This window comes from Palleronia sp., assembly GCF_042089775.1.
Classification (GTDB): Bacteria; Pseudomonadota; Alphaproteobacteria; order Rhodobacterales; family Rhodobacteraceae; genus Palleronia.
In genome coordinates this window covers 111,132-156,359 of sequence record NZ_JBELKF010000001.1, presented here as the reverse complement: position 1 = coordinate 156,359, position 45,228 = coordinate 111,132, and the positions used below count along the sequence as shown (strand labels likewise).

53 protein-coding genes, 1 tRNA gene and 1 riboswitch (1 of these 55 cut by a window edge) are annotated in these 45,228 nt (G+C 67.6%); of the genes, 24 read left to right on the top strand and 30 right to left on the bottom strand.

Features of this window, described 5'->3' with window-relative positions:
* Window positions 1–98 precede the first annotated feature (98 nt).
* From ACFDS3_RS00815 to msrP, 3 genes are read right to left on the bottom strand one after another with little or no spacing between them, the layout of a single operon-like run.
* Complete coding sequence (locus ACFDS3_RS00815; RefSeq protein WP_375260425.1) at window positions 99–917, bottom strand: histidine phosphatase family protein; 819 nt, start codon at window positions 915–917, stop codon at window positions 99–101.
* A 13-nt stretch (window positions 918–930) separates the two neighbouring features.
* A complete protein-coding gene (msrQ, locus tag ACFDS3_RS00810; RefSeq protein WP_375260424.1) occupies window positions 931–1,539 on the bottom strand; it encodes a protein-methionine-sulfoxide reductase heme-binding subunit MsrQ in 609 nt (202 codons plus the stop codon).
* Window positions 1,539–2,438 (bottom strand): protein-methionine-sulfoxide reductase catalytic subunit MsrP, encoded by a 900-nt coding sequence (msrP, locus tag ACFDS3_RS00805; protein WP_375260423.1) that lies wholly within the window; start codon window positions 2,436–2,438, stop codon window positions 1,539–1,541. The genes msrQ and msrP overlap by 1 nt, the downstream gene beginning before the upstream one ends.
* A gap of 133 nt (window positions 2,439–2,571) precedes the next feature.
* On the opposite strand from msrP, the gene plsY reads away from it, so the two are divergent.
* The gene (gene plsY, locus ACFDS3_RS00800; RefSeq protein WP_375260422.1) at window positions 2,572–3,153 is read left to right on the top strand and encodes a glycerol-3-phosphate 1-O-acyltransferase PlsY; all 582 of its coding nucleotides are present in this window, start codon (window positions 2,572–2,574) and stop codon (window positions 3,151–3,153) included.
* Window positions 3,150–3,413: a hypothetical protein gene (locus ACFDS3_RS00795; RefSeq protein WP_375260421.1), complete on the top strand. Its 264-nt coding sequence runs from the start codon at window positions 3,150–3,152 to the stop codon at window positions 3,411–3,413. Before plsY ends, ACFDS3_RS00795 begins: the two co-directional genes overlap by 4 nt.
* A 21-nt stretch (window positions 3,414–3,434) precedes the next feature.
* Here ACFDS3_RS00795 and ACFDS3_RS00790 read toward each other — a convergent pair whose 3' ends face one another.
* The 5 genes from ACFDS3_RS00790 to ACFDS3_RS00770 all read right to left on the bottom strand — a co-directional run bounded on the left by ACFDS3_RS00790 (window position 3,435) and on the right by ACFDS3_RS00770 (window position 7,255).
* The gene (locus ACFDS3_RS00790) at window positions 3,435–3,695 is read right to left on the bottom strand and encodes a glycine zipper 2TM domain-containing protein (protein WP_375260420.1); all 261 of its coding nucleotides are present in this window, start codon (window positions 3,693–3,695) and stop codon (window positions 3,435–3,437) included.
* A 115-nt stretch (window positions 3,696–3,810) separates the two neighbouring features.
* Entirely contained in the window at window positions 3,811–5,181 is a 1,371-nt protein-coding gene (locus ACFDS3_RS00785; RefSeq protein ID WP_375260419.1) for a glutamate--cysteine ligase, read from the bottom strand.
* 57 nt (window positions 5,182–5,238) lie between these two features.
* Complete coding sequence (locus ACFDS3_RS00780) at window positions 5,239–5,748, bottom strand: hypothetical protein (RefSeq protein ID WP_375260418.1); 510 nt, start codon at window positions 5,746–5,748, stop codon at window positions 5,239–5,241.
* Window positions 5,745–6,533, bottom strand: coding sequence for a GNAT family N-acetyltransferase (locus ACFDS3_RS00775; RefSeq protein WP_375260417.1), 789 nt, complete (start codon window positions 6,531–6,533; stop codon window positions 5,745–5,747). Before ACFDS3_RS00775 ends, ACFDS3_RS00780 begins: the two co-directional genes overlap by 4 nt.
* Window positions 6,533–7,255, bottom strand: coding sequence for a 16S rRNA (uracil(1498)-N(3))-methyltransferase (locus ACFDS3_RS00770; RefSeq protein WP_375260416.1), 723 nt, complete (start codon window positions 7,253–7,255; stop codon window positions 6,533–6,535). The genes ACFDS3_RS00775 and ACFDS3_RS00770 overlap by 1 nt, the downstream gene beginning before the upstream one ends.
* Before the next feature lie 16 nt (window positions 7,256–7,271).
* Here ACFDS3_RS00770 and ubiA point away from each other — a divergent pair, with 16 nt between their 5' ends.
* The 3 genes from ubiA to ACFDS3_RS00755 are packed head-to-tail and all read left to right on the top strand — an operon-like array spanning window position 7,272 to window position 10,498.
* Window positions 7,272–8,228, top strand: a complete 957-nt coding sequence (ubiA, locus tag ACFDS3_RS00765; protein ID WP_375260415.1) for a 4-hydroxybenzoate octaprenyltransferase — start codon at window positions 7,272–7,274, stop codon at window positions 8,226–8,228.
* A 60-nt stretch (window positions 8,229–8,288) separates the two neighbouring features.
* Window positions 8,289–10,172, top strand: coding sequence for an OmpA family protein (locus ACFDS3_RS00760; RefSeq protein ID WP_375260414.1), 1,884 nt, complete (start codon window positions 8,289–8,291; stop codon window positions 10,170–10,172).
* Window positions 10,169–10,498, top strand: a complete 330-nt coding sequence (locus ACFDS3_RS00755) for a hypothetical protein (protein ID WP_375260413.1) — start codon at window positions 10,169–10,171, stop codon at window positions 10,496–10,498. The genes ACFDS3_RS00760 and ACFDS3_RS00755 overlap by 4 nt, the downstream gene beginning before the upstream one ends.
* A 64-nt stretch (window positions 10,499–10,562) precedes the next feature.
* On the opposite strand, the gene ACFDS3_RS00750 is transcribed toward ACFDS3_RS00755, so the two are convergent.
* The 15 genes from ACFDS3_RS00750 to ACFDS3_RS00680 all read right to left on the bottom strand — a co-directional run bounded on the left by ACFDS3_RS00750 (window position 10,563) and on the right by ACFDS3_RS00680 (window position 21,541).
* Window positions 10,563–11,003 (bottom strand): molybdenum cofactor biosynthesis protein MoaE, encoded by a 441-nt coding sequence (locus ACFDS3_RS00750; protein WP_375260412.1) that lies wholly within the window; start codon window positions 11,001–11,003, stop codon window positions 10,563–10,565.
* Window positions 11,003–11,254: a molybdopterin converting factor subunit 1 gene (moaD, locus tag ACFDS3_RS00745; RefSeq protein ID WP_375260411.1), complete on the bottom strand. Its 252-nt coding sequence runs from the start codon at window positions 11,252–11,254 to the stop codon at window positions 11,003–11,005. Before moaD ends, ACFDS3_RS00750 begins: the two co-directional genes overlap by 1 nt.
* Entirely contained in the window at window positions 11,251–11,916 is a 666-nt protein-coding gene (pgsA, locus tag ACFDS3_RS00740) for a CDP-diacylglycerol--glycerol-3-phosphate 3-phosphatidyltransferase (RefSeq protein ID WP_375260410.1), read from the bottom strand. The genes moaD and pgsA overlap by 4 nt, the downstream gene beginning before the upstream one ends.
* A 73-nt stretch (window positions 11,917–11,989) precedes the next feature.
* Window positions 11,990–13,036 carry a TonB family protein gene (locus ACFDS3_RS00735; protein ID WP_375260409.1) on the bottom strand — a complete coding sequence of 349 codons (1,047 nt, stop codon included), beginning with the start codon at window positions 13,034–13,036 and terminating at the stop codon, window positions 11,990–11,992.
* Window positions 13,033–13,422 (bottom strand): ExbD/TolR family protein, encoded by a 390-nt coding sequence (locus ACFDS3_RS00730; protein ID WP_375260408.1) that lies wholly within the window; start codon window positions 13,420–13,422, stop codon window positions 13,033–13,035. Before ACFDS3_RS00730 ends, ACFDS3_RS00735 begins: the two co-directional genes overlap by 4 nt.
* Window positions 13,422–13,781, bottom strand: coding sequence for a biopolymer transporter ExbD (locus ACFDS3_RS00725; protein WP_375260407.1), 360 nt, complete (start codon window positions 13,779–13,781; stop codon window positions 13,422–13,424). Before ACFDS3_RS00725 ends, ACFDS3_RS00730 begins: the two co-directional genes overlap by 1 nt.
* A 22-nt stretch (window positions 13,782–13,803) precedes the next feature.
* Window positions 13,804–14,463, bottom strand: coding sequence for a MotA/TolQ/ExbB proton channel family protein (locus tag ACFDS3_RS00720; protein WP_375260406.1), 660 nt, complete (start codon window positions 14,461–14,463; stop codon window positions 13,804–13,806).
* A complete protein-coding gene (locus ACFDS3_RS00715) occupies window positions 14,460–14,909 on the bottom strand; it encodes a hypothetical protein (RefSeq protein ID WP_375260405.1) in 450 nt (149 codons plus the stop codon). The genes ACFDS3_RS00720 and ACFDS3_RS00715 overlap by 4 nt, the downstream gene beginning before the upstream one ends.
* Window positions 14,910–15,002: 93 nt before the next feature.
* Entirely contained in the window at window positions 15,003–16,862 is a 1,860-nt protein-coding gene (gene uvrC, locus ACFDS3_RS00710; protein ID WP_375260404.1) for an excinuclease ABC subunit UvrC, read from the bottom strand.
* A gap of 274 nt (window positions 16,863–17,136) precedes the next feature.
* A complete protein-coding gene (locus ACFDS3_RS00705) occupies window positions 17,137–17,913 on the bottom strand; it encodes an SDR family oxidoreductase (RefSeq protein WP_375260403.1) in 777 nt (258 codons plus the stop codon).
* Window positions 17,910–18,845 carry a calcium/sodium antiporter gene (locus ACFDS3_RS00700; RefSeq protein WP_375260402.1) on the bottom strand — a complete coding sequence of 312 codons (936 nt, stop codon included), beginning with the start codon at window positions 18,843–18,845 and terminating at the stop codon, window positions 17,910–17,912. Before ACFDS3_RS00700 ends, ACFDS3_RS00705 begins: the two co-directional genes overlap by 4 nt.
* Complete coding sequence (locus ACFDS3_RS00695) at window positions 18,842–19,006, bottom strand: hypothetical protein (protein WP_375260401.1); 165 nt, start codon at window positions 19,004–19,006, stop codon at window positions 18,842–18,844. The genes ACFDS3_RS00700 and ACFDS3_RS00695 overlap by 4 nt, the downstream gene beginning before the upstream one ends.
* Window positions 19,006–19,803: a S49 family peptidase gene (locus ACFDS3_RS00690; protein ID WP_375260400.1), complete on the bottom strand. Its 798-nt coding sequence runs from the start codon at window positions 19,801–19,803 to the stop codon at window positions 19,006–19,008. Before ACFDS3_RS00690 ends, ACFDS3_RS00695 begins: the two co-directional genes overlap by 1 nt.
* A 47-nt stretch (window positions 19,804–19,850) precedes the next feature.
* Window positions 19,851–20,612, bottom strand: coding sequence for an ABC transporter permease (locus ACFDS3_RS00685; RefSeq protein WP_375260399.1), 762 nt, complete (start codon window positions 20,610–20,612; stop codon window positions 19,851–19,853).
* A complete protein-coding gene (locus ACFDS3_RS00680; RefSeq protein WP_375260398.1) occupies window positions 20,609–21,541 on the bottom strand; it encodes an ABC transporter ATP-binding protein in 933 nt (310 codons plus the stop codon). Before ACFDS3_RS00680 ends, ACFDS3_RS00685 begins: the two co-directional genes overlap by 4 nt.
* A 100-nt stretch (window positions 21,542–21,641) precedes the next feature.
* Between ACFDS3_RS00680 and ACFDS3_RS00675 the strand changes: the two genes are divergently transcribed.
* Both ACFDS3_RS00675 and serB read left to right on the top strand, forming a co-directional pair.
* Entirely contained in the window at window positions 21,642–22,790 is a 1,149-nt protein-coding gene (locus ACFDS3_RS00675) for a TIGR03862 family flavoprotein (protein ID WP_375260397.1), read from the top strand.
* Between the two features lie 69 nt (window positions 22,791–22,859).
* Entirely contained in the window at window positions 22,860–23,729 is an 870-nt protein-coding gene (serB, locus tag ACFDS3_RS00670) for a phosphoserine phosphatase SerB (RefSeq protein ID WP_375260396.1), read from the top strand.
* Here serB and ACFDS3_RS00665 read toward each other — a convergent pair.
* Window positions 23,726–24,709 carry an asparaginase gene (locus ACFDS3_RS00665; RefSeq protein WP_375260395.1) on the bottom strand — a complete coding sequence of 328 codons (984 nt, stop codon included), beginning with the start codon at window positions 24,707–24,709 and terminating at the stop codon, window positions 23,726–23,728. The genes serB and ACFDS3_RS00665 overlap by 4 nt on opposite strands.
* A gap of 173 nt (window positions 24,710–24,882) precedes the next feature.
* Here ACFDS3_RS00665 and ACFDS3_RS00660 point away from each other — a divergent pair, with 173 nt between their 5' ends.
* The gene (locus tag ACFDS3_RS00660; protein WP_375260394.1) at window positions 24,883–25,410 is read left to right on the top strand and encodes an invasion associated locus B family protein; all 528 of its coding nucleotides are present in this window, start codon (window positions 24,883–24,885) and stop codon (window positions 25,408–25,410) included.
* Window positions 25,411–25,543: 133 nt separating this feature from the next.
* Window positions 25,544–26,728, top strand: coding sequence for a 23S rRNA (adenine(2503)-C(2))-methyltransferase RlmN (gene rlmN / locus ACFDS3_RS00655; RefSeq protein ID WP_375260393.1), 1,185 nt, complete (start codon window positions 25,544–25,546; stop codon window positions 26,726–26,728).
* On the opposite strand, the gene ACFDS3_RS00650 is transcribed toward rlmN, so the two are convergent.
* Window positions 26,725–27,582: a TIGR00730 family Rossman fold protein gene (locus ACFDS3_RS00650; RefSeq protein ID WP_375260392.1), complete on the bottom strand. Its 858-nt coding sequence runs from the start codon at window positions 27,580–27,582 to the stop codon at window positions 26,725–26,727. The genes rlmN and ACFDS3_RS00650 overlap by 4 nt on opposite strands.
* 89 nt (window positions 27,583–27,671) lie before the next feature.
* On the opposite strand from ACFDS3_RS00650, the gene dapD reads away from it, so the two are divergent.
* The 8 genes from dapD to ACFDS3_RS00610 all read left to right on the top strand — a co-directional run bounded on the left by dapD (window position 27,672) and on the right by ACFDS3_RS00610 (window position 34,753).
* Window positions 27,672–28,499 (top strand): 2,3,4,5-tetrahydropyridine-2,6-dicarboxylate N-succinyltransferase, encoded by an 828-nt coding sequence (gene dapD, locus ACFDS3_RS00645; protein WP_375260391.1) that lies wholly within the window; start codon window positions 27,672–27,674, stop codon window positions 28,497–28,499.
* A gap of 120 nt (window positions 28,500–28,619) precedes the next feature.
* Window positions 28,620–28,868, top strand: coding sequence for a GlsB/YeaQ/YmgE family stress response membrane protein (locus ACFDS3_RS00640; RefSeq protein ID WP_375260390.1), 249 nt, complete (start codon window positions 28,620–28,622; stop codon window positions 28,866–28,868).
* 90 nt (window positions 28,869–28,958) lie between these two features.
* Window positions 28,959–29,282, top strand: coding sequence for a hypothetical protein (locus ACFDS3_RS00635; RefSeq protein WP_375260389.1), 324 nt, complete (start codon window positions 28,959–28,961; stop codon window positions 29,280–29,282).
* 61 nt (window positions 29,283–29,343) lie between these two features.
* Window positions 29,344–30,474, top strand: a complete 1,131-nt coding sequence (gene dapE, locus ACFDS3_RS00630) for a succinyl-diaminopimelate desuccinylase (RefSeq protein WP_375260388.1) — start codon at window positions 29,344–29,346, stop codon at window positions 30,472–30,474.
* A complete protein-coding gene (locus ACFDS3_RS00625) occupies window positions 30,471–30,893 on the top strand; it encodes a GNAT family N-acetyltransferase (RefSeq protein ID WP_375260387.1) in 423 nt (140 codons plus the stop codon). Before dapE ends, ACFDS3_RS00625 begins: the two co-directional genes overlap by 4 nt.
* Before the next feature lie 43 nt (window positions 30,894–30,936).
* Window positions 30,937–33,207: a ribonuclease R gene (gene rnr, locus ACFDS3_RS00620; protein WP_375260386.1), complete on the top strand. Its 2,271-nt coding sequence runs from the start codon at window positions 30,937–30,939 to the stop codon at window positions 33,205–33,207.
* Between the two features lie 50 nt (window positions 33,208–33,257).
* Entirely contained in the window at window positions 33,258–33,860 is a 603-nt protein-coding gene (gene pncA, locus ACFDS3_RS00615) for a bifunctional nicotinamidase/pyrazinamidase (RefSeq protein ID WP_375260385.1), read from the top strand.
* Complete coding sequence (locus ACFDS3_RS00610) at window positions 33,860–34,753, top strand: DMT family transporter (protein ID WP_375260384.1); 894 nt, start codon at window positions 33,860–33,862, stop codon at window positions 34,751–34,753. The genes pncA and ACFDS3_RS00610 overlap by 1 nt, the downstream gene beginning before the upstream one ends.
* A 27-nt stretch (window positions 34,754–34,780) precedes the next feature.
* Here ACFDS3_RS00610 and ACFDS3_RS00605 read toward each other — a convergent pair.
* A tRNA-Lys gene (locus tag ACFDS3_RS00605) sits at window positions 34,781–34,856 on the bottom strand.
* A 92-nt stretch (window positions 34,857–34,948) separates the two neighbouring features.
* On the opposite strand from ACFDS3_RS00605, the gene dapF reads away from it, so the two are divergent.
* The 6 genes from dapF to ACFDS3_RS00575 all read left to right on the top strand — a co-directional run bounded on the left by dapF (window position 34,949) and on the right by ACFDS3_RS00575 (window position 40,764).
* Window positions 34,949–35,782, top strand: a complete 834-nt coding sequence (dapF, locus tag ACFDS3_RS00600; RefSeq protein WP_375260383.1) for a diaminopimelate epimerase — start codon at window positions 34,949–34,951, stop codon at window positions 35,780–35,782.
* Window positions 35,779–37,038 carry a tRNA (N(6)-L-threonylcarbamoyladenosine(37)-C(2))-methylthiotransferase MtaB gene (gene mtaB / locus ACFDS3_RS00595; RefSeq protein ID WP_375260382.1) on the top strand — a complete coding sequence of 420 codons (1,260 nt, stop codon included), beginning with the start codon at window positions 35,779–35,781 and terminating at the stop codon, window positions 37,036–37,038. The genes dapF and mtaB overlap by 4 nt, the downstream gene beginning before the upstream one ends.
* 112 nt (window positions 37,039–37,150) lie before the next feature.
* A complete protein-coding gene (locus ACFDS3_RS00590; RefSeq protein WP_375260433.1) occupies window positions 37,151–37,747 on the top strand; it encodes a glutathione S-transferase in 597 nt (198 codons plus the stop codon).
* A gap of 218 nt (window positions 37,748–37,965) precedes the next feature.
* Window positions 37,966–38,544: a ubiquinol-cytochrome c reductase iron-sulfur subunit gene (gene petA / locus ACFDS3_RS00585; RefSeq protein ID WP_375260381.1), complete on the top strand. Its 579-nt coding sequence runs from the start codon at window positions 37,966–37,968 to the stop codon at window positions 38,542–38,544.
* A gap of 13 nt (window positions 38,545–38,557) precedes the next feature.
* Window positions 38,558–39,901, top strand: coding sequence for a cytochrome bc complex cytochrome b subunit (locus tag ACFDS3_RS00580; RefSeq protein ID WP_375260380.1), 1,344 nt, complete (start codon window positions 38,558–38,560; stop codon window positions 39,899–39,901).
* Window positions 39,902–39,906: 5 nt separating this feature from the next.
* A complete protein-coding gene (locus ACFDS3_RS00575) occupies window positions 39,907–40,764 on the top strand; it encodes a cytochrome c1 (protein WP_375260379.1) in 858 nt (285 codons plus the stop codon).
* 60 nt (window positions 40,765–40,824) lie between these two features.
* Here the strand turns inward: ACFDS3_RS00575 and ACFDS3_RS00570 are convergent, their stop codons facing one another.
* From ACFDS3_RS00570 to ACFDS3_RS00555, 4 genes are all read right to left on the bottom strand, one after another.
* Window positions 40,825–41,526, bottom strand: a complete 702-nt coding sequence (locus ACFDS3_RS00570; protein ID WP_375260378.1) for an ATP-binding cassette domain-containing protein — start codon at window positions 41,524–41,526, stop codon at window positions 40,825–40,827.
* Entirely contained in the window at window positions 41,513–43,060 is a 1,548-nt protein-coding gene (locus tag ACFDS3_RS00565) for an ABC transporter permease subunit (protein ID WP_375260377.1), read from the bottom strand. The genes ACFDS3_RS00570 and ACFDS3_RS00565 overlap by 14 nt, the downstream gene beginning before the upstream one ends.
* Window positions 43,036–44,016 carry a thiamine ABC transporter substrate binding subunit gene (thiB, locus tag ACFDS3_RS00560; protein ID WP_375260376.1) on the bottom strand — a complete coding sequence of 327 codons (981 nt, stop codon included), beginning with the start codon at window positions 44,014–44,016 and terminating at the stop codon, window positions 43,036–43,038. Before thiB ends, ACFDS3_RS00565 begins: the two co-directional genes overlap by 25 nt.
* Window positions 44,017–44,047: 31 nt before the next feature.
* Window positions 44,048–44,154: riboswitch (TPP riboswitch) on the bottom strand.
* 38 nt (window positions 44,155–44,192) lie between these two features.
* On the bottom strand, window positions 44,193–44,930 hold the full coding sequence (locus ACFDS3_RS00555; RefSeq protein WP_375260375.1) for a cobalt-precorrin-6A reductase: 738 nt from the start codon (window positions 44,928–44,930) through the stop codon (window positions 44,193–44,195).
* A gap of 96 nt (window positions 44,931–45,026) precedes the next feature.
* Here ACFDS3_RS00555 and cbiE point away from each other — a divergent pair, with 96 nt between their 5' ends.
* Window positions 45,027–45,228, top strand: partial view of a precorrin-6y C5,15-methyltransferase (decarboxylating) subunit CbiE gene (cbiE, locus tag ACFDS3_RS00550; protein ID WP_375260374.1) — the 5' portion only. The gene runs 974 nt beyond the window's last position; the window shows 202 of its 1,176 coding nt (coding positions 1–202); the start codon lies at window positions 45,027–45,029; its stop codon lies off the right edge, out of view.

Genomic DNA, 45,228 nt, shown 5'->3' with positions numbered 1-45,228 from the left:
ATTTTCAGCACAACGTCAGAACCAACCCGCCCGCGCCCACCGCACACCAGCCGATCCCAGCCATCAAGACCGGTCATCGTAACCAGCGGCTCTCCGCCTCAGTCACCGGAAGTCGTCTCGCCCTTAACGGCAGCAGGTCCAGCGTCGTCGTCACGGAAGGACGCGTCCTCTTGCGCGACATTGAAATGACCCACATCAGGTTCTGCTGTCTTCAAACGCAAGTAGCCGAGCACACGGTTGTCCCTCTTCGGGTCAACGACAAGGATCTCGCCCTCGTAGACCGCGAACTCCGTCAGCTCCTGAATGTTGGTGAAGTGCGAGATGACCAGCATCGGACCTTCACCCTTCCCACCGTCCCAGGTGGAGATCAGCTGGCCCAGGTTCGTGACGTTCGGTGCGCCCTGCAGCGACAAAAGAAGATTGAGGTCATCGCTGTCCATCTTGGGGAATGTCTCCCAAACGCCCTCATCAACGCGATCGTACCCAGCCCGGAGCTCTGCGTAGGTCTGCTGGTTCCGGCACCATTCGCTGACGACCACCTGGCCGAAGGTGATGTCGTTGAACGCGAGCAGCGCGCCCAGATCGCGCATGTCTTCGGCCCCCTCTTCTGACAGCGGGCGCTGATTTCCGCAGTCCTTCGGGGCCACGTCCTTCTGGTCCAGCTTGGACCAGTCGGTCGGGCCGTGGCGCATCAGGAAGACGACGTCGTCCCGCAGGAACATCTCGTCGAAGCTCTGGATGGGCTCGAAACGAAGGGCGTTGTCGACTTGGCTCTTGTCGATGCCGCCGCTCGGCATGGGAGCGGCCATCTCGCCCACGAACTGCGTGACGGGCTCGACAGCATCCGGGCTGGGGTGGGAAAGCGCGGCGCCGCCCGCAACACTCAGCATCGCTGCGGCGAAGAACGATTTATACATCGATGTTTCCTTGCTAGCCGGCGAGCGTTCGCCGGATCGTCGGTATGCGGACAGCCAGAAGCCCGAGCACGATCACCAGATAGATCAGCGGCTCGACCTCCCAAACCTTCTGAACCATGACGTAGTGAGCCGCTCCTAACGCGCAAATCACGTAAGTGAGCATATGCAGTCTGCGCCAGCGCAGAGGTCCCAGACGCCGGATCGCCCAGTTGTTTGAAGTGATCGCCACGGGAAGCAGCAGGACGAAGGCGACCATGCCGATCGTGATGTAGGGTCGCTTGACGATGTCCGACCAGATCCTGCCCGGGTCCTGCACGTCGAGAACGGCCCAGACCAAGAGGTGGCAGAAGACGTAGAAGAACGCGATCAATCCGATTGCGCGGCGGTAAGGGATAAGGTTGACGCCCGTCCACCTGCGCAGCGGCGTAATGGCCAAGACGATCACCAGCGCCTTCATCGCCAACTTACCGATTGCGCGCTCCAGCGCGTTTACGGGCTCGACGCCAAGCCCCCCGGTCAGCGCGAGGTAGAGATACCAGAACGGCAGGACCCCGCCCACCAGATAGACCGCCCAGCCAGGGATTCTCCGGATGACAGCGTTCGCCCGCTGCACAGGGCTCATCAATAGTTGGTCTCCAGGTCCATCCCCTCATAGAGGCTGGCGACCTCGTCATAACCGTTGAAAAGCTGCGTATCGATCCGCCGCGAGAAGAGCCCGCCGCCGACGCGCCGTTCGGTCGCCTGGCTCCAGCGAGGATGATCCACGTTCGGGTTCACGTTGGCATAAAAGCCGTATTCCTCTGGGCCCGACTTGTTCCAGGTCGTCTCGGGCATCTGATCGGTCAGCGTGATCCGCACGATCGACTTGATCGACTTGAACCCGTACTTCCACGGCACCACGAGGCGCATCGGCGCGCCGTTCTGGTTCGGCAGCGGCTTGTCGTAGAGCCCCGTCGCCATGATGGTGAGCGGATGCATCGCCTCATCCATGCGTAGGCCCTCGACGTAAGGCCAGTCGAGGATGGGATAGTTCTGACCAGGCATTTCCTCTGAGCGCAGCAGGGTCTGGAAGGCGACGAACTCGGCGTCCGGCTTCGGCCCCGCCAGCGCGATGAGGTCGGCCAGCTCGAATCCCCGCCACGGGATCACCATCGACCAGGCTTCGACGCAGCGCAGCCGGTAGATGCGCTCCTCGATGTCCATCTGGGCCAGGATGTCATCGAACGCGTAGGTGCCCGGCTTGTCTACCATGCCATTTATCTCGATCGACCAGGGTGACGTGGTCAGCTGCCCGGCATTCTCTTTCGGATCGGTCTTGCCGGTGCCGAACTCGTAGAAGTTGTTGTAAGAGGTAATCTCCTCCCAACTGTTCGGCTCGAGCTCGTCGGTCTGTGCCTGCGCAGGCCAAGCGGCCCCGGCAGCCAGCACGCCCCCCGTGGCGAGCAGCGTCCGCCTGTTCAGGTACAGATGCTCCGGCGTCACATCGTGGCGCGTAAGGTCGTTCGTCCAGCGGCGGGCCATAAGCGCTCCTCTTGGGCTACGGTGCTCCGAGATAGCACCCATTGAGCTCATCGCAAATGAAACCCTGGTGACCTTCTGGACGGCGCTCCCGCGTCGCGGCATGGTCCGCGCATCAATTCGAGGGTCACCGACCATGCTCTTTCTCTGTGCCGCTCTCGGCTATCTCCTTGGATCGGTCCCCTTTGGGCTCGTCATTACGCGCGCTTTCGGGTTGGGCGATCTGCGGCAGATCGGGTCGGGCAACATCGGCGCGACGAACGTTCTGCGCACCGGCAGCAAGCCCGCGGCGCTGCTCACCTTGATCTGTGACGTGGGAAAGGGCGCGTTCGCGGTCGTCACGGCCCGCTGGCTCATCGGCGATGTCGCAGGGCTTGCCGCGGGGGCCGGCGCCTTCATCGGGCACTGCTATCCGCTCTACCTCGGGTTCAAGGGTGGGAAAGGAGTCGCGACCTTTCTCGGCACGATCCTTGCGCTGACATGGCCGGTGGGTCTTCTGGTCTGCGCGACTTGGATCGCGACCGCGGTCATCACGCGCATTTCGTCCCTGTCCGCGCTGGTTGCGGCCGCCATGTCGCCCGTCTGGGCGCTACTCCTGGGGCTGCCGTGGACGGCACTCACCGTGGGCGTGATGGCGGTGTTCATCTTCCTGCGACACCACGCGAACATCGCGCGGCTTCGCGCCGGGACGGAGCCCAAGATCGGCAAGAAGCCTTGAGGGACTTCCTCGAGGCGTTCGAGCGTCTGCCGCTCGGCGCCTTCACCGCGCACTATGACGGGCGCCGGTATGAGGCGGCGCGGACCCAATTTGCCGATGGTAAAAGCGAGAAGCTGGTGGCCGAAGAGGCTGGTGGTACTGATTACATCAGCCTCAATCTCTACCGTCTGAGCGACGGCAGGGCGCTTCTGAAACCCTGCGAGATGAGCGAGGCGAAGGTGCGATCCTTCGTCGTCGGGCTGCGGGTCGGCGGGCCTTAGCCCGCCGACCACGTCGTGGAGTTACGGGCAAGCAGCAGTGTAACGCTGGCCGGCCGAGTTCTCGTAGACGCAGTTGCCGTTGTTGTTACGGCCGACGTAATTGCCGGCTGCGGCACCGACGGCACCGCCGATCAGCGCACCGGCAACCCGGTCATCATCGCCCGAGACGGCGGCGCCGGTGGCAGCGCCCAGCGCGGCGCCGGTCAGCGCGCCCTGGTTGTTCGTGGTCTGACATCCAGCCATGAGGGCGACGACCGGCAGAGCGAGCAGAATTTTCTTCATCAGGCATCTCCAAGTTGAACCTGATCCCGAACCTACGTCGCAATCTCGGCGCGTCCACCTTCACACCCGATGGAATTGGCCGATTTCCGCCGTCGATCCCCGTCAAAGATAGGTCTCAGTACGAGTACTCGCCGAAAACCCGCGTCACGTCGCCGTTCCACACGCCATTGTAGCGCACGATCAATTCGTCGGCCGGGACGGCTTGGCTTTCCACGCTTTCCTTCAGCGCGTTCAGGAAATGCGACTCGTCCGGAATCATGCCACCGGCACCAGGCTTCGCCCGCGCCTTAAGCCCCGCCTCGGCAATCTCGACGCAAGTCGTGGCGAGCGTCTGCATGTCGATGCCCTCAACGCGCGCCTGAAGCCCGTGAACAGAGGCTTCGACCCGCAGCGCCTCGCGCTGATCGGCCGTCCAGTCCTTCACCACATCCCACGCGGCATCCAGTGACGTCTGGTCGTAGCAAATCCCGACCCAGAAGGCCGGCAGCGCACAAAGCCTGCGCCACGGACCGCCATCCGCGCCCCGCATCTCGAGGAACTTCTTGATGCGCGCCTCGGGGAAGATCGTGGTCAGGTGGTCGGCCCAGTCCGACAGGGTCGGCTTTTCGCCCGGCAGCGCCGGCAACTCGCCTTTCATGAAGTCGCGGAAGGAATGACCGAGGGCGTCGATATACTTCCCGTCGCGATAGACGAAGTACATCGGCACATCGAGCGCGTAGTCCGCCCAGCGCTCAAACCCGAAGCCGTCTTCGAACACGAAGGGCAGCATTCCGGTCCGGTCGGCGTCCAGATCGCGCCACACGCGCGAACGCCAGGACTTGTGGCCGTTCAGCTTTCCTTCGAGGAACGGAGAGTTCGCGAAAAGCGCCGTCGCCACCGGCTGCAGCGCCAGCGCGACGCGCAGCTTCTGCACCATGTCGGCCTCGGACGCGAAGTCGAGGTTCACCTGCACCGTGCAGGTCCGCCGCATCATCGTCAGCCCCATCGTGCCGACCTTGCGCATGTAGCCGTCCATCAGCTTGTAGCGCCCCTTGGGCATCAGCGGCATGTCCTCATGCGTCCAATGCGGCGCGGCACCAAGCCCGATGAACCCCGCGCCGATCCGGTCGGCCACGGCCTTCACCTGGGCCAAGTGGTCGTTCACCTCGTCACAGGTCTCGTGGATGGTCTCGAGCGTCGCGCCCGACAGTTCGAGCTGCCCCCCTGGCTCAAGCGAGATGTTGGCGCCGTCCTTCTCGAGCCCGATCAGGTGCCCCCCTTCCTCGATGGGGCTCCAGTTGAACTGGTCCCTGAGGCCGGCGAGAATGGAGTGGATCGACCGCTCCCCCTCATAGGGCAAGGGGGCCAGCGTGTCCTTGCAGTAGCCGAACTTCTCGTGCTCGGTCCCGATGCGCCACTGGTCCTTGGGCTTGCAGCCCGCGGCGAGGTATTCTGCCAGCTGCTCGTGGCGCTCGATCGGCCCGCCGCCGGACTGGGGAATGGACATGATAAATCTCTCGCCGTGGCTATCGCTCAACGGACTTGGCCCCCGGCAATCTGGAAGTCAACTCAGCCGATCTGGCGCGCCCGTCCACAGCACCCGTGCGCCCGGAGCAGGATCTTTCAGCGCCTCGACCGCCGCGCCCTCGTCGAATCTCGGCAGCGCGGCCAGCGCGTCGAACAAAGCACCCGCCCCTTCGGCATCGGCGGGGACCGCGATCCGGCGCCCCTGCGTGTCGGCCAGGTGCCAGACCGGCGCACCGGTGCCGCTGCGGTGGATCGCAACCTGGGCCAGCGTATCGGCCGAAACGGCGCCACCTCCTGTCCCGGACAGGTAAGTGATCTGCCGCTCCGTCACGTTCACCATCCCGGCCCCGCCACCGTCCCGCGGACGGCGCAGCCGCACAACCGCCTCGCGCAGGATCGCGGCCCCGCCGATCGCGATGACAATCCCGACCCAGCGCATCACCCCGTAGGAGCCCACCGCCCACCAGAGCCCAACCGCCACCGCGCCAAGGCCAACCGCGGCCTCACGCCAGCGCAGGATCTGTGCCAGCGCCTCGCCACGGATCATGGGGCCACCTCCACCGGTGTCGGGAACACGGTCGTCGAATAGCAGCCGATTCGCCGGAACCCCAGCGCCATGTAGCTTCGCGCGGCGGCCACCGATGCGGCGCACAAGGTTGCGTGCCGCACGCCCGCGTCGCGCAAGACCGACAGATGTGCACCGACGGCCTGCCGCGCATATCCCATGCCGCGCCGCTCGTTGGGGACATAGACGGCGCCGACCTGGACGATCTCGGGCAGCGACGCGTTCACGCCCGTCAGCGCCACCGGCACGCCCCCGACGCACCACAGGCGGTGCGTATCCTCGGCGCACCATTGCGCCACCTGGACTTCTGCCGGGGGGTCCGCGGGGACGTTGAGTTCGGTCTGGAACGCCTGCCTCCAGGCCGCCGCAAGCGATACGTGATCTTGCAACGGCACGAGCTCTCCCTCGCCTTCGGCACAGACCAAATCGGTGAGGCTGAGCGTAAATTGCGGCTCCGGCTCTCGCAGCGCCACGCGCAGAGAGAGCGCCTTGACCAAAGCCGCGACCGACGCCTCGGGACCGATGAGGCCGCGCAACCGGATGCGCGCTAAAAGCTCGCGACTCGGGCGCGCGTCGAACCCGTCTGGGAACAACGGAAACGCGACGCCTTCGGCCGAGAGGCCAAGCACCGCGTCCCCCGACCGCCAGAAACGCATGGACCGAGGATGCCCCTCCGCACCGTAGCGGCGAAGGTTCGACAGCGGGAACATTGCTTCCGTGATCCGGGCGCGCAGGATCGGCTCGACCTCTTCTGGCGCGGCCGACATCATGTCCAATCCCCCAGCGCCTGCTGCCACAGGGTCAGCGCGGCCACCGCCGCCGTGTCCGCCCGCAGGATGCGCGGCCCAAGGCTGACCGGATGCGCGTGGTCGATGCTGTGCAGCCGCGCGCGCTCGCGGTCCGAGAATCCGCCTTCGGGACCGATCAGGATGGCCCACGGCCCCGCAGGAAGGCCCGAGAGTACATCCGCCGCCCCAGCTCGCCCTTCGTCGCAGAACAGGATGCGCCGCGAGGCATCCCACCCGTCCAGCAGGTCCGGCAACTTGGTGGCGTCTGCGACCTCGGGTACGTAGTTGCCGCCGCATTGCTCGGCCGCCTCGACCGCGTGCGCTTGCAGCCGGTCCTGCCGCACACGCTCGGCATTGGTGAATTCCGTCACCACCGGGACGATCCGGGCGGCGCCCAGCTCGGCCGCCTTCTCGACGATGAAGTCGGTCCGCTGCTTCTTGATCGGCGCGAACAGCAGCCAGACGTCCGGCGCGTTCCGCTGCGGCGCGATCTGCTCGACACACGCCAGGACGCCGGCCTTCTTGCGCGCCTCGATCACTTCGGCCGTCCAGGTGCCGTCGCGCCCGTTGAAGACCTCGATCACCTCGCCCGCGCCCCGCCGCATGACGCCAAAGAGATAATGGGCCTGGGCAGAACTCAGAGGGACGGTTTGCGCCTGGCCAAGCGGATGATCTACAAAGAGGCGGATCGTCGAGGCCATACAGAGGGGTCCCATCGTGGCGGAAGCAGAGGCGACGAAAGGCCAGGTGGCTGACGCCGTCAAGGGCAACTGGGTCGATCACATCGCCCCGCCCGCGACAAGACCCTACCTGCGCCTGTCCCGCGCGGACCGGCCCATCGGGACATGGCTCCTGCTGCTGCCGTGCTGGTGGGGCCTTTTACTGGCAGCCGCGGCGGACAGCCGGTTCGGGCTGTGGGGTCTGTGGATCGCCGCGGGCTGCGCACTTGGTGCCGCCTTGATGCGCGGGGCGGGCTGCACCTGGAACGACATCACGGACCGGGACATCGATGCCAGCGTGGCGCGGACCCGGTCTCGCCCGATCCCCTCGGGGGCGGTCAAGCCGAAGCAGGCGCTGGCCTGGCTGGTCGCGCAGTCGCTCGTGGCCTTCGCGATTCTGCTGACCTTCAACCTGAACGCCATCCTGCTGGGAATCCTGTCGCTGCTGCCCGTCGCGGTCTATCCCTTTGCCAAGCGGTTCACATGGTGGCCGCAGGTCTTCCTGGGCCTGGCCTTCAACTGGGGCGCGCTTCTGGCGTGGACGGCAATGCATGGCACGCTCGGCTGGCCGGCCCTGTTCCTTTACCTTGCCGGGATTGCGTGGACGCTCTTCTACGACACGATCTACGCCTACCAGGACGCCGAGGATGACGCCCTGATCGGGGTGAAGTCCACCGCCCGTCTGTTCGGCGAGCGGCCGAAGCCTTGGTTGCGGGGCTTCATGGTCGCCTCCTGCCTGCTGATGACGATCGCCGTGGTGCTGGCGCTTGTCGATACGAACGTCCTGACGCTTGTTCTCGCGCTTGGGGCACCGTGGGCGATGGGGTGGCACATGGTCTGGCAGCTGTCGCGGTTCGACCATCAGGACACGCAAACGTGTCTCAAACTCTTCCGCGCGAACCGCGATACAGGGCTTCTGGCTGCGCTGTTTCTCGCTCTTGCGATGCTCGCCTGATGGACGCGGAACCCGCCGTCGGATAGACGAAACCGCACGAAATTGCTGCCGAAGGTCCCCATGCGCCCGAACTCCTACCTGCCTGCCGCCGTGACCTTCGCCCTTGCCGCCGCCCTCTGCATCGGCGCCGCAAGCCTCACGGTCACCCAGATCGAGGCACGGTCGGTCCGCACGCTCGACGAGGCTCTGGACGACGCCGGGATCGAATGGGCGACCGTCTCTGCCGACGGGCTGACCATCGAGATGGAGGGTACCGCCCCGGACGAGGCCGCGCGGTTCCGCGCGCTGAGCGTGGCGGGACAGATCGTCGAAGGCACGCGCGTGCAGGACCGGATGGAGGTGGCGAAACGCCAGCAGATCGCCGCCCCGCGCTTTTCCGTCGAGGTGCTGCGCGCCGAGGACGGGATCAGCCTGATCGGCCTCATCCCGGCCGAGATGGACCGCCTCGCCCTTCTCGAGCAGATCGCCCGCCACGCGTTCAATACGCCGATCACGGACCTTTTGCAGACGGCCACCTACCCCGCGCCCGACACGTGGGACGAGGCGCTCGACCTCGGGATGGAGGCGCTTTCGCGGTCGGAAAAGGCCAAGATCTCGATCGCCGCGGACCGCGTCGCGGTCGAGACGATGGCCAAGGATGCCGACGCGCGGCGCAAGCTCGAAACCGCTCTGCGCGGCCTCGCCCCCAAAGGCGTCGACCTTGAACTCAGCATCACCGCGCCGCGTCCGGTCATCGCGCCATTCATCCTGCGCCTGACCCGCAACGGCGAGACCAGCCGCTTCGACGCCTGCTCGGCCGGCACCGAAACCGGGCGCGACCGCGTCCTCGCCGCGGCCGAGACGCTTGGGATCGAAAACGCGCGCTGCCAGATCGGGCTTGGCGTTCCCTCCCCTCACTGGGCGGACGTGGCCACTAAAGCGGTGCAGGCGATGCAGCGCGTGCCCGAAGGCACGCTGACGATCAGCGACCTCGCCATCCGCATCGACGCCGCGGCCGGAACCGAGGATTTCGGGCGCACCGCTGCCGACCTGCGGTCCGCCCTTCCGCCCGAATTCTCGCTCGCCGCGCTCGAAGCCGACGCCGAGGCGGTCGAACCCGACGCCGGGCCGGCCGAATTCACCGCCACGCGCAATTCCAACGGCCAGGTACAATTGAGCGGCCGCGTCGGCGACACGCTTCACCAGGCGACCGTGGCGAGCTACGGGCGTGCCCTTTTCGGCAGCGACCAGGTAACCGCAGGATTCGCACCCGAGGACGAGGTTCCTGCCGGCTGGACGCCGCGCCTTCTGGCCGGCCTCGACGCGCTGTCGGTCCTGCACGATGGATCGATCCGCGTGACCGAGGATTCGCTGGCCGTCAGTGGCGTCAGTGGGTCTCAGGATGGCTCGTCCCTGATCGCGGGGCGCCTTTCGGGTCGGCTGGGCGAAGATGTCCGCTACGAGATCGACGTCTCCTATGACGAACGGCTCGACGCGTCGCTTGCTCTGCCATCGCCCGAGGAATGCGTTGCGCAGATCAACAACATTCTCCAGACCCGGCAGATCACCTTCGATCCCGGCTCGGCGACCATCGATCCCGGCTCGCGCGACAGCGTTCGGGGCGTGGCCGAGATCCTCGGCAATTGCGAAGGCATCCCGATGGAGGTTGGCGGTTACACCGACAGCCAGGGCCGCGAAGAGATGAACCGCGACCTGAGCCAGCAGCGCGCCGAAGCCGTCCTGGCCGCCCTTCTGGCGCAGCGGGTGCCGGTCAGCGCGCTGACGGCCGTGGGGTACGGCGAAGAGAATCCGATTGCCGATAACGACACCCCCGAAGGACGCGAGGCAAACCGGCGTATTGAATTCAAGCTGCTGGAGGGCCAAGAAGAGGCCGCACCGGCCGATGGCGACGACGCCAAAGCCGCCGCGACCGTCGAGGAAACCGAGGCCGGAACCGCCGAATGAACCGCACCGAATTCGTCATCGCGACCGCTGTCATCCTGTTCGTGGCGTTCATGCTCGGGTGGTTCGCAAACTGGCTCGTTCATCGCCTTACCCGGGTCAGCCAGGCCGACCTGGGCGAGCTCGACCGGATGGCGCAGATGGTCCACGAAGCCGAGGAAAGTCGCGATCAGGCGATCGCTTACCTGCAGGAGCGGGAGGCGCAGATGATGAGCCAGCTTCACTCGACCGAGGCCGAACTGCGCGCCGCGATGGAGGGGCTGCACTATGCCCGCGCCGAAACGGAAGAGCTGCGCGAGTATATCGAGCAGACGAGCGACAGCCGCTGAGCGGCGTGAGACTTGCGTGAGAACCCCGTAAGAGCTTCGTCGGACTTTGGTGAGAGGTTCCGCCTTACCAGCGGTTCAGCGCATCCTCGTCCGAATCCTTGGCCTCGACCCAGGATTCGCCGCTTGCGGTGACCTCTTTCTTCCAGAAGGGCGCGCGGGACTTGAGGTAGTCCATCAGGAACTCGGCCGCGGCGAAGGCATCGGCGCGATGCGAGGCGGCGGTAGCGACCATCATGATCGGCTCGCCCGGCGCGAGGCGACCGTGGCGATGGATCACCAGCGCGTCGGCCAGCGACCAACGCTCCACGGCCTCGGCCACGATGGCCTCGATCGCCGAGGTGGTCATGCCCGGGTAATGCTCGATCTCGAGGTGGCGCAGGTCGCCGGTGTCGTCGCGCACGAGGCCCGAGAAGGTCACGACCGCGCCCGTGTCCCGGCGCCCTTGGGCGAAGCCGGCGAGTTCGGCGCCCATGTCGAAGGCCTCTTCCTGGACACGGACCGCCATCAGCCGCCCGTCATCGGCGGGAAGAACGCGACCTCGCGTGCGCCCGACAGGGGGGCGTCGAAATCCGTCAGCTGCTGGTCGACCGCCACGCGTAGGGCCGACAGGTCGGAAAAGGCGGCCTCGTACCGGGCCTCGCGCCCGGTCAGTTCGGTCACGAGGTCGGCGACGGTGGCGGCCTCGGTCTCGACCTGCTCGCGGGGCAGGCCGATCCGCTCGCGGACCCAGGCGAAATAGAGGACATCGACGGTCATGCGGGGTCCTTCAGGAAGGGAAGAGACTTGCGGAAGTAGTCCCAGCCGGTGATCAGCGTGAGCGCGGCGGCGATCCACAGCAGCGTCACGCCCGCGACACCGGCGATGTCGCGCAGCTGCGCCAGCCAGAGCAGGCCGACCTCGTCCGCGATCCGGCCGTTCATGATGCCCTCGACGGTCGCCTCACCCATCCCCGCCGTGCGGTCGAGCATGTGATAGAGGAAGATGTCGCGCGAAAAGAGCACCGCGATGGCGACCATCTGCGCCGTGGTCTTCCACTTGGCGAGATTGGTGACGGACAGGAGCTTGGCCTGCGCACCCAGGAACTCGCGCAGGCCCGAAACGAAGACCTCGCGGAACACGATGACGGTCGCCGGCAGCACCAGCCAGGGCGACATGGACGAGTAGCCGACGATGACGAGAAGCGCGATGATCACCATCGCCTTGTCCGCGATCGGGTCGAGCATGGCGCCAAAGCGGCTTTCCTGCTTCCACGACCGCGCGATGAAGCCGTCGATCCAGTCGGTGACGGCCGCCCCCACGAAAAGCACGAGCGCGAACCAGTCGGCCCCGGGGCGCGTGAAATAAAGGAACGCGATCGCGACGCCAGGGGCGGCGAGCAATCGCACGACGGTCAGGATGTTTGGAACGGTCCAGCGCATGGGCAGTGACATAAGGCGCGGGTGGGGGGCCGGAAAGCCCCACCGTGCAGGCGGGGCGTTCGCGGGTCCGTTTTTACCGGCCCGCGATGGTGATCGAGAAGTTCCGCTGCGCGCCCGGTGGCGGGGCCGGGAACGGCGCGGCGCGCTGGACAAGCTGCACTGCCGCGCGGTCCAGCGCCGCCGAGCCCGAGGACCGGGCGATGCCGACACCGGCCAATCCGCCCGACCCGGAGACCGAGAACGAGACGACGGCGCTGCCTGCCGCCCGCACCGACGGCCGCGGCACCCGCGACAGCCGGGACATGACCTGGCCGGGGTAGTTCGACACGGCGGCGTTGCCGGCTTGCGACGCCGGGCGCTGTCCCGTGGCGCCGCTGGAGGACCCGCCGGTATCGGCTTGCGCGCCGGCACGTTCGGTCCGGTCGGCATTGCCCTGCTGCGTGTTCGTCGGCTTCGATTGCGCCTGCTTCGTCGGCTTGGGCTGGCGGGTCTGCTGCTGTTGCGGCGGCGGGTCGGGGCGACGATGCTCGGTTTCGAACGCCTCGGTGCGGGTTGGCGGGCGACGGGACGAGGCGACGACGCCGGGCGGCAGCGCCTCGCCGGTGATGGTCTCGGCCTCGGGCGGCTCGGCGGTTTCCACGGGCTCGGGCGGGGTCGCCTTGACGGGGACCACCGGCTCGGGCGTCTCGGCCGCGGCGATTTCGGGCATCGCGGGCAATGTGGGGTCGGCCGTCTGGACCGGGACCGGCGTCGGGGCGGTCGGTTGGGGCATCTCGGGCGGGGCCGGCTGCGGCTCTGCGGGCTGCGGCGGCTCGGGCTGCGTCTCGGCCACGGGTTCGGGCGGCGTCGGCTCAACCGGCTCGGCGTCGGCGGGCGGGGTCGGTTCGGCGGGCGGGGTCGGTTCGACGGGATCGGCCGTCGGCGTCTCGGTCGGCTCGGCTGTTTCGGTGCCCATGGCAAGGTCGGCAAAGCTCGACCCCAGTTGCGCAGGAGCAGCCTCGCCGCCGCCGGCAATCTCGACCGGGGCCGATTGCACGCTCACCACGAGGCCGCCAGCGAGCGCCAGCACCGAAAGGGCGGTCGCCGCCGTCTTGGCACGGATCGACGTGGGGACATTCATTCCGCAAGCCCCCGCTCGGTCACGATGAGGACGCGACCGGCTCCGGCGCCGCGCAGTTCGGCGGCGATGTTGACCAGCGCCCGGGCTTCGAGATCGCGGTCGGGCACCAGGCGGATCTCCTCACGCTCGTCCTCGGGCAGCGTGTCGGCGAAGGCGGCGGCCGAGGCCACCGGCTCGCCCCGGTACTGCATTTCGCCATCGGCGCGGATGATAAGCGTGTCGGGCGGGGCGCGCCCCTCGAGTTCGGCGGTGCGAACCAGCGACAGGTCGGCCGCCAGGGGCGGGGCGATCTGGCCGGCCACCAGGAAGAAGATGAGCATCAGGAAGACGACGTTGATCAGCGGGATCGTCGGCTCCCCTTGGGCTCTGCGGGGCTTGCGGGCCATCAGCTTTCCCCGAGAACCTGGGGCGCCACGCTCGGCACCCCGCGCAACACGCCCAGAAGGTCCGTCAGCCGCTGTGCCGTGACGCCCTCGGCCAGCGAGACGAGCAGCGTGCGCGGCGCCTCGGCCTCGCCGCCCTCTTCGGACAGCGCCTCGGGCAGCGCGTCGAGCGCGAGGCTGTCGCCGTTCAGGCTGACGTCTTCCGCGGCCAGCCGCAGGAACATCGGCGGCTCGGTCGAGGGCGCGCCGGTGCCCGCCGCGGCGGCGGCGAGTTCGACCTCGGAGAAACGGGTGAAGGTGGAGGTCAGCATGAAAAACAGCAGCAACAGGAAAATCACGTCGATCAGCGAGGTCAGCGACATGGAGCGCCTGCGGCGCCCCCGCCTAAGCATGGACGGGCGCGGCCATGCCGACACGCTCGGCCGGCTGGCCGCCCAGCGGCGCGCGGATCGTGGCGATCGCCTTCTCGGCCAGCACGCGCTCGGCATCGAGCCGGCTTTCGAAAAGCGACAGGATGGCCGAGGTGGGCATGGCGACGGCGAGACCGACGGCGGTGGTCAGAAGCGCCACCCAAATGCCGCCGGCAAGGATCGAGGGATCGACCTGCGGCCCCGCATCCTGCAGCGACTGGAACGCCTCGATCATGCCCAGCACCGTGCCGAAGAGGCCGATCAGCGGGGCAAGCTGCGCGACCATGTCGAGGAAGCGCAGACCACGTTCGAGCTTGGCGAAGCGCATCTCGGCCTCGGCGGTCAGCCGGCCGAGCGTTTCGGGCGCGGGGGGTGCGGACACAGCCATGTCCACCACCGGCGCAAGATACGAGCTGGATCGATCCAGCGCGCGGCGCGCCTCGGTCCGGTCGCCCCGATCCCAGGCGGCGACGGCGTCGCGAAGGGCGCGGTGCCGGCCGACGCCGGCGGCGGCGAACTGCCAGAACTTGTAGAGCACCACCGCAAGCGTCACGACCGCCATCGCGATCAGCAGCAGCACGACAGGGCCGCCGATATCCGCCACGCGGGCGAGCGGCTCGAGGACGACGTTCATCCGAGCACCTCGATGTCCGTGCGGCTGCCAAGCTCCAGCCCCTCGGTGCAGGCGCCCTCGCCCAGGTCGCCGGCCTCGCAGGTGTTCGCGCCGTTGAAGAGGATACGGCCGAACTCGGAGCATTGCTTGCCGGGAACGGTGAACTGGCGCACGCGCGGTCGTCCCTGCGGCAGCTCGCCGTAATCGAACAGGGTCAGACGCTCGACCTGGCCTTCCGTGTCGAAAAGCACGGTCTCGAACACGGCCTTGGCGATGTCGGCGTCGTGGCCGTTTTCGATCAGGAAGCTCATGGTGCAGCCGCCGGATTGCGCGTCGGTGGCGGCGTTGAGTTCGATCGACAGACCCGCCGGGGGCGCGGTTTCGATGTCCTGCGTGTTGTCCTGCGCCTGTGCCTGCGCGCCGAGTGCAGCCGCCAGGATGACCGCCGTGACCGTGGTTTTCAGCATGTCTCGCCTCTTCCTAGTGCCCGAGATGCTTCACCCTCTTCCATCGAAGCGGGGTATAGTCAACTATTTCTCTCGGGAATCTGGCGCGCGGCGTCAGCCTCTTTCGTGGAAGTGGTCGTAGATCTTCTCGGCCAGTCCGGCGCTGATGCCATCGACCGCCTTCAGGTCCTCGAGGTCCGCCCGACCGACCGCCTTGGCCGAGCCGAAATGCGACAGGAGCGCGCGTTTGCGGGTGGCGCCGACGCCCTCGATCTCGTCCAGGGGATTGGCGCCCATGGACTTGGCCCGTTTGGCCCGGTGGGTGCCGATCGCAAAGCGGTGCGCCTCGTCCCGCAGGCGCTGGACGAAATAGAGCACCGGGTCGTTATGCGGCAGGGCAAAGGGGCGGTGACCGGTGCGGTAGAATTCTTCCTTGCCCGCGTCGCGGTCGATGCCCTTGGCGACGCCGACCATGGCGATGTCCTCGACCCCCATCTCCTTCATGATAGAGCGCACCGCGCTGACCTGCCCCGCGCCGCCGTCGATCAAGAGAAGGTCGGGCCACATGCCCTTCTCGCGCTCGGGGTCTTCCTTCAGCAGGCGCTTGAAGCGGCGGGTCAGCACCTCTTTCATCATGCCGAAATCGTCGCCGGGCGTCAGGTCGTCGCCGCGGATGTTGAACTTGCGATACTGGCTTTTCAGGAAACCTTCGGGTCCGGCCACGATCATCGCGCCGACCGCGTTCGTGCCCTGGATGTGGCTGTTGTCGTAGACCTCGATCCGCTCGGGGCGGCTGTCGAGGTCGAACGCCTCGGCCAGACCGTCGAGCAGTTTGCCTTGCGTTGCCGTCTCGCTCATCTTGCGGGCGAGGCTCTCGCGGGCGTTGCGCAGGGCGCCGGCGACGAGGTCCTTCTTTTCCCCGCGCTGGGGGACAAGGATCTGCACCTTGCGACCCGCCTTCTGCGACAGGGCGTTTTCCATCAGCTCGGTCTCTTCGATGTCGTCGGACAGGAGGAGCATGCGCGGCGGCTCCTTGTTCTCGTAGAACTGGCCGATGAAGCCGGCGAGGATCTCGGCCGGCTCGGCGCCCGAGCCGGTCTTGGGATAGTAGTCGCGGTTGCCCCAGTTCTGGTTGGCGCGGATGAAGAAGACCTGCACGCAGGCCTGCCCGCCCTCGACATGGAGCGCGATCACGTCCGCCTCGGGCACGCCCGCCGGGTTGATGCCCTGCGTGCCCTGCACATGGGTCAGCGCACGGATGCGGTCGCGCATGGCGGCGGCGCGCTCGAACTCCATCTCGGCCGACGCCTGTTCCATCTCGGCGGCGAGCTGGCTTTGCACCTTGGTCGTGCGGCCTTGCAGGAAATCCTCGGCATCCTTCACGCTCGCGGCATAGTCGGCTTCGGAGATGTGGCCCACGCAGGGACCCGAGCAGCGCTTGATCTGATACAGCAGGCACGGCCGCGTGCGGCTTTCGAACATCGAGTCCGAGCAGTTCCTGAGCAGGAACACCTTCTGCAACTGGTTCAGCGTCCGGTTCACGGCGCCGGCGCTGGCGAAGGGACCGTAATAGCTGCCCTTTTCCGACTTCGCACCGCGATGCTTGCGGATCATCGGGTAGGCATGGTCCTTCGTCACGAGGATGTTCGGGAACGACTTGTCGTCGCGCAGAAGCACGTTGTAGCGCGGCTTGAGCTGCTTGATGAGGTTCTGTTCAAGCAGCAGCGCCTCGGTTTCGGTCCGCGTGGTGAGGAACATCATCGACGCGGTCTCCGAGATCATCCGCGCGATCCGGGGACTGTGCTGCGGCGAGGGGCGCGAATAGCTCGACACCCGCGCCTTCAGGTTGCGCGCCTTGCCGACATACAGGACCTCCTGCTTGTCGCCCAGCATCCGGTAGACCCCCGGCGAGCCGTCGATGGTCTTAAGGTAGGCCTGGATGCAGGCATGTCCGCGGAGGGGCGCGTCGCTCATCTGGTCGCTCAGGCTTGGGGAACGGACGGAAAATATGAGGTGCGGGGCCTCGTGAAAAGCCCTCCCCAGTTTCTGGGGATAAGTCTGTGGGGAAGCGGCGGGGAAACGGAAATTTTCATTGCGACTCCGCCGGTTGGGTCAGTTGCACAAAATTTCCGCAAATCGCCAAGTACCTGTTTTCCCTCGTGAATCTTCTTCAGGTTCTAATCTGTCGCGAAAACCCGCTCCAACACGACAGAATCATGACGAAAGTGGAAAAGTAACGCTGCGGCAGTTACTCCACGCCCACGATGTCCGGTGTTTTCCACCCGAGGTGCTGGCCACCGTCTACGCAGAGAAGCTGTCCCGTGACCCCCGGCGCATCGAGGAAGTAGCCCAGCGCGGCACAGATCTCGTCAGGGTTCACACCGCGTTCCAGCACCGTGTTCGCACGCTGCCGGGCGAAATGATCGGCGGACTGGCGGCTGCCCTGCAGGGTCGGGCCGGGGCCGATCGCGTTGACGCGGATCGCCGGCGCGAGGGCCTGCGCCGCGGTCCGGGTCAGCGTCCAGAGCCCCGCCTTGGCGAGCGTGTAGGTCATGAACTCGGGCGTCAGCTTGCGCACCCGCTGGTCCACCATGTTGACGACGAGGGCGGCGGCCACCGGCTCGCCATTCGCGTCCTCGCCCGCCTCGGGGGCCTGTTCGGCGAAGGCTTGGGTCAGCACGAAGGGCGCGCGCAGGTTCGATCCGATGTGCCGGTCCCAGCTGTCCCGCGTGGCCGAACGGATCGTGTCGTACTCGAAGATCGAGGCGTTGTTCACCAGAACCGTCAGCGGCCCGCCCAGCGCCTCGGCCGCGTGCGGGACCAGCGCATCGGTTGCGCCCTCGTCCAGCAGGTCGGCCTGCAGGGGGGCGGCACGCCGGCCCATCGCGCGCAGCTCGGCCGCCACCGCCTCGGCGCCCTCGACCGAGCCGTGGTAATGCACCGCGACGTCAAAGCCCCGCTGGCCGAGGTAGAGAGCCATCGCCCGCCCCAGCCGCGCGCCGGCGCCCGTGACCAGCGCCCTCATGGCGCGACCACCCACCACATGTAGAGGGCGTAGAGCGCGCAGAACCCCGCGCCGACCAAGCGGCCCATGCGCAGGCGGGTGAAGACGAACGGCGCCAGAACGGCCGACGCGGCCAGCATCACCCACAGGTCAAGGCGCAGGAACGAAGGCTCGACCGGGATCTCTCCGAACAGGGAGGCGATGCCGATGATGGCGAGCAGGTTGAAGAGGTTCGACCCCAGCACGTTGCCCAGCGCCACGTCCGCCTGGTTCTTGCGCGCGGCGGCGAGCGTGGTCGCAAGTTCTGGCAGGGAGGTGCCCAGCGCCACCAGCGTCAGGCCGATCACCGCCTCGGGGATGCCCATCGCCGAAGCGATCTGCGTCGCGTTGTCGATCAGCACGCTCGCACCGATCGGCAAGCCGATCAGGCCGACGGCAAGGAAGAACAGGATGCGCGGCCAGCCGAGATCGGTATCCGCGCCCTCGATATCCCCGGGCTTCACGCGGCTGCGCATCCCCTCGCGGAACTGGTCGGCAAGGATGACGCCCAGCACCGCCAGAAGGACGAGGCCCGTCCACCATGTGAAGGGCGCCGCAAAGAAGGCCAGCGCGATGAAGAGGACGGTGGCCGCCATCATGACGACGTAGCTCTTCTGGACCGACACCTGCGCGGTGTCGAACATGTAGAACAGCGCGGGCAGGCCGAGGACCAGCAGCACGTTGGCCGTGTTCGACCCCACCACGTTGCCCAGCGCGATGCCGGGCGCATCCGACAGGATCGCGTCGATCGAGATCAGGAGTTCGGGCGCGGAGGTGCCGAAGGCGACGACGGTCAGGGACACCACGAAGGCCGGAATGCCGATGCGCAGCGACAGGTTCACCGCGCCCTTCACGAGCGCGTTGCCGGCGATCAGAAGAATCACCAGCCCGAGAATCGCCAAAACGAAACTCATTTCAGCCCCTTCCCGCAGCTACACGAACCCGAGCCGATGCGGTAGCGGCCACAGCCCGGACACTTCATGGAGCCGAGCTTCTTCTGCCCCGGAAAGCGCAGCCGTCCGAACATCGCCAGCACGATCATGGCGACCAGAAACAGGGTGACGATCTTGATCATCACAGGCCGAACTGCGCCCAGGTCGCGCGATCTTCGACACCGGCAACCGCCTCGGCGGCCATCGCACGGCCGAACCGGCTGAGGAACGGGCGCTTCTGCTTGTAGCTGACGAAGCGCGTGTCCTTGCCGAAGCGGTCCTTCATCACCGGGACGAGGTGCCCGATGCCGTCCACCAGCCCAATCTCGGCGGCGCGCTTGCCGACCCAGAATTCGCCCGTGAAAAGCCGGGGGTCCTGGGCCAGCTTGGCGCCGCGCCGCGACCGGACCTGGTCCTTGAAATTGTCGTGGATCTGGGTCTGAAGCTCTTTCAGACGCTCGACATCCTCGGCCTTCTCGGGGCGGAAGGGGTCGAGCATGCTCTTGCTCTCGCCCGCGGTATAGACGCGCCGCTCGACCCCGTAGCGCCCGATGAACTTGTCGAAGCCGAACCCCGCCGAGATCACGCCGATGGAGCCGACGATGGAATTCGGGTCGGCATAGATCTCGTCCGCGGCGGTCGCGAGCCAGTAGCCGCCCGAGGCCGCGACATCCTCGACGAAGGCATAGACGGGGATGCCGCGCTCGTCCGCGAGGCGGCGAACCCGTGCGGCGATCAGCGAGGATTGCACCGGAGACCCGCCCGGCGAGTTCAGCAGCAGCGCCACCGCGGCGGGCTTGCCACGGCGGAACGCCTTTTCGATCATGGGCGCGAGGGCGATGTCGTTCAGCCGGGCGGGATTGCCCGACGCGATGATCCCCTGAAGGCGGATCACCGCGACCAGGGGCTTTCGGGACATGAATGGCAGACGCATTTGCATGGGCCCCTACTTAGCGATGATCGCGCGAAAGATAACCCACGAGACCGTCAGTCGCGGATCCGCCAGCCGGTGCGGAAGATCCAGCCGATGATCGCGATGCAGGCGCCGGTGAATCCGACGATCGCCAGAAGCGACCAACCCAGCGCGACGTCGGACATCCCGAAGAACGACCAGCGGAAGCCCGAGACGAGGTAGACCACCGGATTGAACAGGCTGATCGTCTCCCACACGCCGGGGAGCATCGAGATCGAGTAGAACGTGCCGCCAAGGAAGATCAGCGGCTGGATCAGCAGCAGTGGCACGAGCTGGAGCTGCTCGAAATTCGTGGCCCAGATGCCGATGATGAAGCCCATCAGGCTGAAGGACAGGCAGGTCAGGACCAGGAACACCGCCATCCACAGCGGGTGCTGGATGTCGAGATCCACGAACAGGAACGCGGTCAACAGGATGATGATGCCGATCATCAGCGATTTCGTCGCCGCCGCAAAGACGTACCCCGCCGTGATCTCGAGGAACGAGGCGGGCGCGGACAGAAGTTCGTAGATCGAGCCGACGAATTTCGGAAAGTAGATCCCGAACGACGCGTTCGAGATCGACTGCGTGATGACCGTCAGCATGATCAGGCCCGGCACGATGAAGGCGCCGTAGCTGACGCCCTCGACCTCCTCGATGCGGCTGCCGATGGCGGCGCCGAACACTACGAAGTATAGCGAGGTGGACAGGACGGGCGACACCACGGTCTGCGTGATGGTCCTGAAGGCGCGCGACATCTCGAAGCGGTAGATGGCCCAGATTGCGTAAAGGTTCACGCGCGGCCCTCCCCTGCCGTGAGGTCGACGAAGATATCTTCGAGCGACGATTGCTCGGTCCGCACGTCGCGGACCTTGTAGCCGCGCTCGCGCAACCCGTTCAGCAGCCGGGTGATCCCCGTGCCGTCGCCGCCGGTGACGTAGGTATAGGTCAGGTCGCGGCCCTCGGCGCCAAGCTCCAGCGGGAACTCGTCCAGCCCCTGCGGCAGCTCGGAGGCGAGTTCGGACAGCTCGATCACCAGCCGCTTGCGCCCCAGTTCGTGCATCAAGGCCTGCTTGTCGCGGACCAGCTTGATCTCGCCTTCCGAGATGATGCCGATGCGGTCGGCCATTGCCTCGGCCTCTTCGATGTAGTGGGTGGTCAGGATGATGGTGACGCCCTGCTCGCGCAGGTCGGCGACCGTGTTCCACATCTCCTTGCGCAGGCTGACATCCACGCCCGCGGTCGGTTCGTCCAGGAACAGGACCTTCGGCTCGTGGCTGAGCGCCTTGGCGATCAGCACCCGGCGCTTCATGCCCCCCGACAGCTCGCGGATCTGCGCCTCGCGCTTGTCCCACAGGGACAACGACCGCAGCACGCGCTCGATATGGTCGGCGCCGCCGCGCTTGCCGAAGAGGCCGCGGGTGAAGCGCACGGTGTTCATCACCGTCTCGAAGGGCTGCAGGTTGATCTCCTGCGGGACGAGGCCGATCATCGCCCGCGCCTTGCGATAGGCGCGGACGTTGTCGTGCCCCCCGACGGACACGCTGCCGGACGTGATCGACGCCATGCCGCAGATGCACGAGATCAGCGTGGTCTTGCCCGCGCCGTTCGGGCCGAGCAGGGCGAGGATCTCGCCGTCCTTGATGTCGAGGTCCACGTCCTTCAGGGCATGGACGCCGCCCTCGTAGCGCTTGGACAGGTTCTTCACGGAAACGATCGCGGACATGGGCACTCCCGGGGATTCGAAGGCGAACGTAGCAGCCCGGAGGCATAGGGGAAGCCGCAGCCCTTTGCGCTACCGCACAGGGGCAGGCTACACCGCGCGCATGAAGACCGATGCAATCGTGGTGGGCGCAGGGCCCGCGGGCCTCATGGCGGCCGAAGAACTTGGCCGCGCAGGCGCGCGCGTGCTGGTGGCCGACCGCATGCCCTCGCCCGCCCGCAAGCTCCTGATGGCCGGCAAATCGGGGCTGAACCTGACCAAGGACGAGGACCCCGCGCTGGTCGCCGCCGCCTACGGGGCCGGTGCGGGGCCGGTGCCCCGGATCACCGCCGGGTTCGGCCCGACCGAGATCCGCGCCTGGGCCGAGGGGCTGGGACAGCCGCTGTTCACCGGCTCCACCGGGCGCGTGTTTCCGGTGGCGATGAAGGCGTCGCCGCTGTTGCGGGCGTGGCTTGCGCGGCTCGACGGCTACGGGGCGCAGCTGCGCACGCGCTGGACCTGGACCAGGGACGGCTTCGACACGCCCGAGGGGCCGGTGCGGGTCGAAGCGCGGGCGACGGTGCTGGCGATGGGCGGGGCAAGCTGGCGGCGGCTGGGTTCGGACGGGGCGTGGGCCGAGCTGCTTCTGGCCGAGGGCCTGCCGGTCGCCCCGTTCCAGCCCGCCAATGCGGGGCTATCGGTCGCGTGGTCCGAGCACATGACGCCGCTTTTCGGCGCTCCGGTGAAGAACGTCTCGCTTCTGGTGGGCGGCGCGGAGGCGCGGGGCGAGTTCGTGATCGCGCGCACCGGCCTCGAGGGGGGCGGCATCTACGCGGTTTCACGCGCGGTGCGCGAGGGGGCGGCGCTGGCGCTGGACCTCAAGCCCGACCTGACCGAGGCCGAGATCCGCACCCGCCTGGCCCGCGCGAAGGGCAGCCTTGGCAACCGCCTGCGCAAGCTGGGCCTCGCCCCGGCGCAGCGCGCGCTGCTGATGGAGTTCGCCCGCCCCCTGCCGGACGACCTCGCCCCCCTGATCAAGCGCCTGCCCGTCCACCATGCCGGCCTGCGCCCCCTCGACGAGGCAATCTCGACTGCGGGCGGGCTGATGTGGGGCGCGCTCGACGAGGACCTGATGCTGAAGGACCGCCCCGGCACCTTCGCCTGCGGCGAGATGCTGGACTGGGAGGCCCCGACGGGCGGCTATCTGTTGACCGCCTGCCTCGCCACCGGCCGCCATGCGGGTCAAGCGGCGGTGAGGTTCCTCGGGCTCTGACCTCCCTTCCCCTCGCTACCGGGCGACGCTATGCGAAGCGCGCCCAGACCTGACCCGGAGCCCGCGCCCATGCATGTCGCCACCCTGATCGCCGCCGAGCGCCTCGATCCCGCCTTCGTCGACGCGCTGCGCAATGCCTGGGGCGGCGGCGATGCGGTCTGGCTCGACCCCGCTCGCGCCGCCGAGTTCAAGCTCGAGGTTGCGCCCGCAAACCTGTGGGAGGTCTGGGCCGAGGCGCAGAAGGTCGGCATCGACCTTGCGCTTCAACCGGCCGAGGGACGGCGCAAGGACGTGCTCGTCGCCGACATGGATTCGACGATGATCGGGCAGGAGTGCATCGACGAGCTGGCGGACTTGGCCGGCGTCGGCGCCTTCGTGAAAGAGATCACGGCCCGCGCCATGAACGGCGAGCTGGATTTCGAAGGTGCGCTGCGCGAGCGGGTCGGCCTGCTCGAAGGGCTCGAGGCGGACGTGGTCGAGCGTGTCTGGACCGAGCGCATCACCTTCACGTCCGGAGGCCGCGAGTTGATCGCGACCATGCGGGCCAATGGCAGCTATTGTGCGCTGGTCTCGGGCGGGTTCACCCAGTTCACGCAGCGCGTTGCGGGGGCGCTTGGCTTTGACGAGCACCTCGCCAACTCGCTGATCGAGTCAGAGGGACGGCTGATCGGCCGCGTGGCCGAGCCGATCCTGGGGCGCGAGGCCAAGGTCGCGGCGCTGCGCCGGATCTGCGACGAACGCGGGATCGGCCTCGACCGTGCGATGGCGGTCGGCGACGGGGCGAACGATCTGGGGATGCTGAAGCTGGCCGGCGCGGGCGTTGCGCTTCACGCCAAGCCGGTCGTCGCCGCCGAGGTCGATCTCAGGATCAACCACGGCGACCTTACGGCGCTTCTGTTCCTGCAGGGCTACGCGCGGGACGAGTTCGTGACCGCCTAGACGAATCCCGGCGCCGTCCGGGTGACCCCGACCTGAACGCCGGCCCGGTTCAGGATCGGCGCGTCGCAAACCGCGCGCACCGCATAGGCCTCAGGCTTGAAGATACCAAAGCGCGTCAGAAGGGCGGCCATCGCGGTGTCGGCCGCGCGTCCCGCGCCATCCATGATCTTCAGCGCGATGCCGATCCGCCGCTCGGGCAGGATGGCGACGTAGACGCCCTCGGCCCCCGGCTTCACGGCGACGCGGCCTTTCGCGGCCTCCATGAAGCGGCTGGCGGTCTTGCCCTGCCCCGCCACCAGGAACGGGTGCGCCATCATCGCCTCGCGCAGCGCGAACATGGCGTTGCGCCGCGTGCTCTTGCCCTCTTCGGCGGCGGCGAACGCGGCCATGGCGCGAGCCAGCCCCGTTACCGTCGTCGCGAAATTCGGTGCCGCGCAGCCGTCGATCCCGTAGCCCGGGCTCTTCATCCCGGTCAGATCCTCGAACGTATCGCGCACCGCCCTTTGGACGGGGCCGTCCGGATCGATATAGGCGCCCTTGGCCCGCAGGTGACGGTGGAACTGCAGAAAGCCCGCGTGTTTGCCCGAACACTGGTTATGGACCTGCTCGGGCTCGGTCCCTTCGCGGACCAGCGCCTCTTGCAGGTAACGGTCGCGCGGCCGTTCGCGCCCGCACATGAGATCGTCGTCGCTCAGCCCCATCTCGTCCAGCCAGCCGCGCACGGCGTTGACATGGACGCTCGCACCCTCGTGCGAGGCGCAGGCCAGCGCAAGCCGTTCGGACGACAGGGACACGCCGGCTTCGACCATCGGCAGCGCCTGCAGCATCTTGCACGACGACCGGGGATAGATCACCGCGTCGGGATCGCCCCAGGATTCGATCACGCCGCCCGTGGAGTGATACGCCACGGCATGGCCCAGATGCACCGACTCCCGCAGATCACCGCGCCAGAGCTCTACCATCGGGATCGGATCGGACATCTCACCTCCTCATCACCATCCGGCGATTTTCTGCCCAAAGGGCTTTCTCGCCCGACGGCTTTACCATTAGAGTGCCACGGATTAACAGAAGGTGGAGCCGACCGGGTGGAGTCCCGAAAAGAGGGCTGGCGCGGTATGGCCGAGGCAGACACGAGCTGGAGGCTCAGAGACGTATGAAAGCACTTCTCGGATCGCTCACGGGTCTGATGATGTTCGGCGCGGCCACGGTCGCGTCCGCACAGGACGAAAGCACCAACCGCGTCGCGGTGGAGACGGCCTGGAGCGTCTTCGTCGAGGACGACCCCAAGGAATGCTGGAGCGTGTCCAGCCCGACCAGCACACGCAACACGCGCGGCGGCGAAATCGTGGACGTGCGCCGCGGCGACATCCTTCTGTTCGTGACCTTCCGTCCCGGCGCCAATGTCGAGGGCGAGGTCTCGTTCACCGGCGGCTATCCCTTTGCCGACGGCTCGACCGTGAACCTCGATGTGGGCGGCACCGAGTTCGAGCTGTTCACCGAAGGCGAGTGGGCCTGGCCGGCGAGCGAAGCCGAGGACGACCAGATCGTCGCAGCGCTGCGCCGCGGTGCCGACGCCACGCTGACCGCCCGCTCGGCACGGGGCACGCAGACGCAGGACACGTTCTCGCTCTACGGGTTCACGGCCGCGCTGGACGAAGCGCAAGAGCGCTGCGCGAGCTGATTCGCGGCCACGTTGGAATGAACCGGGCGGCCTGCGGGTCGCCCTTTTCGTTGGCGGGTCCGACGGGCCAGGGGTTCACGAAAGCCCCGGCATCCCCTATATGCCGCCCATTCCGCAATTCGAGAGTCCGCCCATGTCCGCGCCCCAGACGCCGATCACGCAAGACGTGCTGACCCTTCCGCGCAAGGCCGCGCCGGAGGAAAAGACGAATCTCGTGGGCCTGACCCGCGACCAGATGCGCGACGCGCTGATTGCCATCGGTACGCCCGAGAAGCAGGCCAAGATGCGCGTCGGGCAGGTCTGGGCCTGGATCTACCAGCGCGGCGTGCGCGACTTTGCCGAGATGACGAACCTCGCCAAGGGCTACCGTGCGCAGTTGGACGAGCATTTCGCCATCCGCGTCCCCGAGATCGTCCGCAAGGAGGTCAGCACAGACGGCACCCGCAAGTACCTGCTGCGGATCAATGGCGGGCACGAGGTCGAAGCCGTCTACATCCCCGAAGAATCGCGCGGGACCCTGTGCATTTCCAGCCAGGTCGGCTGCACACTGACCTGTTCGTTCTGCCATACCGGCACGCAGCGGCTGGTGCGCAACCTGACCGCGGGCGAGATCGTCGGCCAGATCATGGTGGCCCGCGACGACCTGGGCGAATGGCCCGAGCCCGGCCGCAATCCCCATGACGAGACGCGGCTTCTGTCGAACATCGTGCTGATGGGGATGGGCGAGCCGCTCTACAATTTCGACAACGTGCGCGACGCGATGAAGATCGCGATGGATGGCGAGGGGATCAGCCTGTCCCGCCGCCGCATCACCCTGTCGACCAGCGGCGTGGTGCCGATGATCGCCCGCACCGCCGAGGAGATCGGCTGCCTGCTGGCCGTCAGCTTCCACGCGACCACGGATGAGGTGCGCGACAACCTGGTGCCGATCAACAAGCGCTGGAACATCGAGGCGCTGCTGACCGAGCTCAAGGAATATCCCCGGCTGTCGAACTCCGAGCGGATCACGTTTGAATACGTGATGCTCAAGGGCGTGAACGACAGCGACGAAGACGCCCACCGGCTGGTCGAGCTGATCCGCGGCATCCCCGCCAAGATCAACCTGATCCCGTTCAACCCCTGGCCCGGCTCGCCTTATGAGCGGTCGTCGAACAACCGCATCCGGGCCTTCGCCGACATCGTCTACAAGGCCGGCTACGCCTCGCCGATCCGGACGCCGCGGGGCGAGGACATCATGGCCGCCTGCGGTCAGCTGAAGTCCGACACCGAGCGTGAGCGGAAGTCCAAGCGCCAGATCGAGACCGAAGCGCGGGCCTAGTCCCGCTTCGGCTCGGGGCGGCCGGGCACGGTCTCGCGCGGCTCTTCGGGCAGTTTCCAGGTGTCGATGGCGTGGATCGCTTCCTCGGCCGTCTCGACGAACTGGAACAGGCCCAGGTCGACTTCGGCTATGGTGCCCGCCTCGGCCAATGCCGCGAAGTTGACGACCTTCTCCCAGAACGCCTGACCGAACAGCAGGACGGGGATCCGCTCCATCCGGCCGGTCTGGATCAGGGTCAGCGCCTCGAACAGTTCGTCCATGGTCCCGAACCCGCCCGGGAACGCCACGATCGCGTTCGCCCGCATCAGGAAGTGCATCTTGCGGATCGCGAAGTAGTGGAAGTTGAAGCACAGGCCCGGCGTCACGTATTCGTTCGGCGCCTGCTCGTGCGGCAGCACGATGTTCAGACCGATGGACTGCCCGCCCGCATCGACGGCGCCGCGGTTGCCGGCCTCCATCACGCCGGGGCCGCCGCCGGTCACGATGACGTTCTCGCGCCCATAGCTCTGCATCGAGCGTTCGGTCATCGCCCGCGCAAAGGCCCGCGCCTCGTCGTAGTAGCGCGACAGATCGGCCATCGCCTCGGACTTGGCATCGGCCGGATTCTCGCGGATGCGGGCGCCCCCGAACATCACGATGGTCGATTCGATGTTCTTCTCGGCCATCACCATCTCGGGCTTCAACAGCTCGAGTTGAAGGCGGATCGGGCGCAGCTCGGGCCGGCCGAGGAACTCGTCATCCGCGAAGGCCAGCCTGTAGGCTGGCGCGCGTGTCTGCGGCGTATCGGGGACTTCCTCTGCCGTGCGCCGGTCGGTCGGCGCGTCGCGAAAGGGCGATGCGGTGTGGTCGGTCATTAGGTCAGGAAGCTCCGTCCATTGCAGGGCGCACATAGCCGTCCTATAGCCTCGGGGCCAGACCAGCCGCCACGAAAGGACCGTCCCGCATGTCCCACGACCAGCTCGAATCCGCCATCGAAGCCGCGTGGGAGTCCCGCGCCGACATCACGCCGCAGACCGGCGGCGAGACGCGCGAGGCGATCGAGGCCACGCTCGAAGCGCTGGACCAAGGCAGCCTGCGCGTCGCCGAAAAGCGCGAGGGCGGCGACTGGCACGTGAACCAGTGGGCCAAGAAGGCGGTCCTTCTGGGCTTTCGCATCAAGGACATGGAGATCCATCCCGGCGGCCCGCAGGGCGGCGGCTGGTGGGACAAGGTCGACAGCAAGTTCGCCGGCTGGGGCGAGAACCGCTGGCGCGACGCCGGCTTCCGCGCCGTTCCGAACGCGGTCGTCCGCAAGTCCGCCTTCATCGGCAAGGGCGTCGTGCTGATGCCGTCTTTCGTGAACCTCGGCGCCTATGTCGACGAGGGTACGATGGTCGACACCTGGGCCACCGTCGGGTCGTGCGCGCAGATCGGAAAGAACGTCCACCTGTCCGGCGGCGTCGGCATCGGCGGCGTGCTCGAGCCGCTGCAGGCCGACCCGACCATCATCGAGGACGGCTGCTTCATCGGCGCGCGCTCCGAGGTGGTCGAGGGCTGCATCGTGCGTGAAGGCGCGGTTCTGGGCATGGGCGTCTACCTCGGCAAGTCCACCAAGATCGTCGACCGCGAGACGGGCGAGGTCACCTATGGCGAGGTGCCGCCCTATTCCGTCGTCGTCTCGGGCTCGATGCCGTCGAAGAACAACGTCAACCTCTACTGCGCGGTGATCGTGAAGCGCGTGGACGAAAAGACCCGCGCCAAGGTCGGCATCAACGAGCTGCTGCGGGACTGACGGGTGGATCTGCATGATGCCGGTCTGATCCCAGGGGCTTGAGGGAATCTGAGCGCGCCCGGGAACCAGCCGTTCCGGGCGCCGTTTCGGTCGAAGCCAACAATCTCGAGGGACATCAACATGGGCTGGATTATCACGATCATCCTGGGCGGCCTCGCCGGCTGGATCGCTGAAAAGATCATGAAGGCGGACCACGGCCTGCTGACCAACATCATTCTCGGCATCCTCGGCGCCGCTGTGCTGAACTTCATCCTCGGGACGCTGCTGGGGCTGTATTCTTCGGACAGCTGGATCGCCTACCTGATCGTCGCGATCATCGGAGCCTGCGGGCTCATCGCCATCTGGCGCGCGATCCGCGGACGCGCCTGACCTCTCCCGTTTCACGAGTTTCCTGAGATCGAAAGCCGGGGCCACGGTCCCGGCTTTCGCATGTCGGACCCCGGTGATAGAGGACCCACCATGGCCCGCGAACACCACGTCTATACCCTTCTCGTCCAGACTGGCCGAAGCGCCGACGACGGGCTGCCCGACGGCTCCACCGGTGCCGCGCTGCTGTGCTACGCCAGCGGCGTGGACGAGGCCGAGGCCGTGCGCGAGACGGTCGCGGTACTCAAGCAGGCCGACCTGTCGCCGCTCGACGTGACGGGCTACGGCACGTTGCAGGACCGGCTGTCGGACGGCGAAGAGATCGAGGACGAAGAGCGCGCCCTGATGGAGCGCGCCGCCGCCGAAAACGCGGTGATCGTCGCGCAGGCCACCCCCCTTTACGACGAGGACGACTGACCGCCTGCGTTGCCCCCGCCCCCTGCGGGGCGTAAGGAAAACAAGCAGAGCAGGAGGTTCCATGTCCGTCGATCCCGTCGTCCTCACGCAGGAGCTGATCCGCGAAGCCTCGGTCACGCCTGACTCGGCCGGCGCGGTGGCGCTGGTCCCGCGCGTGCTGGAAGAGGCCGGGTTCACCTGCGCGCGCGCCGACCGCAACGGCATCCCGAACCTCTACGCCCGCTACGGCACCAAAGGCCCGACCCTGGGCTTCAACGGCCACGTGGACGTGGTGCCGGTGGGCGATCCCGCCGACTGGACGGGCGACCCGTTCGGGGCCGAGATCCGGGGCGACACGCTCTACGGCCGGGGCGCCTGCGACATGAAGTCTGGCGTGGCGGCCTTCGTCGCGGCGGCGATCGACGCCGCGCAGGACTGCCCCGGCTCACTGGTCCTGACGATCACCGGCGACGAAGAGGGCAACGGCGTGGACGGCACCGCCGCGATCCTCGACTGGATGGACACGGCAGGCGAGCGCATGGACGCCTGCATCGTGGGCGAACCCACCTGCCCCGACGAAATGGGCGAGATGGTCAAGATCGGCCGCCGCGGCTCGATGACCACGTGGGTCAAGGCCACCGGGCGGCAGGGACACTCGGCCTATCCGCACCGGGCGCTGAACCCGATCCACGCGATGGTCGCCTACCTCGCGCGCCTGACCGCGCAGCCGCTGGACAACGGCACCGACCATTTCGATGCCTCGACGCTGCAAATAACGGGATTCGATACCGGCAACGCGGCGAACAACGTCATCCCCGGCGCCACCCGCGCGATGGTCAACATCCGCTTCAACGACGACCACACCGGCGCAGACCTGTCGGACTGGCTGCGGACCGAGGCCGACAATGTTGCACGTGAAACCGGCGTGACCTTCGACCTCGACATCAAGATCTCGGGCGAAAGCTTCGTGACCCCGCCCGGCCCCCTGACCGACCTCGTGCAACGGGCGGTCGAGGCCGAGACCGGGCGCATCCCGGTCCTTTCCACCTCCGGCGGCACGTCCGACGCGCGCTTCATCAAGAACCACTGCCCGGTGGTCGAGGTCGGCCTCGTCGGAAGCACGATGCACCAGGTGGACGAAAGGGTCGAAGTCGCCCACATCCATCAGCTGGCCGCCATCTACGGGCGCATCATCCGGGGGTACTTCGCATGAGCCTTCTCGTCACCCGCACCGACGACATGGACGCCTGCCGCGCCCTGCGCCGCGCCGTGTTCATCGAGGAACAGAACGTCCCCGAGGACCTCGAATGGGACGGCCGCGACGGCGAGGCGGTGCACATGCTCGCCCGGCTCGACGGGCAGGCGGTCGGCACGCTGCGCATGTTCCTGACCCCGCCCACGGCCAAGATCGGCCGGGTCTGCGTGCTGCAACCCCTGCGCGGGACGGGCGTGGGCCGGGCGCTGATGCAGGCCGCGCTGGGCCTGCTGCGCGACGAACGGGGCATCGTCGAAGCGAAGCTCGGCGCGCAGATGCAGGTCCTCGACTTCTACCGTGGCCTTGGTTTCGAGGCGCACGGCCCCATCTACGACGATGCCGGCATCCCGCACCGGGACATGACACTCACGCTCTAGGCGCGGTTCCGTCGCCGGGCATCCAGACTTACAAGGCGGCGATATGGCTGATCTTCCCACCAAGGCCGACATCCTGCGCTGGATCTCGGACAACCCCACGCTCACCGCGAAGCGCGACATCGCCCGCGCCTTCGGGATCAAGGGGCAGGCGCGCGTCGACCTCAAGCGGATGCTGAAAGAGCTCGAGGAAGAGGGGCACCTCGAAAAGCGCAAGAAGACCTATCGCGACCCCGACACGCTGCCGCCCGTGTCGGTCTGCGAGGTCATGCGCCCCGATGCCGACGGGGACCTTCATGCCAAGCCGCTGGAATGGACCGGCGACGGCCCCGAGCCGCGCATCCTCATCGTCGAGCGTCAGTCCGACGCCGCGCTCGGCGCCGGCGACCGGGTGTTGCTGCGCCTGACGCAGGTCAAGGCCGGGGATCACGCCTATGAAGGGCGCCTGATCCGCAAGCTGAACCGCACCGCGATGCGGATGCTCGGCATCTTCCGCCAAGGGGCCGAAGGCGGGCGGATCGTCCCGATCGAGAAGGGGTCGGACAAGGAATGGCTGGTCCGCCCGGGCGACACCCACGGCGCCCATGAAGGCGAACTGGTCGAGGCCGAGCGTGTCGGCTCGAAGGACCGCATGGGCCTGCCTCGCGCCCGCATCCTCGACCGGCTGGGCGACCCGTCCGAGCCGAAGTCGGTGTCGCTCATCGCGATCGCGCAGCACGGCATCCCCGACCACTTCCCCGACGAGGTTATCGCCGAGGCCGAAGCGGCCGAGCCCGTCCCCTTGGGCGACCGCACCGATCTGCGCGACCTGCCCCTCATCACCATCGACCCCAGCGACGCGCGCGACCACGATGACGCCGTCTATGCCCATGCCGACGACGATCCCCGCAACCAGGGCGGCCACGTCCTGTGGGTCGCCATCGCCGACGTCGCCCACTACGTCCGCCCTGGCTCGGAACTGGACCGCGAGGCCCGCAAGCGCGGCAACTCCACCTACTTCCCCGACCGCGTGGTGCCGATGCTGCCCGAGGCGCTGTCGGGCGACCTGTGCTCGCTGCATGAAGGGGCGGAGCGTGCCTGCCTTGCCGTGCGCATGGTGCTCGACCGCGAAGGCACCAAGATCGGCCACCAGTTCCACCGTGGCCTGATGTGCTCGCCCGCCGCTTTGTCCTACGAAGAGGCGCAGGCGGCTTACGACGGCGAGCCCACCGATAAGACCGAATCCCTGCGCGACCCGGTCATCGTGCCGCTCTTCAACGCCTACCACGCGCTCCGCACGGCGCGGCACAAGCGCCAGCCGCTGGAGCTTGACCTGCCCGAGCGCCGGATCGAGCTGTCGCCCGACGGCCGCGTCACCTCCGTCGCCTTCCGCGACCGGCTCGACGCGCACCGGCTGATCGAAGAATTCATGGTGCTCGCCAACGTCGCCGCCGCCGAGGAACTGGGCAAGCGGCGCACGGCGCTCCTTTACCGCGTCCACGAGGAACCCTCGCCCGACAAGCTCGAGGCGCTGCGCGAGGTGGCCGGAGCGTCCGGCTTCACGATGGCCAAGGGGCAGGTCCTGCAGACCCGCCACCTGAACCAGCTTCTTGCGCAGGCCCAAGGCACCGAGTTCGACGAGCTCATCAACATGAGCACGCTGCGGTCGATGACGCAGGCCTATTACAGCCCCGAGAATTTCGGCCATTTCGGCCTCGCGCTGAAGCAGTACGCGCATTTCACCTCGCCCATCCGCCGCTATGCCGACCTCGTCGTGCACCGCGCGCTGATCGCCGCGCATGGCTGGGGCAAGGACGGGCTGACCCCGCACGACATCGAAGACCTGCCCCAGACGGGCGAGCACATCTCGGGGACCGAACGCCGCTCGATGCTGGCCGAGCGCGACACGACCGACCGTTACCTCGCCGCATTCCTGTCCGAGCGGGTCGGCTCCGAAATGACGGGCCGGATCTCGGGCGTGCAGAAGTTCGGCCTCTTCGTGAAGCTGGACGAGACGGGGGCTGACGGCCTCGTGCCGGTCCGGGCGCTTGGCGGCGAGTATTTCCACTTCGACGCCGACGCACAGACGCTAATGGGCGACCGCACAGGCCTGACGCTGGGCCTCGGGCAGCGCGTCACGGTGCGGATCGCCGACGCCGTCCCGGCCACCGGCGGCCTCGTCCTCGACCTGTTGGAGGCCGAGGGCGCGGCCCTGTCCGCCCCGTCCTCGCGCGGTCGCACCCGCCGCGGCGGCCCGCCACCCAAGCGCGCCAAGGGCAAGGCAAAGGCCAAGAAGACCGCACGCGACCGCAAGGTGAAGCGCACCCGCCGGGGTTGACGCCCCCGGCCCCGGGTGCAGGATCGCCCGGCACAAGCCGGAAGAGCCCCATGCACGACGCCACCCACGCGCTTCTCGTCATCGACATGCAGAACGACTTCTGCCCGGGCGGCGCGCTGGCGGTCCCCGAAGGCGACACGCTCGTGCCGAGCATCAACGCCCTGATGGACGAGTTCCGCGCCGTGATCCTGACCCAGGACTGGCACCCGGCCGGCCATTCCTCCTTCGCGTCCTCCCACGCGGGCAAGGCCCCGATGGACAGCACCGAGATGCCCTACGGCACCCAGATCCTCTGGCCCGACCACTGCGTCCAGGGAACCGAGGGCGCCGCCTTCGCCCCCGGTCTCAGGACCGATGCAGACCTGATCCTGCGCAAGGGGTTCAACCCCGGCATCGACAGCTACTCCGCCTTCTTCGAGAACGACCACCAGACACCGACCGGCCTTGAAGGCTACCTGCGCACCCGCGGGATCCAGCGGCTCACCCTTGTCGGCCTCGCCCTCGACTTCTGTGTGAACTTTTCCGCCCTCGACGCGGCAAGGCTCGGCTTCGCCGTCACCGTCCGCACCGACCTCAGCCGCGCCATCGACGCGAACGGCTCGAAGGAGGCCGCCATTAGCGCCATGCACAAGGCCGGCGTGGAGCTTCGCTGATGGATGCCCGCGCGCTGTTCCTCGGGATCGCCTTCGCGGTCATGTGGTCCTCGGCCTTCACCTCGGCCAAGATCGTCGTCGCCCACGCCCCTCCGCTGACGGCGCTGGCGTTCCGATTCGCCATCTCGGGCCTGATCGCCGTCGTCATCGCCCGCGCCCTCGGCCAGACGTGGCGCCTGACCCGGCCCCAGTGGCGCGCGACGGTGGTGTTCGGCCTGTGTCAGAACGCGCTCTACCTCGGGCTCAATTTCATCGCCATGCGCACGATCGACGCCGGGCTCGCGTCGATCATCGCCTCGACCATGCCGCTGCTGGTCGCCCTCGTCGGCTGGCTGGTGTTCCGCGAGCGTCTGCCTGCCATGGGTGTCGCCGGCCTTTTGGCAGGCCTCGTGGGCGTGGCGCTCATCATGGGCAGCCGCATCTCGGGCGGGGTGGATATGGGCGGCCTCGCGCTGTGTATCGCGGGCGTGCTGGCGCTGACCGTGGCGACCCTCAGCGTCCGGGGCGCCTCCTCGGGCGGCAATCTGTTGATGGTCGTGGGCCTGCAGATGCTGGTCGGCTCGGCGATACTGACTGTCGTCGCGATCCTGTTCGAAGAGTGGCAGGTCAACTGGACGCCGTCGCTGATCGTGGCCTTCGCCTACACGACGCTGGTGCCGGGCTTGGCCGCGACGCTGACGTGGTTCGTCCTCGTCGGCCGGATCGGGGCCACGCGCGCGGCCAGCTTCCACTTTCTCAACCCGTTCCTCGGGGTCGCCCTGGCCGCCATCGTGCTGGGCGAACGGCTCGGGCCGCTCGACCTTGCGGGCGTGGCGATCATCATGGTGGGGATTCTCGCGGTGCAGCTGACCAAGGCGCCGGCGCCAAGCGCGCCGCGCCGCACAACGGCGTGAAGTGAAATCACCACATCTGGAAAGAAGTGGTGAGCCGACAGGGGCTCGAACCCTGGACCTACTGATTAAAAGTCAGTTGCTCTACCAACTGAGCTATCGGCTCACTGGCGGGCGAGATAACGGGGCCTCCCCGGGGCGTCAAGCGCAAACCCCGCGCTTTTCTTCGTATCGTCCTCTCCTTATATGGCTGCAGCCATGATCCAACGTCCCGCACCCCTGCCGTTCATGAAGATGCACGGCCTCGGCAACGACTTCGTCATCCTCGACCTGCGCGAGGGCGAGGACATCGTGACGCCCGCGCTCGCCCGTGCCCTGGGCGACCGGCAGCGCGGCGTGGGATTTGACCAGCTCGCCACGATCCAAGCAGACGCCGGGGCCGACGCCCGCCTCGTGTTCTGGAACGCCGACGGCTCGCAGGCCGGCGCCTGCGGCAATGCGACGCGCTGTATCGCGCGGCACCTGATGGACGACACCGGCGCAACCGAACTGCGCCTGCGGACCGAGCGCGGCCTTCTGACCGCGCGCGACGCGGGCGAGGGGCTGACGGCCGTGAACATGGGCGACCCGATTCTCGACTGGCGCGAGATCCCACTGTCCGAGGACGTGGACATCGATGCCCTCCCGATCGAGGGCGCCCCCCTTGCGACCGGCATGGGCAACCCGCATTGCACGTTCTTCATGGACGACGTGACGGGCGTGGACCTTGCGACCTTCGGCCCCGCGCACGAGCGTCACCCCCTGTTCCCCCAGCGGACCAACGTCCAGATCGCCCACGTCACCGGCCCCGACCGCCTGCGGATGCGGGTGTGGGAACGTGGCGCGGGGATCACGCTGGCCTCGGGCTCGTCCTCCTGCGCCGTCGCCGTCGCCGCGCATCGCCGGGGCCTCGCGGGCCGCAGCGTGACCATCGACCTCGACGGCGGGACGATCCACATCGACTGGCGCGACGACGGCGTCTGGATGACGGGCCCCACGGCCCACGTCTTCGACGGAACGCTCACGCCCCAGTGGCTGGAGGCCGTGGAATGAGCACGCCCCCCGTCTTCTCCAACCACGGCTGCCGCCTGAACATGTACGAGACCGAGGCGATGAAGGCCCTCGCCGCGGAACATGGTCTGTCCGACGCCGTGGTAGTGAACACCTGCGCCGTGACCGCCGAGGCCGTGCGCAAGGCGAAAAAGGACATCCGCCGCCTCGCGCGCGAGAATCCCGGTGCGGCCGTCATCGTCACCGGCTGCGCCGCCCAGACCGAGCCCGAGACCTTCGCGGCGATGCCCGAGGTCACGCGCGTCATCGGCAACATCGAAAAGATGCAGCCCGCCACCTGGGCCGCGATGGCCCCCGATTTCGCGGGCGAGACGGAACGCGTGCAGGTTGACGACATCATGTCCGTCACCGAAACCGCCGGCCACCTGATCGACGGCTTCGGCACCCGCTCCCGCGCCTATGTGCAGGTCCAGAACGGCTGCGACCACCGCTGCACCTTCTGCATCATTCCCTACGGCCGCGGCAATTCGCGCTCGGTCCCAGCCGGCGTCGTGGTCGAACAGATCCGCCGCCTCGCCGCGCAGGGCTACGAGGAAATCGTGCTGACCGGCGTCGACCTGACCTCCTGGGGCGCCGACCTGCCGGGCACGCCGCGCCTGGGCGATCTGGTGATGCGCATCCTCAAGTTGGTCCCCGAGCTGCCGCGCCTTCGGATCAGCTCGATCGATTCGATCGAGGTGGACGAGAACCTGATGTGCGCGATTGCCGAGGAAGAGCGGCTGATGCCCCACCTTCACCTGTCGCTCCAGCACGGGTCGGACCTGATCCTGAAACGCATGAAGCGCCGCCACCTGCGCGGCGACGCGATCCGCTTCTGCGAAGAGGCCCGCCGTCTGCGCCCCGAGATGACCTTCGGCGCCGACATCATCGCCGGCTTCCCCACCGAGACCGAGGATCACTTCGCCGACTCCCTCCGGCTGGTCGAAGACTGCGGCCTGACCTGGCTGCACGTCTTCCCCTACTCCGCCCGGCCCGGCACCCCCGCCGCACGGATGCCCCAGCTTGACGGCGGCTTGGTGAAAGAGCGCGCCGCCCGGCTGCGCGCCCTTGGCGACCGGGCGGTGGCCGACCACCTGTCGGCGCAGGTCGGCCGCACCCACCGCGTCCTGATGGAAAGCCCCCGCATGGGCCGGACCGAGCAATTCGCCGAGGTCGCCTTTACCGCCGACCGCCCCGAGGGCCGCACCGTCGAGGCTCGGATCGAGGGTGTCGCGGGAACGCGGCTGACCGCCGCCTGACTCCGACAGGTCTCTCACACTGTTCTCACGCGACTCGCACGGTGGTCTCACCGGGTTTTCACGCGCAGAAGGGGCTCGCCTCTGCCTCCGTTCAAGGTAAGGTGAGCACATGATGGAGCTGTTCTATTCCGCCGCCTCGCCCTTTGTCCGCAAGGTCATGATCGTCCTGCACGAGACCGGACAGCTTTCGGACGTTGCGCTGCGGACGTCCGTGCAGACCCCGCTCAAGCCCGATCCGACCAATCAGAACCCGCTCGGCAAGGTGCCGTGCCTTGCCCGCCCCGATGGCCCCGCACTTTACGACAGCCGGGTGATCTGCCGGTATCTGGATGATCGCGCCGGCGCTCGGCTCTATCCGCAGCAGCGACTCTGGGATGTCCTGACGCTCGAAGCGACGGCCGACGGGATCATGGATGCCGCTGTCCTGATGGTCTACGAATGGCGCGTTCGGCCCGAGGACAAGCGGTTTCCCGACTTCGTCGACGCCCAGTGGGGCAAGGTCACGAAGGCCCTCGACGCGATCGAGAATCGCTGGCTCAGCCACCTGTCGGGGCCGCTCCACATGGGACAGATCGCGGTCGGCTGCGCCCTGGACTACCTCGACTTCCGCCACGGCGACCGCGCCTGGCAGGACGACCGTCCCGGCCTCGCCGCGTTCCAGGCGCGGATGGCCGAGCGTCCTTCCTTCTCTGCAACGGTGCCAAGCTAGGTCCGGCACATCGCGAATCGCGCTTCCTGTGTCACATTTATTGCAGCCTGTTGATTACTGCGGCATTCAACCTACTCGGACGCGACCTGCGCGCCTTTGCCCGCTGGACCGCGGAGGAATCAGGCGCTAGACAGCGCTGCAACCGCGCCGGACCAGGTTCAGGCGGATTTCCCGTGTCTGCTCCCACTCCGACGGCCGCAAGAAGGAGAGACGACCTCGTGTCCCACGCAGATGATCACGGCACCACGCGCCGCGACTTTCTCTACTATGCCACCGCAGGCGTCGGCACTGTCGTCGCAGGCGCCGCCGTGTGGCCTCTCGTGAACCAGATGAACCCGGCCGCGAACGTGCAGGCCCTTTCCTCGATTCGCGTGGATGTGAGCGGGATCGAACCCGGCACACAGCTTACCGTCCAGTGGCTCGGCAAGCCGGTCTTCATCCGTCGCCGCACCGAAGAAGAGATCGCAGAGGCGAACGCCGTCGACGTTTCGGCCCTTCCCGACCCGATCGCGCGGAACGCCAACATCGCTGGCGACGCCCCTGCCACGGACCCGAACCGGGCCCTGTCGCAGGGTGAAGGCGGCAACGCCGAGGAATGGCTCGTCATGATGGGCGTCTGCACCCACCTCGGCTGCGTGCCCCTGGGTGACGGCGCGGGCGATTTCGGCGGGTGGTTCTGCCCCTGCCACGGATCGCACTATGACACCGCCGGCCGCATTCGCCGCGGACCCGCGCCCGAGAACTTGCCCGTGCCCGTCGCGGCCTTCGACGACGAAACCACGATCGTTCTGGGATAAGGAGAACCTGAGCATGGCCGGAATCCCGCACGACCACTACGAACCCAAATCGGGTGCAGAGCGCTGGTTGCACAAGCGCCTCCCGATCGTGGCGCTTCTGTACGACACGATCATGATCCCCACCCCCAAGAACCTCAACTGGATGTGGATCTGGGGGATCATCCTGGTCTTCACGCTGGTCCTTCAGATCGCAACCGGGGTGGTGCTGGTGATGCACTACATCCCGTCGACCGAAACCGCCTTTGCCTCGGTCGAGCACATCATGCGCAACGTGAACGGCGGCTTCATGCTGCGCTACATGCACGCCAACGGCGCCTCGCTGTTCTTCGTCGCGGTCTACATGCACATCTTCCGCAACCTCTACTACGGCACCTACAAGGAGCCGCGCGAGGTGACCTGGATCATCGGCATCCTGATGTACCTGCTGATGATGGGCACCGCCTTCATGGGCTACGTGCTGCCCTGGGGCCAGATGTCCTTCTGGGGCGCCACGGTGATCACCGGCCTCTTCGGCGCAATTCCCTTCGTCGGCGAAGCCATCCAGACCTGGCTTCTGGGCGGACCGGCTGTCGGCGAGTACACACTGACTCGCTTCTTCTCCCTGCACTACCTGTTGCCCATGATCCTCGTGGGTCTGACGGCCGTCCACATCTGGGCCTTCCACACCACCGGCAACAGCAACCCCACTGGAGTCGAGGTGCGTCGCGCGTCGAAGGAAGTGGCACGGAAAGATACGCTGCCCTTCTGGCCCTACTACGTCATGAAGGACGTGTTCGCGCTGTCCGTGATCCTCGTGGTGTTCTTCGCGATCGTGGGCTTCATGCCGAACTACCTCGGCCACCCCGACAACTACATGGAGGCAAACCCGCTGGTGACCCCGGCGCACATCGTCCCGGAGTGGTACTTCCTGCCGTTCTACGCGATCCTGCGGGCCTTCACGAGCGACGTCTGGATCGTGATGTTCGCAAGCTGGATCACCGGCGGCATCATCGACGCCAAGTTCTTCGGGGTGCTGGCGATGTTCGGCGCGATCGCGGTGATGGCGCTTGCGCCCTGGCTCGACACGTCGTCGGTGCGTTCGGGCCGCTACCGGCCGATGTTCAAGTGGTGGTATGCGCTTTTCATCGTGAACTTCTTCGTCCTGATGTGGGTCGGCGCCATGCCGGCAGAAGAGCCCTACTCGACCATCTCGCTCATCGCGGCGGCCTACTGGTTCGCTTACTTCCTCGTGATCCTGCCGCTTCTGGGTGTGCTCGAGAAGCCGCTGCCCCAGCCCGCGACGATCGAAGAGGACTACGCAAGCCACTACGCCCCGACCACGGGCGGAACGACCACCGTCGTGAACCCGGCGGAATGAGAGGAATGACGATGACGCTCAGCACCATCATTCGGGCAGGCTTGGTCGGCCTGCTCCTCACGCCCGCGGCCGGTTTCGCCCAGGAGGAAGACGAAGACGCCGTCGAATCCGAAGGCGGCGACGGCGAGACCCACGTGGTCGACTACGCCTTCCCCTTCGAGGGTCCTTTCGGCACCTACGACCAGTTCCAGCTGCAGCGCGGTCTGCAGGTCTACACGCAGGTCTGCTCGGCCTGTCACGGACTGCAATATGTCGCGATCCGGTCGTTGGCCGACGACTCCGGTCCCGGCCTGCCCGAGGACCAGGTGCGCGCCTATGCTGCGCAGTTCGAGGTGTGGGACGAGGCGCTTCTCGATGGCGAGGGCGACTTCCGCCAGGCCACGCCGACCGACCAGTTCCCGGACTCCGCGCTCGCCAACGCGCCGGACCTGTCGTTGATGGCCAAGGGTCGGGCAGGCTTTCACGGACCCTACGGGCTCGGCATCAACCAGCTTCTGAAGGGCATGGGCGGCCCGGAATACCTCACCTCGCTGCTGATGGGCTACACGGGCGAGACGATGACCCAGGCCGGCGCCACCCTTTACGAGAACGTCGCCTTCGAAGGCGGCTGGATCGCCATGCCTCCGCCGCTCTACGGGGACGACGTCGAGTACGAGGACGGGACCGAGGCCTCGCTCGAGCAGGTGTCGAAGGACGTCTCGGCCTTCCTGATGTGGACAGCCGAACCCAAGCTCGCCGCGCGCAAGCGGGCCGGCTTCACCGGGGTCATTATCCTGGGTGTTCTGGCGGTGCTGCTGTACCTGACCAACAAGCGGATCTGGGCGCCCCACAAGCGCAAGATCAAGGACGCGAACGCCGAGTAAACGGCTGGTAGCGATAGGCACGAAAGGCGCGCGGCCCCCCGCGCGCCTTTTTTTGTGCGCCTAGCCCTCGGCGCCCAAATACGCCCGCAAGGCCGCCGGGGGATCGCCTAGCAGAACCTCGGTTTCCACGGGCGGCGCGGCGACACCGTCGGCCACCAGAATGGTCTCACCCCCGATACGACGCGCATCGTCGGGATCATGTGTCACCATCATCATGGTGCGCCCCCGGTCGCGTGCCAGATCCCGGACGAGGCCCTGCATCTCGGCCCGCATCGCCGGGCCAAGCGCGGCAAAGGGCTCGTCCAGCAGCAGCAGGGGCCGGTCCTGCAACAATGCGCGCGCAAAGGCAGCACGGCTCTGTTGGCCGCCCGACAGGTTTCCCGGCTTGCGATCCTCCAGCCCTTCCAGCCCCACCGACGCCAGCGCCTCGGCCACCCGGTCCCGCTCGTCCGGGCTCAGTCGGCCAGAGGGACGCAGTCCAAGGCCGACATTCTCGGCGGCGGTCATGTGGGGGAACAGGTTGTTGTCCTGAAAGATCGTGGCAACCGGCCGCTTGCCGGGGGAGAGGTGGTCGAGGCGCTCGCCATTCCACAGGATGCGTCCCTCAGCGGCTTCGGAGAAGCCCCCGATCACCGACAGCAGCGTCGACTTGCCGGCACCGGACGGCCCCATGATCGCGACCTGCGCACCCTCTGGCACCTCGAGATCGGCACGGAGGATGAAGTCGCCCTGCCGGATCACCAGCCCGTCAAGCGTCAGCATCCACACGCCCCCCTCGATCGAACACCCAGAACGCGAACAGGCTCAGCGCCAGCAACAGCACAGCCGCCCCCGCCGCGTCATCCATCCGGTACGCGCCCATCAGACGGTAGAGCTGCAGGGGCAAAGTGGCACTGTCGGCATCCGCGAACAGCGCGATCACGCCAAGATCGCCCATCGACAGCGCCGCCGCGAGCCCCGCCGAAAAGCCCAGCGGCCGCCGCAGCCGCGGTAGCAGCACCCGTCGCACCCACACCAGTTCGCTCATTGCCAGCGAAGCGGCGAGCGGGGCGTAGTCGCTCTCGACCCGCTGAACGGCAGGGGCGAGCGCCCGCAGTGCGAAGGGCAGCGCCATGACCGTGTTGACGAGCGCCGTAACCGGCAGCGCCAGCGTGTCGGGCCTGACGAAGGGATAGGTCACGATGAACAGCCCCGTCCCGAGCACCAGCGGCGAGGCGGCGAGGCCCAGCATTCCCGCAAGCTCGATCCCGCGCGCGTTTCGCCCCGCGCGCGCCGTAGCGACGGCGATCACCAGCGCGGTCGCGGTGCAGATAACCGCCGAAACCACCGCCACCCCGATCGAATGCCCCGCAGCGACCCAGACCGAGGCCGGCAGCCCCGCAATTGACGGAACGCCCCGAACCAGCAGCGCAAGAAGCGGCGTCAGCAGGAAGACCGCAGCGAGCAGGATGCAGGCTCCATCCCACCAAGCCGGCCCGAGGTCCCAGCGCCGCACAACCCGATCAAGGCCCCGCCCCAGCGCCTCGGGCACGGTTACGCCCAACGCCAGCGCTCCAACGCCCACCGTCACGGCGAGTTGCAAGAGGGCCAGGAGGGCAGCGCGCCCAAGCTCAAAGTCGAAACGGAATGCTTGGTAGATGGCGAGCTCGATGGTCGTGGCGCGCGGGCCGCCGCCCAGCGTCAGCGCCACCGCGAAGCTCGTGGTGCAGATCAGGAAGACAACAAGCGCCGCGCCCGGCAACACGCCGCGCAGCATCGGCCATTCGATGTGGCGCCCGATGTCGTGCCGTGACATGCCCAAGGCGGCGGCCAGCCGGAACCGCTCGGCCGGGATCGCCTGCCAGCCCTGCAGGACGAGGCGCGTCGCCAGCGGCAGGTTGAAGAACACGTGGGCCAGGATCACGCCGTGCGCGCCGTAGACGGAGACCGGCGACAGACCCAGAGCGCCGCCCAGGTCGTTCACCCATCCGGCGCGGCCAAAGACCATCAGCAGGCCCAGGATCGCCACGATCACCGGCAGGATGAACGGCGCCCCCAGCAGCGTGACCAGCAGCGCCCGCCCCGGAAACCGCCGCCGCGCCAGCGCTCGTGCCACCGGCACGGCAAGACCGACCGACAGCACGGCCGAGACCGCCGCCTGCCACAGGGTGAATCGGACCGCCGCCCAGTCTCCGGGCGCCAGCGACGCGCCCTCGGCCCGGGCCAGCACCGCAACGAGCGAGCCGACGACAAGGACCACGACGACAATCGCCGCGGCCCCGCCGGCAAGCGTCAGCGGCTGAGCGCGGCGCGCCATTCGTCCAGCGCGGCGTCGATGGTCTCGGGCGTTTTATCGATCGGGACAAGCAGGGTCTTCTCGGGCTCGATCAGGGTGTCGAAGCCGTCGGGCAGGCCGGCTTCGGGCATCTTGGCCGGGTACATCCAGTTCGTGGTTGGCAGCACCGACTGGGCCTCGTCCGTCGCGAGGAACGACAGGAAGTCGCGCGCCAGGTCGACCTGGTCGGACCCCTCGATCGCCGCCGCGACCTCGACCTGCAGGTAGTGCCCCTCGTCGAACTTGGCGGCGGCATAGCCATCATCGCCCTCGCCGATCCGATGATAGGCGGGCGAGGTCGTGTAGCTGAGCACCATGTCGGCCTCGCCCTCAAGGAACAGGTTGTAGGCCTCGGACCAGCCCGGAGTGACGGTCACGATGTTGTCCGACAGGCCTTCCCAAATGGCCGGCGCCTCGTCTCCGTAGGCTTCCTTGACCCATAGGAGCAGACCAAGTCCTGGGGTCGAACTGCGCGGGTCCTGAATGACGATCGAGGCGTCGCTGTCGCCAAGCGCGCGGAAGGAGGACGGCGCGTCGAAATCGGCGCGGTGGACGAAGGCGAAGTAGCCCCAGTCGAAGGGCACGAAGATCTCGCTGTCCCACTCGATCGGCAAGTCCCAGTCGACCCCCTCGACGCCGGATGGCGCGAACAGACTCGTCTCCTGCGCCTCGGCCATCAGGTTGGTATCGAGGCCGACGACCACGTCCGCGTCGGTGCGGGTGCCTTCGAGCTGAAGGCGCGACAGCAGGGCGGCGCCGTCGCCGGCGGCGGTGAACTGCAGGTCGCACGCGCAGCGGGCCTCGTAGGCCTCTTCGATGGCGGGGCCAGGGCCCCACTCGGACACGAAGCTGTCGTAGGTATAGACGTTCAGGACGGGTGGCTCCTGCGCCAGCGCAGGGCTGGTGGCGAGGAGAAGGGTCGGTATCGCGAAACGCATGTCGCCTCCTTGTCGCCGGTGGGGAAAGGGGCTTGCGCCGTCTGACCTTCCCTCCGCCGGTGTTAGCCGGATCAGGTTCTGCGGGTTCGCGGACGCGCCGCATCTCAGCCCGCCGAACGGGCACCCCGAGGTAAGGCGTGAGCTAGGACGCACCGGCACGCCTTGCAAGGGTGTGGTCAGGTGCGCAGCCACTCCAGCGCGGCGGCGACGTCATGCACCTCGGGCCGCGGCGGCAGGGCGGGCCGGTCGATCATAACCACCGGCAGGCCCAGCGCGCGTGCCGCATCGATCTTGGCACGTGCGCCCGTGCCCCCGGCGTTCTTCGACACGATGAGGTCGATTCGGTGCCGCTCCATCAGCGTGCCGTCGTCCTCCTGCGTGAATGGCCCGCGCGAGACTTCGACATGGGCGTCCGGGACGGGCAGAGGCGCCTCGGGCGGATCGACCAGGCGCAGCAGGTAGAAGTGCTGAGGGTGGCGCGCAAAGAGGTCCAGGTGCATCCGCCCGATCGCCAGCATGATGCGCCGACGCGACCCCTCCAGCGCCTGCACCGCGCCGTCCAGATCGGGCACCAAGGTCCATTCGTCGCCCAACTGCGGGACCCAGGGCGGGCGCGTCAGGGCCAGGAGCGGCACGCCCGCCTCGGCCGCGGCGGCGACAGCATGCGTGCTCATCTGTGCGGCGAAGGGATGGGTCGCGTCGATCAAGTGGGTGATGCGGTTGTCCCGCAGATAGGCCACCAGCCCCGCAACACCTCCAAAGCCCCCGACCCGCTGCGGTAGCGGCTGGCGCACCGGGCGGGCGACCCGTCCGGCGAACGAGATCGTGCCGGCGATCCCCGCCTCGGCCATGGCCCGGCAGAGTGCGGTCGCCTCGGTCGTGCCGCCGAGGATGAGGGCGCGGGGCGTCTTCATGCCAACCTGCATGACGCCTGCGGGGGGCGGAGGCAACAGCCCCTTGCCGCGCCGCGCGCCGCGTGCCACCCCTCCGCCACGCAAGGTGGAGAGCGCATGACCGGGCCCTGGCTCAGCATCATTGGCGTGGGAGAGGACGGGCCAGACGGCCTGTCCCCCGCCGCGCGCGCCGCGCTCGACGCCGCCGAGGTGGTGATGGGCCCGCCCCGCCACCTGTCGCTGGTGCCGACCGGAGGTGAGCGGGTCGAGTGGCCCGTCCCCTATGCCGACGGCATACGGATGCTGATGGAGCGGCGCG

What these genes read in the sequence shown, in the direction of transcription:
- ACFDS3_RS00815 (WP_375260425.1), bottom strand. Translation starts at nt 917, where the DNA reads ATGTATAAATCGTTCTTCGCCGCAGCGATGCTGAGTGTTGCGGGCGGC.
- msrQ (WP_375260424.1), bottom strand. Translation starts at nt 1,539, where the DNA reads ATGAGCCCTGTGCAGCGGGCGAACGCTGTCATCCGGAGAATCCCTGGC.
- msrP (WP_375260423.1), bottom strand. Translation starts at nt 2,438, where the DNA reads ATGGCCCGCCGCTGGACGAACGACCTTACGCGCCACGATGTGACGCCG.
- plsY (WP_375260422.1), top strand. Translation starts at nt 2,572, where the DNA reads ATGCTCTTTCTCTGTGCCGCTCTCGGCTATCTCCTTGGATCGGTCCCC.
- ACFDS3_RS00790 (WP_375260420.1), bottom strand. Translation starts at nt 3,695, where the DNA reads ATGAAGAAAATTCTGCTCGCTCTGCCGGTCGTCGCCCTCATGGCTGGA.
- ACFDS3_RS00785 (WP_375260419.1), bottom strand. Translation starts at nt 5,181, where the DNA reads ATGTCCATTCCCCAGTCCGGCGGCGGGCCGATCGAGCGCCACGAGCAG.
- ACFDS3_RS00780 (WP_375260418.1), bottom strand. Translation starts at nt 5,748, where the DNA reads ATGATCCGTGGCGAGGCGCTGGCACAGATCCTGCGCTGGCGTGAGGCC.
- ACFDS3_RS00775 (WP_375260417.1), bottom strand. Translation starts at nt 6,533, where the DNA reads ATGTCGGCCGCGCCAGAAGAGGTCGAGCCGATCCTGCGCGCCCGGATC.
- ACFDS3_RS00770 (WP_375260416.1), bottom strand. Translation starts at nt 7,255, where the DNA reads ATGGCCTCGACGATCCGCCTCTTTGTAGATCATCCGCTTGGCCAGGCG.
- ACFDS3_RS00760 (WP_375260414.1), top strand. Translation starts at nt 8,289, where the DNA reads ATGCGCCCGAACTCCTACCTGCCTGCCGCCGTGACCTTCGCCCTTGCC.
- ACFDS3_RS00755 (WP_375260413.1), top strand. Translation starts at nt 10,169, where the DNA reads ATGAACCGCACCGAATTCGTCATCGCGACCGCTGTCATCCTGTTCGTG.
- ACFDS3_RS00750 (WP_375260412.1), bottom strand. Translation starts at nt 11,003, where the DNA reads ATGGCGGTCCGTGTCCAGGAAGAGGCCTTCGACATGGGCGCCGAACTC.
- moaD (WP_375260411.1), bottom strand. Translation starts at nt 11,254, where the DNA reads ATGACCGTCGATGTCCTCTATTTCGCCTGGGTCCGCGAGCGGATCGGC.
- pgsA (WP_375260410.1), bottom strand. Translation starts at nt 11,916, where the DNA reads ATGCGCTGGACCGTTCCAAACATCCTGACCGTCGTGCGATTGCTCGCC.
- ACFDS3_RS00735 (WP_375260409.1), bottom strand. Translation starts at nt 13,036, where the DNA reads ATGAATGTCCCCACGTCGATCCGTGCCAAGACGGCGGCGACCGCCCTT.
- ACFDS3_RS00730 (WP_375260408.1), bottom strand. Translation starts at nt 13,422, where the DNA reads ATGGCCCGCAAGCCCCGCAGAGCCCAAGGGGAGCCGACGATCCCGCTG.
- ACFDS3_RS00725 (WP_375260407.1), bottom strand. Translation starts at nt 13,781, where the DNA reads ATGTCGCTGACCTCGCTGATCGACGTGATTTTCCTGTTGCTGCTGTTT.
- ACFDS3_RS00720 (WP_375260406.1), bottom strand. Translation starts at nt 14,463, where the DNA reads ATGAACGTCGTCCTCGAGCCGCTCGCCCGCGTGGCGGATATCGGCGGC.
- ACFDS3_RS00715 (WP_375260405.1), bottom strand. Translation starts at nt 14,909, where the DNA reads ATGCTGAAAACCACGGTCACGGCGGTCATCCTGGCGGCTGCACTCGGC.
- uvrC (WP_375260404.1), bottom strand. Translation starts at nt 16,862, where the DNA reads ATGAGCGACGCGCCCCTCCGCGGACATGCCTGCATCCAGGCCTACCTT.
- ACFDS3_RS00705 (WP_375260403.1), bottom strand. Translation starts at nt 17,913, where the DNA reads ATGAGGGCGCTGGTCACGGGCGCCGGCGCGCGGCTGGGGCGGGCGATG.
- ACFDS3_RS00700 (WP_375260402.1), bottom strand. Translation starts at nt 18,845, where the DNA reads ATGAGTTTCGTTTTGGCGATTCTCGGGCTGGTGATTCTTCTGATCGCC.
- ACFDS3_RS00695 (WP_375260401.1), bottom strand. Translation starts at nt 19,006, where the DNA reads ATGATCAAGATCGTCACCCTGTTTCTGGTCGCCATGATCGTGCTGGCG.
- ACFDS3_RS00690 (WP_375260400.1), bottom strand. Translation starts at nt 19,803, where the DNA reads ATGCAAATGCGTCTGCCATTCATGTCCCGAAAGCCCCTGGTCGCGGTG.
- ACFDS3_RS00680 (WP_375260398.1), bottom strand. Translation starts at nt 21,541, where the DNA reads ATGTCCGCGATCGTTTCCGTGAAGAACCTGTCCAAGCGCTACGAGGGC.
- ACFDS3_RS00675 (WP_375260397.1), top strand. Translation starts at nt 21,642, where the DNA reads ATGAAGACCGATGCAATCGTGGTGGGCGCAGGGCCCGCGGGCCTCATG.
- serB (WP_375260396.1), top strand. Translation starts at nt 22,860, where the DNA reads ATGCATGTCGCCACCCTGATCGCCGCCGAGCGCCTCGATCCCGCCTTC.
- ACFDS3_RS00665 (WP_375260395.1), bottom strand. Translation starts at nt 24,709, where the DNA reads ATGTCCGATCCGATCCCGATGGTAGAGCTCTGGCGCGGTGATCTGCGG.
- ACFDS3_RS00660 (WP_375260394.1), top strand. Translation starts at nt 24,883, where the DNA reads ATGAAAGCACTTCTCGGATCGCTCACGGGTCTGATGATGTTCGGCGCG.
- rlmN (WP_375260393.1), top strand. Translation starts at nt 25,544, where the DNA reads ATGTCCGCGCCCCAGACGCCGATCACGCAAGACGTGCTGACCCTTCCG.
- ACFDS3_RS00650 (WP_375260392.1), bottom strand. Translation starts at nt 27,582, where the DNA reads ATGACCGACCACACCGCATCGCCCTTTCGCGACGCGCCGACCGACCGG.
- dapD (WP_375260391.1), top strand. Translation starts at nt 27,672, where the DNA reads ATGTCCCACGACCAGCTCGAATCCGCCATCGAAGCCGCGTGGGAGTCC.
- ACFDS3_RS00640 (WP_375260390.1), top strand. Translation starts at nt 28,620, where the DNA reads ATGGGCTGGATTATCACGATCATCCTGGGCGGCCTCGCCGGCTGGATC.
- ACFDS3_RS00635 (WP_375260389.1), top strand. Translation starts at nt 28,959, where the DNA reads ATGGCCCGCGAACACCACGTCTATACCCTTCTCGTCCAGACTGGCCGA.
- dapE (WP_375260388.1), top strand. Translation starts at nt 29,344, where the DNA reads ATGTCCGTCGATCCCGTCGTCCTCACGCAGGAGCTGATCCGCGAAGCC.
- ACFDS3_RS00625 (WP_375260387.1), top strand. Translation starts at nt 30,471, where the DNA reads ATGAGCCTTCTCGTCACCCGCACCGACGACATGGACGCCTGCCGCGCC.
- rnr (WP_375260386.1), top strand. Translation starts at nt 30,937, where the DNA reads ATGGCTGATCTTCCCACCAAGGCCGACATCCTGCGCTGGATCTCGGAC.
- pncA (WP_375260385.1), top strand. Translation starts at nt 33,258, where the DNA reads ATGCACGACGCCACCCACGCGCTTCTCGTCATCGACATGCAGAACGAC.
- ACFDS3_RS00610 (WP_375260384.1), top strand. Translation starts at nt 33,860, where the DNA reads ATGGATGCCCGCGCGCTGTTCCTCGGGATCGCCTTCGCGGTCATGTGG.
- dapF (WP_375260383.1), top strand. Translation starts at nt 34,949, where the DNA reads ATGATCCAACGTCCCGCACCCCTGCCGTTCATGAAGATGCACGGCCTC.
- mtaB (WP_375260382.1), top strand. Translation starts at nt 35,779, where the DNA reads ATGAGCACGCCCCCCGTCTTCTCCAACCACGGCTGCCGCCTGAACATG.
- ACFDS3_RS00590 (WP_375260433.1), top strand. Translation starts at nt 37,151, where the DNA reads ATGGAGCTGTTCTATTCCGCCGCCTCGCCCTTTGTCCGCAAGGTCATG.
- ACFDS3_RS00580 (WP_375260380.1), top strand. Translation starts at nt 38,558, where the DNA reads ATGGCCGGAATCCCGCACGACCACTACGAACCCAAATCGGGTGCAGAG.
- ACFDS3_RS00575 (WP_375260379.1), top strand. Translation starts at nt 39,907, where the DNA reads ATGACGATGACGCTCAGCACCATCATTCGGGCAGGCTTGGTCGGCCTG.
- ACFDS3_RS00570 (WP_375260378.1), bottom strand. Translation starts at nt 41,526, where the DNA reads ATGCTGACGCTTGACGGGCTGGTGATCCGGCAGGGCGACTTCATCCTC.
- ACFDS3_RS00565 (WP_375260377.1), bottom strand. Translation starts at nt 43,060, where the DNA reads ATGGCGCGCCGCGCTCAGCCGCTGACGCTTGCCGGCGGGGCCGCGGCG.
- thiB (WP_375260376.1), bottom strand. Translation starts at nt 44,016, where the DNA reads ATGCGTTTCGCGATACCGACCCTTCTCCTCGCCACCAGCCCTGCGCTG.
- ACFDS3_RS00555 (WP_375260375.1), bottom strand. Translation starts at nt 44,930, where the DNA reads ATGAAGACGCCCCGCGCCCTCATCCTCGGCGGCACGACCGAGGCGACC.